A 56,117-nucleotide genomic window follows, 5' to 3' on the forward strand; every position below is an offset into this window, starting at 1 on the left:
GCGCCGCGGCCGACGTCGTCGATGTCGTCGACCTGCCACGACGTGTGGTGCAGGAAGTTCACCGGGGCCGCGAGCGCCAGCACGTTGTGGTGATCCACCGAGCAGCGCATGAAGGCGCCTTTGTGCCCGATGTAATCGCTGACCTTGAAGCCGAGTGCCTCGGTGAAAAAGCGCATGGTGGCATCGAGATCGGTGGTGCCCACGACGCAGTGGCCGAGTTTCTTCGGGCGGATCGGGTACTCGCGCACGACACCGGGCGCGCGGCCTGACCGTTCGATGCGGCCGGGGCCGTTGTACGGCGTGGCCAGGACGGGGTTCTGCGTGATCCGCGGCGAAATCTCGACTCGCACCGTGAATCCGGAGACCGGCTCGATCGCGCAGACGGCGGTGCAGCTCTCGGTGCTGACTACGCCGAGCCGGTTCAGGCGCGCCGCGGTTCGGGCGAGGTCGTCGGCGTCGTCGACTCCCACGCCGAGTTCGAGCAGTTGCCGGTACGGCGCGTACCGCACTCGCAGCTGCTCGCCGCCTTCGAGGGTGGTGAAGGAACCGTCGCCGACGTGGGTGAGTCCGAAATCGGCGTAGTAGGCAATGGTTTCCGCGACGTTCGGCACACCCATGGTGACGCGGGTCAGCCGGTGCATCCCCATGTCAGTCCTCCAGCGCGGCGACGAAGGTCTGCCGCATTTCGCCGAGACCTTCGATCCAGCTGACCAGTTCCTCCCCGGCCCGCAGGAACCGTTGCGGCGTACGGCCGACACCGACCCCGGACGGGGTTCCGGTGAAGACGAGATCGCCCGGGTACAGGGTGATCGTCTGCGACAGCGCGGAAATCAGCCGGGCGACCGGGAAGATCAGCTCGCGGGTCCGGCCGTCCTGCACGGTCTCGCCGTCGACCGCGCAGCCGAGCGCCAGGTCGTCGCGGTCCGCCAGTTCGTCCGGCGTGACCAGCCACGGCCCGACCGGGGCGAAGTCCGGGAAAGACTTGCCGAGACTGAATTGCGGGGCCGGACCGGCCAGTTGCGAGACCCGTTCGGAGAGGTCCTGTCCGATCGTCACCCCGGCGAGGTGCTCCCACGCTTCGGATTCCGGGACGCGGTGCGCGGTTTGTCCGACGACCGCGACGAGTTCCACCTCCCAGTCGACGTTGCCGCCCGGCGGCAGGACGACCTCGGCGTCGGGACCGGTCAGTGCGGAAACGAATTTGGTGAAGACCGGAGGAAGGCCGTCGGGCGAGGCGAAACCGGATTCCGCGGCGTGTGCGTCGTAGTTGAGTCCGATCGCGACGATCTGCCGCGGCTCGGGGGAGGGCGGACCCAGCTGGGTCCGGGCGAAGACGACATCGGGTTCGGCGGTGACCTTTTCCGCCCAAGCCTGGAATTCGGTCCAGTTGCGGTACAGCGAGCCGAGGCCGAAGAGGCCGCCCGACGCCTTGGCGACGTCGATTCCCTTGTCCTCGGCGGTCAGCAGGACGGCCCGGCCGTCCACATTGGCCAGTTTCACGGATTTCTCATTTCTGGAAACAGAGTGTCAGATTGGTTCGAACGGCGAGCGGGAGACTGACGACGAGGTCGGTCCCCTCCGACCGGGTGCGGAGGCCGGGCGAATCGGCGGCGAGCACGTCGTCGCGGAACAGTTTCCAGGGCCGGTCGACGTTGCCGATCCGCAGCGTCACGTCGGCCGGTTTCCCGGCCACTGGCCGCAAAGTCAGTGCCAGCAACGACTTTTCCCGGTCGTACCAGGCACGGACGAATTCGGCGGGGCCCTCGATCGCCGTCACCGCGGGCTCCCGGAAATGTTCCGCGGTCCACGGATGGTGATACATCTTCCACAGTCCGTCGGCGACGTTCAGCCGGGCGTAGCCGAGCATCGCGTTGCCGGTCAGCCGGTCCATGAAGATCATGTTGCCGTTCTCGTCGAACGACCGGTCCTCGCGCGGGTAGAACAGCCCTCCGTTCTCCCAGGTCGGGTTCAGGTAAGCGTCGGCGTAGCCGAGGAGGCCGCGCAGGTTCTCGTGATCGCCGACCTCGGCCATACAGGCCGCGACATAGCCGAAAGCCGGGGCGCGCCAGGCGAAATCCAGGTCGCGGGTGAACTCCGGTTCCCGGCCGGCGAGGCGCGCCTTGCGGGCTTCCAGCGCCGCGGTCGGTTCGGCGAGGGTGACCAGGCCGTCCGGGGTGCGCCGGATCTCGTCGCGGATCTGGTCGGGATAGAGCCGGTGCACCAGGTCGCGGCTCCAGGCGTTCAGGTTCAGCGCCGTCCAGGCGTTGCCGCCGCCTTCCAGGGGCATCTCCGGCCGGTTCTGTTCGACCAGCCAGAGCCGCCAGTACTCGCCGTACTCGTTGAGGATGCCCCGTTCGTCCCACGCCGCCTGGTAGTTCCGGGTGACCTCCTCGGCGACCGACGTGCCTTTGCGCAGGTCGAGGAGCCGGAAGCCGAGGATCGGGAACTGGTTGCAGACGAGGAAAAGGCAGTTGGGTTCGCAGACGATGCCGTACCAGCCCTGTTCCGCCATCTGCCAGTACAGGTTGTCGGCGAGCGAGCTGAGCGAGTACTCGTAGATCTCGGCGCCGAGTCCTTGGAAGAGCGGGTCCCAGCGGAAGGAAAGCGCGCCTGCGCGGTCGTACTGGTCGCTGTCGAACAACATGCTGTGCATACCGAGAATCGCGAAGAACCGGCCGCTGTACATGATGTTTTCCTTGACCACCGGATCGCGCCAGCCTTCGCGCAATTCGGTGAGGTCAGGGTTGTTGCGGATGCTTCCCCGGCTGGTCTCGCGCCAGTACGCCCACACTTCCGGAAGCTGCATTTTCCGGATGATCTCCTCGAACACCGGCCGGAACGCTCCGGGGGCGGCGGGAAGATGGTGGAAATGCGCGAAACCCAGCGTGTAAGCCATCTGGGTCAGCTGGTAGCGGTAGGCGTCGGTCCATTCCTGGCCCCACCGCATGCTGCCCATGTTCGCCCATTCGTTGTCCTGCTGGGCGATCAGATTGCGCACGTGCTGGACGTGGCCCGCTTGCTTGTCGTCGAGTGCCGGATACCCCGAGATGTCCGGGGCGGTCGGCGTCACCGATCCGCCAAACAGGACTTAAGTGCGGCGGCGATGTCGTTGCTGTCCACCGGATCCACGAAGTGGGTGAGGTATTCGCCCTCGGGGCCCATGAGGTAGGTGAACGCGCTGTGTGGCGTCCGGTAGCCGTCGGGGTCGTCGATGCGCCGGGAGTGCACGTGGTAGGCCTTCTTCGCCGCCTCGATTTCCGCGGCGGGCCCGGTCAGCCCGGTGATCCGCGGATGATTGGCCGCCAGGAAATCGCGCATGACCTCCGGGGTGTCGCGTTCCGGATCGACCGTGACATAAAGGGCCTGCACTCGATCTGCGTGATCGCCGAGTTGGTCGAGCGCCTGGTCGATCCGGGCCAGCGCGGGCGGGCACACGGTCTGGCAATGCGTGAAGCCGAAAAAGACGAGGAGGTATTTTCCGAAATAGGAACGTTCGGTGACCGCGGTGCCGGAATCGTCGATAAGCCGGAAACTTCCGCCGACTGTCGGAACCGGGCGCGAAATCGTCGCGGAAGCGGAACCGGAACCGGAAGGGGTGCAGCAGGAGGAATTCATTTCCATGACTCACACGCTAGGAGCCGTGGTCATGCCCGTCCAATGCCGCGTTGGCGCTCGGCTATGTCGGTTGGGTATAGCCGCTGATGGTCGCCCGGATCTCGGCCGCGACCTCGTCCAGTTTTCGCATCATGAGCAGCATCGTCGGCGTGAGCTGCCTGCCCGCGGGCAGCGTGACGCCGACCGATTCCACGATGCCGAGGTCGATCGGCAGCGCGGACAGCTCCGGTTCGGTGTCGGCGACGAGCTGCGGCATCACGACCAGGGTGTCGGTCTCCAGCGCGATGGCGCGCACGGCGAGGAACGAACCGCATTCGATGCGGTTGGCCGGGGTGGAGAGGCCGCGGCTCAGGAGCTGTTCCTCGAATTGCCGTCGCTGCGGGTTGTCGGCGGGCGGCATCGACCAGAGTTCGCCGACCAGATCGGCGAGCGTGAGCCCCGGCCGCCGGTGCGCGGGATGCTGGCGGCGCGCCACTACGCGAGCGGGCTCGTAGTAGAGGTGATGCTGGCGCAGCCGGTCGTTGTTCGCCGGTTCGAGCGTGCCGACGACCAGGTCGACGTCGCCCGCGAGCAGCGCCTCGTACAGCGCTTCCGGGCCGCCGTGCCGGATGATGACGGTCAGGTCGGGCGCGACGGCTTTCACTCGCGCGACCGCGCGGGGCAGCAGCACGCTCGCCCCGGCGAGGAAGGTGCCGATCGTGACGGTGCCGGCGTGGCCGTCAACGAGTTCTTCGAGATGCCGCCCGGCTTGGCGGAGTTCGGCGAGCACTGCCCGGGCGTGGTCGACGAAGACCTCGCCGAACAGCGTCGCCGTCATCCCGCGCGGGCTGCGCTCGAACAGTTCGACCTTGAGGATCGACTCGAGTTCGCGCAGCCCGCGGGTCAGCACCGGCTGCGTGATGTGCAGCCGTTCGCCGGCGGCGACCAGCGAGCCCTGTTCGGCGATCGCCACGACGTAGCGCAGATGGCGCAGCTTGAGCCTGCCGTCGGCGAGATCGGTCATCGGGAACGCTCGGCTGGTCGCATGCGCCCGATTCTGCCGGTCCGCTCAGTGGTGGCCGCCCACCGGCACGACGAAACTGACGGTTTTGCTGTCCAGGACGTGGTGCGTCGGGTCGGCCAGCCCGATCCACACCTTGTGCGGGCCGGGCGGCAGCGCCTGGATGATCAGCGGTTCGCCGCTGCCGTCGGCCCAGTGCCAGGGCGCGTCGTCGACCGTCACGTGGATGTGGCCGATGCGCGGCGAGACGTCGAGCGCGGCCGGGCCGTAGACCGGGACGATGCGCAGGTTTTCCGCTCGGTAGCGCAGGACGACCAGGCCTTTCGCGAGCTGTTCCGGCAGCGGCGCGTCGACGGTGAGCGCGGGCGGCGGCTGGGACGGCAGCGGCACGACGGGGGCGGGCGGCCACCCCGAGGCCGCGGCGGGCGGAGGGGCGGAGGTCACCGGAGGCGCGGGAACGGCGGAAGCGGAGCACGCGGTCGCCAGCAAAGCGGCTGAACCGAGGATCGCGGTGCGAAGAAAATGAGCCATGGCACGAAAACTAGGCAGCTGTTGATCATCTTCGCGTCGGTCGGACGACGGGATCGCTGTACGTCATGGGGGAAGTGCCGTGCGTGCCGCTGGGGTCGGCACGCACGGCACAGGTCAGCGGCAGCGGTAGCTGGACGCGACGGCGGGGTCGCCGTAGCCCTTGTACCGCGAGACCCGCGGGTACGCGCACAGGTCGCGGGTCTGCTTCCCGTCCGCGGTCGCGGCCGCCAGGGTGGCCGGGGCCTTGCCGTGCTCGACCCAGTCGACCAGCGCGCCGAGCGGGTTGGTCGGCGTCGCGCCCGTACCGCCGCCGCAGTGTTCGACGCCGGGGGCCAGGAACAGCCGGTAGAAGTCGTTCACCCGGTGGGAGCCGCCCATCGCCCGTTCGACCTCGGCGCGGTAGCGCAGGGTGCCGCCGGGCGGGATGAGCTGGTCGTCCGTGCCGACGAAGGTCAGCAGCTTGCCGCCGGTCCGGCGGAAGGCCGACAGGTCCGGGTCGGCGGTGCCGATGACGTCGTCGTACTCCCGCACCGACTGGCGGAACACCTGCGCGAACTGGGCGTAGCTGAGCTTCGAGACGTCGAAGTCGGCCTGCTTCTCCACGAACGACTGCACCCACTTGACCGCGACCGGGAACCCGGTGGCGTACGGGCTGTCGCCGGTTCCGGCCAGCCAGGTGAAGTCCGCGCCCTTCGGGAGGCCGTCCCACAGCTTCCGGCCGCGTTCGTCGGTCGGCCCGGCCCAGATCTTGCGCATGACGTCGGCGTCCTTGGCCGTGACGGTGATTTCCTTGCCGTCGCAGACGACCTTCGTGCCGATCAGCGAGCGCGGGTCGTAGCTGCACTCGTCCGGCCGGTCGACGATGCCGTTCTTGACGCCGTCGTTCGCGTCGCACGCCTGGACCGCGGCCTGCCGGAATGCGGTGAAGACGCACGCGCTCGGGAAGTCGTGCTCCTGGTTCATCACGATCTGCGGCCAGAGCGTCGCGACCGCGAACTGCGTCCAGTGGACCGCGGGCGCGTTCGCCAGGATGCCGTCGAAGTCGCCGGGGTAGTTCTGCGCCTCGGAGTAGCCCTGGCGGCCGCCGGTCGAGCAGCCGTTCCAGTACGAGTAGGTCACCGGCCGGTGGTAGAACCGCTGCGTGACGTCCTTGCCGATCAGCGCGGCCTCGTGCACCGAGCGGGTGGCGAAGTTCGTCAGCAGCGGCTGGTCGACCTTGCCGGGCGCGGTCAGCGCCCACGAGGTGTCGAGGCCGGACAGGACGCCGGCGTCGGTGGTCACGCCCGCGTAGCCGTCCTTGGCGGCCTGGGCCAGCGGTGCGCCGAAGTCCCCGGCGGCGTACGCGCTTCCGCCGACTGCCTGGAGCCGTCCGGTCCAGCCGGTTTGCGGCAGGGCCACCCCGACCTTGACGTGGTCATTGGCCCCGGGATGGGTGAGCGTGACGGTGATTTCGCAGTAGCCGGGCTTGGCTTCGGCCTGCACGGATTCGATCTTCGCGCCGCTGGGCGCGGTGACCGGGACGGTGGCGCAGGCGGTGGTTTCGGCCGCCGCGGCGCTGGGCGCGAGCTGGGTGACGGTGGTCACCAGCAGCGCCGCGAGCGGCAACGCCGAGAGAAGTGTTCGGGTGCGTCTCATCGCTTTCCTTTGTGGAGGGTCGCTTTCGCCTGAAACTAAGGCGGCCGCCGTACCCTTCGCGCCCGTCGGACGACGCCGTTGACGTACGTCGTCGCCCGGTATCGTCAGGGATCATGACGCTGCGCGGACGGGACGCCGAGCTCAAGGAGCTGACCGAGCTGGTGGACGGCCCGGAAGGACGCGTCGGCGTCCTCGTCCGGGGCGAGGCCGGCATCGGGAAGTCCGCGCTCGTCGGCGCGGCGGCCGCGGCTGCGTCGGTCGCGGGCATGCGGGTGCTGCGGACGACCGGCGCCGAGGCAGAACAGGACCTCGCGTACGCCGGGCTGCACCAGCTCCTGCACCCCATTCGCGCAGGTGTGGCCGGGTTGCCCGCGCCGCAGCGGACGGCGTTGGAGACCGCGCTCGGGCTCGCGGACGGACCGGAACCCAGCGCGTATCTGGTCGGACTCGCCGCGCTGACGCTGCTGGCCGACACCGCCGCCGCGAAGCCGGTGCTGGTCGTCGCCGAGGACGTCCACTGGCTCGATCGCGCCAGCGTGGACGTCCTGGCGTTCGTCGCCCGGCGGATCGAGACCGAGCCGGTCGCCCTGCTCGCGACGCTCCGCGACGGATCCGGTCCGCTGGCGGACGCCGGGCTCTGCCTGATGCCGCTCGACCGCCTCTCCGACGACGCCGCCGCGGAGCTGCTGGACTCGGTCGCGCCGAGGCTCGACCCGATGGTCCGTACCCGGCTGCTCGCCGAATCCGCGGGTCATCCGCTCGCGCTCACCGAGCTTCCGGCCGCGGTGGCCGACCTCGACGTGCTCGATCCGGTCCTGCCGCTGACCGAACGGCTCGAGCGGACGTTCGCCTCCCGGGTCGCGACGCTGCCGGAAGCCACCCGCGCCGCACTGCTGGTCGCGGCGCTCAACGAGACCGGGTCGATCGCGGAAACCCTTGCCGCGACAGGAGTTCTGCTCGGCACGCCGGCGGAACCCGAGGTGCTGAGCCCCGCTGTCGACGCCCGGCTGGTCGAGTTCGCGGTCGGGTGCCTGACCTTCCGGCATCCGCTGATGCGGTCGGCCATTCCCGCCGCGGCAACGCTCAGCGACCGGCGGCGGGCGCAGCTCGCGCTGGCCGAGACGGTGCGCGAACAGCCGGATCGGCGCGCCTGGCACCAAGCCCGGGCCGCCGCCGGTCCGGACGAAACCGTGGCCGCGGCCTTGGAATCGGCCGCCGACCGAGCGCGGCGGCGAGGCGGGGCCGCGGCGGCGATCGCGGCACTCGAGCAGGCGGCGCAGCTCAGCGAAAACCCGGACGCCCGGGCGGATCGGTTGCTGCGGGCCGCCGAGCTGGCGGTCGAATCCGGTCGCCGCGAGACCGCCGAACGGCTGGTGCGCGAAGCCCGGAACGGATCGCTCTCCGCGCGCCGGAAGGCCACCGCGAGCCAGTTGCTCAGCGGTTTCGAGGACGGCGTCCGCGAGGATCCCGCACGGATCGGGGAGTTGGCGGCGCTCGCCGAATCCGTCGCCGCCGACGGACAGGACGACGCCGCGATGCGGATCCTGTGGGGCGCGGCGATGCGGTGTTTCTGGGCTGAACCCGGCGCGACAGCCCGCCGGACGCTGCTGGACATCGCTGCCGAGCTGCCGCTCCCGGACGATGACCCGCGCCTGATCGCGGTCGCCGCGTACGTCGCGCCGTTCGAGCGTGGCACCGCGGTCCTGGCGCAGCTTCGGGTGCTCGCGGGCGCGACCGGGTCCGATCCGGAAACCGACCGCTACCTGGGCAGCGCGTCCTTGCAGGTAGGCGCCTTCGACCTGGCCGCCCGCTTCTCGACGGCCGCGGTGCCGGGCCTGCGCGCGCAAGGCAGGCTCGGGTTGTTGCCGCGGGCGTTGGCCGTCCAGGCGTGGAGCCGGGTCCGGCTCGGCGATCTGGCTGGCGCGGCACCGTCTGCCGCCGAGGCGGTCCGGCTCGCGCAGGAGACCGGGCAGCCGTTCATGGGCGGGCTGGCGTTGGCGGTCCAGGCCGAGATCGCTGCGCTTCGCGGGGACCACAAGCAGGCCAACGCCCTCGCCGACGAGGCCGAACGCGCCGGGCTCGCCGCTGGTGCGCGTCCGGTGCTGGCCACAGTCCAGCTCGCGCGCGGGCTCGTGGCGTTGAGCGAAGGCCGGTACGAGGACGCGTTCGCCGACTTGCGCCGGTTGCTCGACCCCGCGGATCCGGCGTATCAGCTGGCCCTGCGCGCGTACTGCGTCGCGGAGCTGACCGAAGCCGCCGTCCGGGCCGGGCAAACCGATGCGATGCGGGAAATCCTGGCCGAGCTGGAGCCGTTGGGAGCCGCGTCCGAGGCACCGGCGCTGCACATCGGGCTGCGGTACGCGCGGGCGGTGCTCGCTCCGAAGGAAACCGCCGAAGACCTGTTCACGGCGGCTTTGCAGGCGGACTTGAGCGGATGGCCTGCCGAACGCGGACGGATCCACCTGGCGTTCGGCGAGTGGTTGCGGCGGCAGCGCCGGGTCGTCGAATCGCGCGCGCACCTGCGTACCGCGCGGGAGACTTTCGACGCGCTCGGCCTGACGGCGTGGGCCGAGCGGGCGCGGCGCGAGTTGCGCAGCGCGGGGGAGTCGAGCCCGAACCGGAGCCCGGACGCCCGCGACAAGCTCACGCCCCACGAGCTGAGCATCGCGCAGCTGGCCGCCGAGGGCCTGACGAACCGGGAGATCGGGCAGCGGCTCTATCTTTCGCACCGGACCGTCGGGACCCACCTGCACCGGATCTTCCCGAAGCTCGGCGTGAGCTCCCGCGCCGAACTGGCCGACGCGGTGCGGGCGCTCGGCGACTGACTTACGCCGGTTGCGTCATCCGACGGGCGCGGGCGGGCGGCCGGACTCCCTAGCGTCGAGGCCGTCCCACGGTCTTGCGCACAGGAGTTCAGATGATCAGCAGGAGACGATTCACCCAGATGTTCGCGGCCGGTGTGGCGGCGACCTCGCTCGCCGCCTGCTCGTCGCCCGCCGCTTCGCAGACTGTGGCTCCCGACCTGCGGGCGGGTTCGGGCGAGCACACCTCGCTGGGCACGATCAAGCACGCCGACGCCGGAGTCGTGAGCATGGCGTACGCCGAATTCGGCCCGGCAGGCGGCAAACCGGTGATCCTGCTGCACGGCTGGCCGTACGACCCGTACAGCTACGCCGACGTCGCGCCCTTGCTTGCCGCGCAAGGGTTCCGGGTGATCGTCCCGTTCCTGCGCGGGTTCGGCCCGACGGTCTTCAAGTCCGCGGACACGGTCCGCAACGGGCAGCAGACGGCCATCGCCCTCGACGTCGTCGCGCTGATGGACACGTTGAAAATCGACAAAGCGATCCTCGGCGGATACGACTGGGGTTCCCGGACCGCCGCGGTGATCGCCGCGCTGTGGCCCGAGCGGTGCCAGGCCGTCGTCCCGGTCAGCGGGTACATCGTCGCCAACCTCAAGGCGAACCTGCAGCCGCTGCCCCCGGCCGCCGAACTGGGCTGGTGGTACCAGTATTACTTCGCGACCGAGCGCGGCCGCGCGGGCTACGCGGCGAACCGGCACGATTTCAACAAGCTGATCTGGAAGACGGCCTCGCCGACCTGGCATTTCGACGACGCGACGTACAACCGCAGCGCCGCGGCGTTCGACAACCCCGACCACGTCGCGATCGTCATCCACAACTACCGCTGGCGGCTCAGCCTCGCCCCCGGCGAACCGCGCTACGACGCGGACGAGCAGAAACTCGCCGCGGGCGCGACCATCGGCGTCCCGGCGATCACCCTGGCCAGCGACTTCGACGGCGCGGCCAAGGACGGCAAGGGCTACCGCGCCAAGTTCACCGGAAAATACGAGCACCGGATCCTCGACGGCATCGGGCACAACGTGCCGCAGGAGGCGCCAAAGCCGTTCGCGCAGGCGATCGTGGACGCGGCCAAGCTCTGAGGATTCATCGAGGTTTGATCGAGAGCGAATACGGTGCGCACGCCTCTCGCCGGAAACCCGGCGGCTGTCGAACTTGAGGAGTGCGATGAGACGCAAAGCTTTCGGTGCCGTGGCGGTCGCGGCCGCCTTGATCGGCCTCGCCAGCCCGGCTTCGGCGGAAACTCCCGCCGACATCCTCCAAGCGGGCGCCCAGGCCGGCGTCAGCGCGGGATACCCCGGGGTGATCGGGCTGGTCCGCAACGGCGAAAGCACGCAGTACATCCACGCCGGATACGGAAACCTCAACACCAAGACCCCGGCGGACCCGAAAGCGCGGTTCCGGATTGGCAGCGACACCAAGGCGTTCACCGCCGCGGTGCTGCTGCAACTGGAAGCCGAAGGCAAGCTCTCCCTCGACGACACCATCGCCCGCTGGCTGCCCGGCGCGGTGAACGCCAACGGGAACGACGGCACGAAGATCACCGTCCGGCAGGTGCTGCACCAAACCTCCGGATTGCCGGACTACACGGGCGATTCGCGGTTCATCAACTCCTACGTCGCGAACACCAACCCGCGCCAGGCGTGGCCGCCGCAGACGCTGGTGGACATCGCGACGTCGCATCCGTCGCTGGGCACGTCGTTCCACTACTCGAACACCAACTACATCCTCGCCGGCATGGTGATCAAGGCGGTGACCGGAAACGAACCGGCCGTCGAGATGCAGCGGCGCATTTTCGAGCCGCTCGGGTTGAGCAACACCTCGTTCCCGACCGCCGACCCGGGGTTGAGCGGCAATTACCTGAACGGCTACTACATCTCGTTCGGCGTGTTCTACAACGACTTCACCGTGTCGAATGTGCAGGCCTTCGGGACCGCGGGCGCCATTGTGTCCACAGAGGACGATCTGGCGACGTTCGAACGCGCGCTGTTGAGCGGAAAGCTCCTGCCGCCGCAGCAGCAGGCCGAGCTGAAGACGACGGTGCCGATCGACAACGCGGGCAACCAGTACGGGCTGGGGATCGGCCTTTCGCCGACGGCCTGCGGAATGGCGTGGAATCACAGCGGCGGGGTGCTCGGCTACTTCAACACGTGGCTGACCAGCGACGACGGCAGCAAGCAGGTGCTGGTGGCGGCCAATGAGAACCATCTGGCCGGAGCCGCGACCCGGGGACAGACCACGCTCGGCAACGCGGCGCTGAAGGCCTACTGCGCGTCCTAGGCCGCTGTCGGTCGTGAGGGGAACCCTGAGGGAATCAGATTCCCTCAGGGTTCCCCTCACGTACAGTCCGGGTCCGTGGGGCGCGGCTGGGCGGCCGAGTTCCGGTCAGCGGCACTTTCTGGGAATCACCTCGTGACACGGGCCGGTCACGGGTGGTTCACTATGTTAGGAAGTTTTCCTAATGAAGGCTGGAGGTCGCCCGGTCATGTCATCCTCCCGTAGGCGTTTCGCTGTGGTCGGCGCCGCCCTGGCGCTCGCCGTGCCGCTCGCGGTCAACTCCGCGCACGCGGAAACCGCCGACGCCACCGCCAAGTCCTATACGGCCGCGCAGGTGCTGGCCGGCGTCAAGAAGAACAGCACGGACGCGAACAAGGTCAACTCCAAACCGCACATCAACACCATGACGCGGGCCAAGAACGTCAACGTCTACCAGGTGGCAAAGGGCGTCTACGCCTACGGTTCCGGACTGGCCGTCGACACCGACGGCAGCGACCCCGACCCCGATCCCGACCATCAGGGCACGACGACTTTCAAGGACAGCAACGGAAAGTCGCTCGGCGCGCACCACGTGCCGTTCTACGTCCTCGGCGACGACTGCTACGACAAGAAGAGCCCCTGCCCGCATTTCTTCTACAAGGAACACGGCATCAAGGGCCGTCAGTTCGCGTTGATGTTCTACAAGAGCAAGGTGATCGGCGCGATCTTCGGCGACACGCAGACCGCCAACGACCAGGACACGTCGGACAACGACTCGCGCGAATTGGGCGAGGCGTCGGTGAAGGCGGCTTCGCTGCTGGGAATGAACAGCAGCGGCACTGACGGCGGCGTCGACAACGGCGTGACCGTGGTGATCTTCTCCGGTTCGGACTGGGTCGTGAACGGCACCAACTCCAACCTGAACGCGACCGCCCAGGGCATGGTCACCAAGGCGCTGGACAGCCTTGGTGCGAGCATGGGTATCTGATTTCTCCGACGAACGCGGTCACTGCCGAGGCTGGCAGTGGCCGCGTTTGACGTGTTGTTCTCCGGTTCGGTTGACGGCGAAGTTTGCGCTGTTCGCCAGTCTCCGGAGAAGATGTCTTATGGCGACCACGACCACCGTCATTGTCGACCAGGACGGCGGTGTCGACGACGCGCTTGCTCTCGTTCTCCTGGCCCGCGCGCCCGGGGTCGAGATCGTCGGCGTGGGTTCAGTGCACGGCAACGTGTCGGCGGCGGCTGCGGCCGACAATGGCTTGCGAGCGCTCGAGATCGCGGGGGATCACTCGACACCGGTCGCGGTAGGAGCTTCTGATCCGCTTGCCCGTCCTCTGCATCTCGCCCACCCCGAAGACCTGCTGGGCAAGGCGGCGGGTTCGCCGAAGCGGACGCCCGTACGGGAGGAAACCGCCGCCGAGCAACTAGTGCGTCTTGCCCGGGAGAGCCCCCGCCGGGCAGATCTTCTGACACTCGGCCCGCTCACCAATGTCGCGCTCGCTCTCCAGGCTGAACCGGAGTTGCCCCGGCTGGTCCGTCGCGTGGTGTCGATGGCTGGCGCATTCGAGGTGACGGGCAACATCAGCGACTGCGCGGAAAGCAATGTGTGGCACGATCCGGAGGCAGCGGCCCAGGTCGTGGCGGCTGGGTTCGACCTGACGCTGGTCCCTCTCGATGTGACCCGCAAAGCCACCGTCACCCGGCTATGGCTCGAACTCCTCGCTGCCGATCAGGACCGGCTGTGGGGGCGGATGGCGGCGATGCTCCTTGCCATGCCGGGAAAGTTACCGGCTTTTCCGCTGCATGACCCCTTGGCCGCCGCGATCCTGCACGACCCGTCGATCGCCAGGTTCCGCCACGCGTCGGTCACCGTCGACGTCGGGGAGCGGCGTGGGCAGACTCGAGCTGGGGAGGCTACGCCCGGGGCGAACACGGCTGTCGTTTTTGCCGCTGATACCAGTGCCCTGCTTGCACAGTTGACCCGCGCTTTGCTGCCTGGTCGGCGCTAGGAGAGTGGCTTGTGGAAATTTCTTTCTCGCCGAGTCCCGTCTACACGCCTGCTGGGCGAGAACATGCCCATGCTGACGGCTTGGCTGCCATTTCCCAACACGATTTGCAGTGGTATTTCTTCCTCGGCCAGCTTTCGATCTCCCATGCCGGAATCGGGATCGGGCCTCCGTGGGGCTGGGTGCCGCTGTTCGACGCCATGTTCTGCGTGCGTAACGTGATGGCCGTCGCCCGGACAGGAAGCGGAACCTGGACGATCGACTTCACGGAGAACGCCGAACTCATCGTCTTCGACTTCGATCGAGGTTCCCTCCGGGTCACTCCGACCTATCTGGATGCCGTAGTGCATTGCTCCGCCGACGAATTCGTGGCCGCTGGGACCGGCTTCATCACGGGAGAACTGCGCCGGGTGCTGGCCGAGTACCCCTCGCTGGCCCGCAACCAGGCTGCTCGGACGCTGGCGCGGGACGTGGGGCTGGAGCTCCCCGCTGGGTAGCGCGGCTTCCCCGGTCGACCCTTTGTGTCGCGGAACAATCTTCTTTGGCGCGCCCCACAATCGCAAGACAATTCCCCTGGAAAACGCGCCGGTAAAGATCATCCCGTGTTGACGCCCCCTTTCCTTCTCCAGTACACCAGACCTCGGACTCGCCCTGTCCGGAGGTATCCGGGCAGGAGAAGAAAATCCCGGAAAGGAACGGCGTCGTGGCGAAAGCGGTGGGCATCGACCTGGGGACGACCAACTCGGTCATCGCGGTGCTGGAGGGCGGTCAGCCCGCGGTGATCGCCAATGCGGACGGGGCTCGGACGACCCCGTCGGTGGTCGCGTACACCGATTCGGGCGAGCGGCTGGTCGGGCAGCTCGCGCGGCGGCAGGCGATCATGAATCCGAAGGGCACGATCTCGTCGGCGAAGCGGTTCATCGGCCGCCGGTTCGACGAAGTGGCCAGTGAGATCGACGGGGTGTCCTACGACGTCGTGCCGGGGCCGGACGACGCGGTGCGGTTCGACGTGCACGGCAAGAAATACGCGCCGGAGGAGGTTTCGGCGCTCGTGTTGCGCAAGCTGGTGGACGACGCGTCGAAGTTCCTGGGCGAGAAGGTCACCGAGGCGGTCATCACGGTGCCGGCGTACTTCAACGACGCGCAGCGGCAGGCGACGAAGGACGCGGGCCGGATCGCGGGGCTCGAGGTGTTGCGGATCATCAACGAGCCGACCGCGGCGGCGCTGGCTTACGGGCTCGACAAGAAGCAGCACGAGACGGTGCTGGTGTTCGACCTCGGCGGCGGCACGTTCGACGTCAGCGTGCTGGACATCGGCGACGGCGTCGTGGAAGTGCGCTCGACCGCGGGCGACACGCATCTGGGCGGCGACGACTTCGACCGCCGGGTCGTCGACCATCTCGCGGATCAGTTCGAGCAGGAGAACGGCATCGACCTGCGGGCGGATCCGCAAGCGCTGCAACGGTTGTTCGAGGCCGCGTCCAAGGCGAAGGAAGAGCTGTCCTCGGTCACGCAGACCACGATCAACCTCCCGTTCATCACCGCGGACGCCTCGGGGCCGAAACACCTGAACACGACGTTGATGCGCTCCACTTTCGACCAGATCACCTCCGACCTCGTCGAGCGCTGCAAGGTGCCGGTGGAGCGGGCGCTGGCCGACGCGAAGCTCACCGCGAACGACATCGACGAGGTGATCCTCGTCGGTGGTTCGACGCGCATCCCGGCGGTGCAGGCGCTGGTGCGGCGCATGACCGGCGGCAAAGACCCGAACATGACGGTCAATCCGGACGAGGTCGTCGCCCTCGGCGCGGCGGTCCAGGCGGCCATCATCAAGGGCGAGGCCAAGGACGTCCTGCTCCTGGACGTCACCCCGCTTTCCCTGGGCATCGAGACGATGGGCGGCGTGATGACCAAGGTCATCGACCGCAACACCACGATCCCGGCCCGGCGCAAGGAAACCTTCTCCACCGCCGAGGACAATCAGTCCGCAGTGGACATCGTGGTCCTGCAGGGCGAACGCGAGAAGGCGGCGGACAACCGGGTGCTCGGCCGGTTCCGGCTCGAGAACATCCCGCCCGCCCCGCGCGGCGTGCCGCAGATCGAGGTCACCTACGACATCGACGCCAACGGCATCCTCAACGTCTCGGCCAAGGACACCAATTCCGGCCGGGAACAAACCATCACCATCTCCGAAAGCTCCAATTTGGACTCCGCGGACGTCGACCGCATGGTCGCCGACGCCGAAGCGCACCGGGCCGAGGACGCCAAGCTGCGCGAGATCGTCGACGCGCGAAACACCCTCGACAGCGCCGTGTACCAGGTGGAGAAAAGTGTCTCCGAGCTGGGCGACGCGGTGCCGGTCAACGAGAAGGCTCGCGCGGAGAACCTTGCCGTGGACGCCCGGGACCTCCTCAAGCAGGACGAGCCGAGCCTGGCGAAGTTGCGGTCGATGACCTCGGAACTCCAGCAGTTGTTCCACGGTCTGTCCGCGGTCGCGTCCACCGCGGGCGACGCGCCCGGTGCGCAATCCCCAGACGACGGCGACGACGTGGTCGACGCCGAATTCACCACCTCCTGACCGCCATGGAGAACCAGAAGCAAGACGCCGCGGAAGCGGAAAACAGCACCGAACTCCAGGCCAGAGTCGCCGAGTTGGAGAACAACTGGCGCACGGCGCTGGCGGATCTGGACAACCTCCGCAAGCGCACCGTCCGGGACACCGTGCAGGTGCGGCAGCAGGAACGCAAGCGGGCGGCCAAAGAACTCCTGACCGTGCTGGACAACTTGGACCTGGCCATCGAGCACGCCGAGGCGGACCCCGCGACCATCGTTGCCGGGGTGGAAGCGGTGCGGGCGCAGGCTGACCTGGCGATGTCCAACCTCGGGTTCCCGCGGCACGCGGACACCCAGGGGGAACCGTTCGACCCGCAGGTGCACGAGGCGGTGTCGGTCGTTCCGGCGGTGGGCGTCGAGCCGGGCACGGTGGTCCAGGTCGTGCGCCCCGGCTACGGCGGCGCCGAGAATCAGTTGCGGCCCGCGGCGGTCGTGGTCGCGAAGGCGGATTGATGAGCGACAGCGAGGACTTCTACGAACTGCTCGGCGTTTCCCGGACAGCCAGCCAAGATGAAATCCAGAGGCGTACCGCAAACTCGCCCGCAAGTACCACCCGGACGTCAACAAGGACCCCGGGGCGGAGGAGAAGTTCAAAGCCGTCTCCGAAGCGTACGACGTGCTTTCCGAACCGGAGAAGCGCAAGCGTTACGACGCGTTCGGCAAGGACTTCCGGCAGGTTCCCCCGGACATGGACCCGGACACCTACGCCCGCGCCAAGGCAGGCGGCGGTTTCCAAGGCGGCTTCCAGAGCAGCGGTTTCCAGAGCGCCGAAGGAGTCAACTTCGAGGACCTCTTCGGCGGCATGTTCGGCGGCTTCCAAGGCCGTCAGCGCGGCCCGATCCCCGGCGCCGACCAGGAAGCTGGCGTCGAGATCCGCCTGGAGGAGGCCTTCCACGGCGGACGGCGGTCGTTCACCCTCGACGGTCCGGAGGGTTCGCGCACGGTCGACGTCAACATCCCGGCCGGAGTGACCGACGGCAAACGCATCCGGCTGGCCGGGCAGGGCGGCTACGGCAGCGGGGAAGGCGCGCCGCGCGGCGACCTGTACCTGGTGGTGCATCTGGTGCACGACAAGCGCTACCGGGTAGAAGGCCGGGACGTGACCGTCGATCTTCCTTTGCTGCCTTCGGAAGCAGCGCTGGGCGCGACCGTCGCCATGGACCTTCCCGGCGGCGGCGAAGCGAAACTGAAGATCGCGGCGGGAACGTCCAGCGGACGAAAGCTGCGGTTGCGCGGCCGCGGCATCCCGAACAACCGCGGCAACCCCGGCGATCTGTACGCCGCGGTCAAGATCGTCGTCCCTCAGCACCTGACCGACGAGCAGCGGAAGCTCTACGAGGAGCTGGCCGCGGCCACCGACGACAACCCGAGGAGGCCGGGATGACCTACGCGCTCGTGCGCCGCAGCCCCGGCGCGGCGCATCTGGACCTGCCGACGTTCGCCCACGCGACCGGCCTGCATCCGGAGCTGGTCCGCCGGTTCACCGTGCTCGGTCTGCTGGAACCGGTCGAGGACGCGCGCGGCGAATGGTGGTTCCCGGTCGCGCAGGTGTCCGCGGCGGCCCGGATCCAGCGGCTGCGCGCCGGGTTCTCGCTGAACTACGCCGCGGTCGGCCTGGTCGCCGATCTGCTCGACCGCATCGCGGACCTCGAAGCGGACCTCCGTACCCGACCCCGACGCAGCGGAGACTGACCATGGATCCCAACCGGCTCACGCAGAAATCCCAGGAAGCGCTGCACGCCGCCCAGACCGCCGCGCTGAAGTACGGCCAGCCGGAGGTCGACGGCGAACACCTGCTGCTCGCGCTGCTCGACCAGCCCGACGGGCTCGCGTCCCGGCTCCTCGAAGAGGCGGGCGCGGACCCGGCGCGGCTCAGGCAAGAGCTGGAAGCGGAACTCGGCCGCCGTCCCAAGGTGAGCGGCCCCGGCGTCGCGCCCGGCGAAACGCGCGTGACCGCCCGGCTGGCCCGCGTGCTCGACGCGGCCGATCGCGAAGCGGGGCGGTTGAAGGACGATTACGTGTCCGTCGAACACCTCGTCGCGGCGTTGCTGGAGGAGGGGAGTTCGAGCGCGGCCGGACGGCTGTTGCGCGGCGCGGGCCTGACCCGGGACAAGTTCCTGGAGGTGCTGCGGAAGGTGCGCGGCAACCAGCGGGTCACCTCGGCGACGCCGGAATCCGCTTACGAGGCCTTGGAAAAGTACGGCCGCGACCTCGTCGCCGACGCGGCGGCGGGCAAGCTGGACCCGGTCATCGGGCGCGACGCGGAGATCCGCCGGGTGATCCAGATCCTGTCGCGCAAGACGAAGAACAACCCGGTGCTCACCGGCGATCCGGGCGTCGGCAAGACCGCGATCGTCGAAGGGCTCGCGCAGCGCATCGACCGCGGCGACGTGCCGGAAGGCCTCAAAGGCAAGACGGTGTTCTCTCTCGACCTCGGTGCGCTCGTCGCGGGCGCGAAGTACCGGGGCGAGTTCGAGGAGCGGCTGAAGGCGGTGCTCAGCGAGGTGACCGCGGCCGAGGGTCGGATCCTGTTGTTCGTTGACGAACTGCACACCGTCGTCGGCGCGGGTGCCACCGAGGGCGCGATGGACGCGGGCAACATGCTCAAACCCATGCTCGCGCGCGGCGAACTGCACCTGATCGGTGCGACGACGGCGGACGAGTACCGCAAGTACATCGAGAAGGACGCAGCGCTCGAACGACGGTTCCAGCCGGTGCTGGTGGACGAGCCGTCGGTCGAGGACGCGATCTCGATCATGCGCGGGCTGCGCGAGCGGCTGGAGGTGTTCCACGGCGTGAAGATCCAGGACAGCGCGCTGGTCGCCGCGGTCGTGCTGAGCCATCGCTACATCTCGGACCGGTTCCTGCCGGACAAGGCGATCGACCTGGTGGACGAGGCGTGCGCGATGCTGCGCACGGAGATCGACTCGATGCCCGCCGAACTGGACGAGCTGAGCCGGCGGCTGACCCGCACCGAGATCGAGGAAGCCGCGCTGGCCAAGGAAACCGACGCGGCGAGTCATGCCCGGCTGGAAGAACTGCGTCGCGAACTGGTCGATCTGCGCGCCGAGGCGGGCGGGATGCGGACGCAGTGGGAGGCGGAACGCTCCGCGCTGCACAAGGTGCAGGCGCTGCGGGAGGAGATCGAGCAGGTCAGCCGGGACGCCGACGCGGCCGAGCGGGCCTACGACCTGAACAAGGCCGCCGAACTGCGCCACGGCAAGCTTCCCGAGCTGGAGCGTCGCCTGGTGGGCGAGGAAGAACTGCTCGCCACGCGGCAGGCGGGCACCCGGTTGCTGCGCGAGGTCGTGACGGAGGAGGAGATCGCGGCGGTCGTGTCGCGGTGGACCGGCATTCCGGTCAGCCGGCTGCAGGAGGGCGAGCGGGAGAAGCTGCTGCGCCTGGACGAACTGCTGCACGAGCGCGTGATCGGGCAGGACGAGGCGGTGCAGCTGGTCGCGGACGCGATCATCCGGGCACGGTCGCGGATCAAGGACCCGCGCCGTCCGATCGGGTCGTTCCTGTTCCTGGGCCCCACCGGCGTCGGCAAGACCGAACTGGCGAAGGCGCTCGCCGCGGATCTGTTCGACACCGAGGACAACATCGTCCGGATCGACATGAGCGAGTACCAGGAACGGCACACGGTCTCGCGGCTCGTCGGCGCGCCGCCCGGGTATGTCGGCTACGACGAGGGCGGCCAGCTCACCGAAGCCGTGCGGCGCAAGCCGTATTCGGTGGTGCTGTTCGATGAGATCGAGAAGGCGCACGCGGACGTGTTCAACACGCTGCTGCAGGTGCTCGACGACGGACGGCTGACCGATTCGCAGGGCCGCACGGTCGATTTCCGCAACACGGTGATCATCATGACCTCCAACATCGGCGCGCATTTCCTGCTCGACGGCGTGAATGCCGAGGGCGAGATCACCGAGTCCGCGCGCGACGAGGTGATGGCGGCGCTGCGCGGCCACTTCCGGCCGGAGTTCCTCAACCGCATCGATGACATCGTGCTCTTCAAACCGCTGACGCTGCCGGAGATCGAACGGGTTGTCGAACTGATGCTGGGCGAACTGCGCAAGCGGCTCGCCGAGCAGAACATGACCCTGGAGGTGTCCGACAAGGCGCTGCGTTTCATCGCGGAACAGGGCTTCGACCCGGTGTACGGCGCCCGGCCGCTGCGCCGGTTCCTCGCCCGCGAGGTCGAGACCCGGATCGGGCGCGCGCTGCTCGGCGGCGAAGCGCACGACAACACGGTCATCGACGTCAGCCTCGACAACGGCGTGCTCACCGTGACGTGCCGGGACCACGCGGCAGCGGCGTGATCCGATGACCGCCGGCGAGCTCGTCGCGTGGGTCCGGCAACGGCTGCCGCGGCTGATCGAGGACATCTGCGCGACGGTGTGCGAGCGGATCGACCTCTACCGCGACGAGAAGATCGTGCCGCGCGCGGACCTGCACCGTTCGGTCGCGGTCAACGTGCGGTTCCTGGTCGACGCGCTCGGCGGGATCGAGGACCCGGACCAGGGCGCACCGCAGGAGACCGGCAGCAGGCGCGCGCACCAGGGCGCGCCGCTGCCGGAGGTGCTGCAGGTGTACCGGATCGGCACCGCGATGCTGTGGGACCTGCTGGCCGGGCACGCCCGCGAGACCGGCAGCACCGACGTGCTGATCGACGCGGCCAGCCTGCTCTGGCAGGTCACCGACGAGCACGCGGTGCACGTGACCGAGGCTTACCGGACGGCGAGCGCGGAGCTTCTCGTTGCCCAGCAACGACGTCGCTCCGCGTTGGCCGAGGCGTTGTTCACCGGCCAGCGTCTCTCCGGCGCCGGGCCGTGGGAAGCCGGACGGCTGCTCGGCCTGCCTCCGGACGGCAAACTCGCCGTCGTCGCGGCCGAGACGCGCGGGCTGGCCGAGGAGAGCCTGGTCGGCATCGAACGGCGGCTCGGGCAGCTCGGCATCGTGTCGGCGTGGCAGCTCACTCCGGCCTGGCAAGCCGGGCTGGTTTCGTTGCGCGACGAGCAATACCGCGCGGTGCTGGCGGTGCTCAATGAGGTGGCGCTGACCCGCACCGGGGTCAGCCCGCTGTACACATCGCTCGCCGACACTCCGCGCGCGCTGCACCTGGCGCGGACCGCACTTGCCAGCGGACCGCCCGAACGCGTCGAGGTCCGCGCGTTCGATCCCAGCCCGCTGGCCGCCCTCGTCGCCTACGACCCCGACGAGGGCAGGCGGCTCGGCGACCAGGTCTTCGGCCCGGTCCTGGATTTGCCCGCCGACGAACGAGATCTGCTCCTGGAGACCCTCGAGGCGTACTTCTCCGGCGGCGGCTCTTCCGAACGCGCCGGGCAGATCTTGCACTGTCACGCCAACACCGTCCGCTACCGGCTGCGGCGGATCCGGGAACTCACCAACCGGTCGCTGACCGATCCGCGCGACGTGGCCGAACTGGTCACCGCGATGCAAGCGCTGCGCGTCGACACTCAAGCCCACTCTCAAAGGAACTGACGATGAACCAGATCACCGCGAAAACCCTCGGCACCCCGAGCGGCGGACTCTTCGACAATCCGTGGCCGCCGGATTTCCCGGCCGCCGGACAGCGCGTCGCGATCTTCGCCTACGAAGTCACCAGGGTCGACGGCACCGACCAGGACGACATCCGCACGTATCACGTCGGTCCCGCCGAAACCGCGGCGCAGGGACAGATCGGGTCGAGCCGCGACGAGCCGCAAGGCGTCACCGTGGCCTGGCGCGGCTGCGGCACCGGCACGGTCACGTCGGTGTCGGCGCCGCTGGGCCGCGAACGCACCTGCGAGGTCACGCCGGACGAGGCTGGCCTGCTCTGACCGCCCGGTAACCCGGTTTCGCGTCAATCACCGCAGGCGGCTGGCGAAGAACGACACGATTTCGCGGACTGCGTCGCCGCGCTGCTGTCCCGGAGACAGTTTGCCGACGCAGTCCGCGGGCGCGTCGTCCTCGCCGCCGATCTTGCCGGGGGACCATTCGGTGTTGAAGAAGTTGTGGTTGGCCCCGGTCAGCGTCACCGAACTGACGTCGGGGTTGCGCCCTTCGGCGTCCTTGACGTACTGCAGGCCCACGGTGCGGACCGCGCCGTCGCAGGTGCCGACGACCACCTTGAACGGCACCCGGGTGACCAGCACGTCGCTGTTGTCGTCCTCAGTGGAATTGAAATAGACCGGCGCGAGCGGGACGACCGCGCGGATCCGGACGCCGGCGGGCCATTCGGGCGTGTGCTTGTCGGAGGCCTGCCACATGACGCCCTTTCCGCCGCGGGAATGCCCCATCGTCCCGACCCGGGAGAGGTCGACGTGCCCGCGGAACCGGCCGAGCGTGCGGGCCAGCGGTCCTTCGCCGCGGGCGAGGTCGCGCCACAGCTCCAGATGCTTGTTGACCAGATGCGCGCGCGAGTAGTAGCCCTCGTCGCCGAGCAGATGCGCGTTGATGGCGTTGGCGCTGATCGACACCACGATGAAGCCTCGCTCGGCCAGCTTCTCGCCGAGGTAGTCGTAGCCGCGGAAACTCGGCAGCGACCGCTGTCCCGGCGGACACGGCCAGTCGCCTCCCGGGGTCTTCGCGATCGGGTCCACGCAACTCCACCAGCTGCCGTGCTCCTGGACGATCAACGGATGCGGCCGTCCGCCGAGATCGCGCGGGTAGTGCACGACGGCGGCCAGCTCCATCGGCACGGACACGGTCGGATCGTGGAAGGCCTGATCGCCGAGGCTGTACTCGACGACGCCGACGCCCTGCCCGGTTTCTGCTCCTGCTTGCGGTGCCGCGATGGTCACCGTGGCCAGCACCAATGCGGCGAGGGCCATGCGAAGGAAAGTCATGCGGGAGAGGGTGCCGAGCGAGTGTCAGGGACTCGTGAGCGACGGAGGAACGGGCCGATTCATTGCCCGATGAGTCCGGGTTTCCGGCTTGCTGCTACTCCGCTTCACCGAGATGATTCCGCCAATCTTTCTCCGTGAAGGGAATTGCGCCGACTGGATAACTAGTGCCGCCGAGTTTCACCGCCGCGTCGTACCAGCGGCGATTGCTCTCCACCATCTGCTCGGCGATCGCTCCGGTCTTTGCGTAGCGGAGTGCCGCGACGAGGAAGATCGTCGGCGCGTCCGGCACCCGGAAAAGGGGCGTGGTGAGCACGTCCGCGGGAACGGGGTAAGTCAGGATCAGCCCGGAATCTCCCAGGTCGGCGTGCGTGAGGTCGGACATGATCCCGTCGACGAAAGTGTCGACGGCGTGGTCGGGCAGAAACAGGTTCGCCCACGGATGCGGCGAACGCCATTCGCCGGTGGATTCGAGATAAACGACGGTTTCGTCAAGCCGGGTGGCGAACTCCGCATAACTGAGGTCTTCGATTTTGTCCCTAGCCGCGTCGAAACCGAGGCCGTCGAGCAAGGCGTCGTCCGGTTCGGCGGGCGGAGTGGAGAAAGCGGCGACGTCGAGCAGATGGAGCCAGCCCGCGTCGCCGGGGATGATCTGTCCTTGGAGAAAGTCGAACCGGCGCTCGCGGAGGAGTTTTCGTTGCTGCGCGCGAAGTTCGGCCGCAGTCGGGTAGTAGATCTTGACTCGCCGCACCCGTGCCGGCGCGGGAATGAGCGGAATGGTCGCGCGCACGATCACCCCGTCTCGGCCGAACCCGGCGAGCACCGCTGCGAAGAGATCCGGTGCTTGGGTCGGGGAACAGGTCCGGAGTGCCCCGTCGCGGGTGACGACGTCGAGGGACAGCACGTTGTCGGTCTGCACCCCGTACCGGTGACTCGTGCCGCCGATCCCGCCGACGGACAACGTCCCGCCGACGGAGAGGTGGAGGTAGTCGGTGAGGACGCGGGGAGTCAAGCCGTGCTGGAGCGTGGCCGCCAGGAGTTCGGCCCAGGTCGTACCGGCGTCGACGACTACGCGGTCGTCGCTGATGTCGTGCACGGTACTGAGGCCGCTGAGATCGAGCACGATCCCGGAAGCGGCCTGCGCCTGGCCCATCCCGGTGTGGCCCTGTCCTCGTGGCGTGACGGAAAGGCCGTGCTCCGCGGCGAAGCGGAGGACCTCGCTGACATCTCGGGGCGAGCTGACCCGGGCGACGGCCAGCGGGGGACGGGAGACGATGCCGCCGAAGTCGGCAGCGGCGTAGGCGATTTCGGGTGGGTCGGTGGTCAATGTGCCGTCGAGCTGGAGTCCTGCGAAGGGTTGCCCGGGCATGCACTGCCTCCTGGTGTCCTCACCGTGCGCTTCGGCCACGGTAGCCCCGGAACGCTGTTCCGGTTCCGTGGCCGAAGCGCACGGGGTCAGGACACCGCTTTGGCGGCGGAGACGTCGACGCCGTGCGCGGCCACGACCTCGGCGCTGCCGTCGGCCAGCCGGTAACGCAGGCCGACGACCGCGGCCCGGCCGTCCGCGACCCGGTCGGCGAGCACGCGGGAGCGGTCCAGCAGCAGGTCGACGGTGTGCTTGACGTGCTCGGCCAGAATCTCGTGCGGCTCGACCCTGCCCGCGGCCCGCGCGGCGAGGACGCTGGGCGTCACCTTCTCGACGACGTCGCGGACGTAGCCGACCGGCGCGAGCCCGTCTTCGAGGGCGGCCCGTGCCGCGCCGACGGCACCGCACGAATCGTGGCCGAGCACGACGACGAGCGGGCAGTCCAGCAGGTCGACGCCGTACTCGATGCTGCCGAGCACCTCCCCGCCGATCACCTGGCCCGCGGTGCGCACGACGAACAGGTCGCCGAGGCCGCGGTCGAAGATGATCTCGGCGGCGAGGCGCGAATCGGAGCACCCGAACAGGACCGCGAACGGATGCTGGTTCGGCGCGATCGCCGCGCGGCGGGCAGCGTCCTGGTTGGGGTGCTCCGGGGCGCTGGTGACGAAGCGGTGGTTGCCTGCCATCAGCAGGTCGAACGCTTCCTGCGGAGTCGGCGGTGTCGTGTCGGCCATGCCCTCAGCCTAAGCCGACCGACGCCCCGAACGGTGTTGCGATCGTCTCTCCGGGCCCAGGTTTGAACCGCCCGCGGACGGGTTACCGACCCCGGCCGAGCGCGGCCCGCTTCACGAAGCCGACCGCGGCGGTCGCCAGGAACAGGACCGCGCCCACGACGACGAGCCAGAACAGGCCTTTGATCACCACCCCGAGCACGATGCACACCAGCCAGATCACCAGAAGCAGACCGAGCAGTGCCAGCATGGAGCCCTCCTGACCGTCGCCGGGAAACCGCGGTACTCGGGAGGGGTACCCGTTCGCGGCCGGGCTATGCGAGCCGTCCGGCCCCGGCCGCCTGGGGAAGGCGACCGGGCGTCGGTGTGCTGCGGAACTACTGCCTGAGGACGTCGATCAGGAACAGCGCCAGACATACGGGTGGTAGATCCCGTCGGCGTCCATGCGCGCCCCGGCCACCGTGCCGTCGTCGCCGATCCGGGACGGGAGGTCGCGCGTAATGTCGCCGAAGTTCGACACCCACGCGCCCTGCCGCCACACGCCGTAGCCGGTGCCCTTGGAGTCGTTGCCGCCGTGCGCCACGTCGATCCGGCCGGTGATCAGGCCGTCCCGGTTGAGGGTGAGCTGCGGGTTGCCGTTGGACAGGTTGTAGCTCGAGCCGGGCAGCACGTGCGCGGCGCCCTGCTGGTCCCAATAGACGCCGACCGGCTTGTTGTTGTAGCTGGCGTTGCCGACCACGCGCCCGTTGGAGAACGCCGTGCCGTCGGGGAACTGCAGGCCCGGCAGGGTGCCGAGCGGGGTGATCGTGCCCGCCCGCCAGATCGCGAGACCGGAGTCGCGCAGCAGCAGGACCGAGCCGTCCTCGTCGACCGCCTGGGGCTGGGTGGGGTCCGGAGCCAGCCCGGGAAGCGCGGTGACGGTGCCCGGTTGCGCGGCGGGCCAGCGCACCACCGTGGTCAGGCCGCTGCTGTCGCCCCAGACGTAGCCGGTGATGTCGCCCGCGTCGTTGATGCCGAGCGCGGCGGCCTTGGTGTTGTTCCCCAGCTTCGGCAGCTCCTCCAGCACGTCGCCCCGGGAGCGGAACGCCGTGCTCACCGAGACCCCCGGGAAACTGACCCGGGCAGTACCGACGATCGTGCCCGCGCGGTTTTCGTCGGCCACCTCGTAGCTGAGCACGTCGTTCATCACGGTGAAGACGGAGTACGCACCGTTCTTCCAGGCAACCGGCCGCTGCCGCCCGCCGATGTCGGCGACGCCGGAGAAGCCGCCCTGGTGATCGGTCGCGGTCGGCATCCCGCCCTGGCCCGGCACGGGAAGCGCCGTCGCCCGCCAACTGCAAGCCGCCGCGGACGCGGTCGAGGTCGGGACGAGCAAGGCCGCCGCGACCAGCAAGGCGCTGCCTAGAAACCGGTATCTGTGCACGTTTCCCTCCAAAGGGTGGCGGTGAACGCCGTCTAGGATCGCGTTCACGGCCGTGGGAGGGGGCGTGGATAGGGGTGGTTTCGCGTGATCAGGGGGCCGCTGCGGTGATCGCCAGGGCGGATTCGGTGCTGGGGGCACGAGGTAGCGAGACAATGGCCGAGTGGTGCTGCGAGCGAATGCGGCACGACAGCAATTCCCAGCGTTTGACTGGTTACGGGACCCAGGATGGTTGACATGCCCGAGTGGGATCCGCCCGTCCATTGGTGGAGGAGCGCGATGGGGTCGGTGCGGATGTCGTGAGGGGAACCCTGAGGGAATCTGATTCCCTCAGGGTGGCCCTCACGGACGTCAACGGGAGCGAGCGATGGCACGGTGGCCGCATGTCGCCCGGGGCGGCGAGTTCGGAGATTCTGGACACAGATCTGCGGAAACGAGTTAAACGCGCCGTTTCGGAGTTCGGGCTACCAAATCCATAGCTGTCGTTGGTCCGTCCAGCCGCTTTCGTCGATGCCGACGAGGTGGGCGGCTTCGGGGCCGGTGCGCGAGTCCTCGTCCAGCGGGATGGCGAAGCGGTGTTCGCCGGAGTCCACCGCGAGGTAGCGATCGGGGACCAGTTCGCAGTGGTCGATCACCGCGCAGATGTAGGAAAGCATGACGACCGGCGATTGTCCTTCCGGAAAGCGCCACCCGCGGCAGCCATACAGACCGAACGGGTTGGTGAGAGCCCGCAGGACGGGTCCATCGAAGTGCAGTTCGACGTAGTCGCGGACGAAGCAGACCGCGCTGATCTCGCGGCCGACGAGGAGTTGCAGCGGCGCGGCGGGGTCGTCAGCGGTGGTCATGCGACCAGGCTGCCAGAAACTCAAGCGATCGTGACGTCCGCGCCGGAGAACTCCCGCCGTCCCGGAAATCAGTGCGGCGGCCCGTACAAATCGGTCCTCCGGTCCCCAAATAGATGGTTGCGGGTACTGATGTTCTTGTCCCGCCCCGCGGAAAGCTCGGTCTCCCAGCAAGCCCGCCAGTCCTCTCCCGCGACGGCGGCGACCCAGCCGTTGTGGTCGACGATCGCCGTTCCCTCCGTCCACCGCTGGCCGCGTTCGGTGCCGGAGCGGTCGCAGCACGCGATCGCGACTCGGTTGACCCTCGCGGCGGCCTGGGCGATGACTACCTCCGGCGGTCGCTCACCCTCGGGACGGGGGACTTCGGGCCAGTTGGTCGGGACCGCGATCACATCGGCGCCCTCGAGAGCGGCCCGGCGGGTGTACTCAGGAAACTCAAGGTCGTAGCAGACCATCACCGCGATCCGGCCGAAGCGGGTGGTGGTGACGGGTGGCGGCTGGCTTCCCGGGGTGAAGAACAGCTTTTCCCGGTCCCACAAATGGGTTTTGCGATAGCGGGCCAGGACACCAGTAGCGTCGAACAGCACCGCGCTGTTGTAGAGGACGTCGTCCGGGCCGCGTTCGGCGTATCCGCACACGACTACCGAGTCGCCCTCGATCGCGGCCGCCCACTCGGCGATCATCGGGTCATCGGACGGGATCGCGCACTCCCGCGCCTCGGCGGGCGACTCGAAGACGTATCCGCTCGTCGCCAGTTCCGGCAGCACGAGAATGTCGGCGGTCGTGTTTTCGCTGATCGTGCGGACGATCTGCCGGTGGTTTTCGGCGAGGCGGCCGACCTGCGGGGCGAGTTGCGCGCAGACGATCCTGGTCATTCGCTGTCTCCCTGCTCGGCGATCTGCGTCCGGACCCGCTCGGCCAGGCCGGGCACCGCGGCCACGACGACGGTCGCGACGACGAGCACCCCGAGAATGATGTACGGGAAGAACCGGTAGGGGCCCGACACGCCCACCACGTTCTTGAAAATGGTGTAAGCGATGAAGGCGAGCGCGAGCACCGGGACGACCGCCTGCCAGCGCGGCGCTTTCGGCTTGCCGCTGAGGAAAAGGAAACGGAACGCGCCGACGGTGGCCATGGCGTAAGCCACCAGCAGGGCGATGGTTCCGATGGTGAGCCAGTAGAAAGTCGCGTCCAGGACCCCGGTGCCGGCCAGCCGCTGCCCGACGGCGAAGCAGAGGATCAGGACGCTGGTCACGACGATCGTGCCGACCGGGGCCCCGCGTTTGGTCAGCCGCGCGACCGGTCCGGGGACTCCGGCGTCGCGGAGCAGCGCGTAGCCGACCCGCGCGGCGCCGTTGACGGTGCCGAGGGTGATCGCGAACAGGCTGACGCTGGCGACCAGGTTCAGCAGCACGCCCATCGCGCTGCCGAGATACTGACCAGCCAGATCGCCGTACGGGTCTTCGGCCGCGGCGAACGCTTTCACCCCGTCCGGCCCGGTGCCGTAGCCGAGCGCCTGCCCGGCGATGGCGAGCAGGAAGAACACGCCCACCACCGCGATGGTGATCTTCAGCGCCCGGGGGATTTCCCGCTTGGGGTTCATCGTCTCCTCGCCGAGCGACGCGGCGCCCTCGAACCCGGCGAACGCGAGGAATCCGAACACCGCGGCGCCGGCGATCGTGCCCACTCCGGTTCCGGCGGGCAGGTGCAGGAAATTCCAGCTGAACGTCTGCCCGTGCGGGCCGTGGCCCGTCGCGACCCGCGCGATGATCACGATGCTGAGCAGGCCGACCAGCGCGGCCCCGGCCAGTTCGCAGATCAGCAGGATCCGCGTGATGACCCGGATTTCGCTCAGCGACAGCGCGACGACCAGGACCAGCGCCACCAGTGCGGTCCAGATCCATTCGGCCGACCCGGCACTGGCCAGGCCCAGCTGGCTGAGGACTTTGTTGAAGAACAAGGCGATTTCGGCGGTCGAGCCGGTGCCGATGGTCGCGTACGCGGTGAACAGCGCGGTGCCGGCGACGAACCCGGCGCGCGGGCCGAGCGTGCGGCCGACCAGCGCGTAGACGGAGCCGGTGTGCGAGATGTGCTGCGACAGCTTCACGAATCCGTAGCCGACGAGCGAAACGCCGAGGATGGCGAAGACGAAGGCCCAGGTGGCCCCTTCGCCGAGCAGCCCGGCCGCTCCCACGCCGAGCAGCGCCATCGCGCCGACCGGGCCGATGAGACCCACGGAGAACGCGGCCGCGTCCGTGACTTTGAGTTCTCGCCGCAGTTTTTCCGGTGCGGCCGCGGCTTGGTTTCCGTTGGCGGGTGCGGACATGTCCTCAGCCTCTGTCTGGTTTTCGGTGCCGGGGCGCGGCAGGGGGCGGCGGGCCGGACCGGCTGATGCGGTCCGGCCCGGGAAGCGGGCTCAGGTCCGGTCGACGGCGGGAGTGCCGTCGAACGCGCCGGAATGCCGGCCGATGTGCTCGATGCGGACGGTGGCCGTGGCCTCGTGCGCGGCCAGGCCCTCGAACGCGGAGATCCGTTCCACGGCAGGCGCCAATGCCGCGGTGCCTTCCTTCGCGGCGCGCTGGTAGGTGAGCGGCTTGAGGAACCGCGACACCGACAGCCCGGCGTTGTAGCGGGACGTCTTGCCGGTCGGCAGGACGTGGTTGGTGCCCGCGATTCCCTTGTCGGAGTAGGCGACCGTGCTCCACCGGCCGAGGAACAGCGAGCCGTAGTTGGTGAGCGTCTTGAGGTAATAGTCGTCGTCGGCGGTCTGGATTTCCAGGTGCTCGGGACCCCAGACGTCGCTGACCGCGGCGGCCTGGGCGCTGTCGCGCGCGACGACGACCGACCCGAAGTCGCGCCACGCCGGACCGGCGACCTCGCGGGTGGCCAGCGTCGCCAGCCTGCGGTCGATCGCGGCGACGACCTGGCGGCCGAGTTCCTCGGACGTCGTCACGAGCGCGGCGGGCGAGTTGGGGCCGTGCTCGGCCTGCCCGAGCAGGTCGGCGGCGACCCAGTCGGGGTCGGCGGTCTCGTCCGCGAGCACGGCCACTTCGGACGGTCCGGCCAGCAGATCGATGCCGACCCGGCCGAACAGCTGCCGCTTCGCCTCGGTCACGTAGGCGTTCCCCGCGCCGACGAGCATGTCCACCGGCGCCTCGTCCAGCAGTCCGAACGCCATCGCGCCCAGCGCCTGGACGCCGCCGAGCGCGAACACCCGGTCCGCGCCGGACAGGTAGGCGCCGTACAGGACCGCCGGGTGCGCGCCGTGCTCGCCCGACGGGGGAGTGCACGCGAGAACGGACGGCACACCGGCCGTCTTGGCGACCCCGACCGTCATGAATGCACTGGCTAGCAACGGGAATCGGCCAGCGGGCAGGTACGCGCCGACCCGGCTGACCGGCACGTAGCGCTGTCCGCAGACGACCCCGTCGGCCAGTTCGAGTTCGAAGTCCGTCAGGTGCTCGCGCTGGGCGGCCGCGAAGCGGTGAGTGCGTTCGTGGCCGAGCTCGAGCGCCGCACGCAGGTCGGCGGGGAGCTGGTCGCCGGAGCGGCGCAGTTCGTCGCGGCCGAGTTCGAGCGCGCCGGTCCAGCCGTCGAGGTCCTCGGAGTAGCGCCGCACCGCGGTGAGACCGCCGCGTTCGATGTCGCGCAGCATTTCGCTGACGCGTTCGACGACGCGCGGGTCGCGCTGGGCGGGCGGTCCGTCCACGGCGGGCTTCTTGAGCCAGGTCAGCGGGCCGAGCTGGGCTGCCTCGGAGGGAGTGATTTGCATGGCACGAGACGGTAAGCGCGATCCGGCCCCCGGACTAGAGGGTGCGATCCTGGGCGAACCATCGGGTTGCCCTATGCCAGCGAGGGCAAAACGTCCACTATGGACAAAAGTGGAACCGTTCACACCGGACCCGGCTCAGCCTCGGGTCTGCTTGGGCCGTGCGGCAGCCGGCCCGCGCGCGTCGCTGACCGCGTCCTCGGCGAGCCGGGCCAACTCCCGGGTGGCGCGCGACAGCGGACGGCCGCGTTTGCGGGCGATGGCGATCGTGTCGAAAAGCGGCTCCTCGAACGGAGCCGTGTGCAGGCCCGGCGGGAAGGCGGCGCTGCGGACCACCGCGGTGCTGGCGATGGTGTCGCCCGCTCCATCGGCGACCAGTTTCAGGGCCGCTTCCACGTGTTCGATCTCGAAGACCGGTTCGATGCGCACGCCGGCCAGCTGCGCCCGGTCGGCGAGCTGGCGGCGGGTGGGATCGCGCCAGCCGTAGCGGGCGTCGTAGAGGACCAGCCGCGCGGCCGCGAAACGCCGGATGCTCACCGGTTCCGCGGCCGCGGCCGGGTCGGCGCTCACGTAGAGCACCTCGTCCCGCATCAGCGGGGTGATGTCCAGTCCCTCGTCGTCGACCGGGAGCACGATGAGCCCGGCTTCGATGTCGCCCGCCCGGATCGCGTCCGCGGTCTCCGCGGAATTCTGCCCGACCAGCCGGACCTTGACCGACGGATACCGGCGGTGGAAGGTCTGCGCGAGATTGCCGAGCAGGTAGTAGTCCGCGTTGCGCAGGACGCCGAAGGTGGCGGTGCCGCCGCCGAGCGAGCCCAGCGACTGCACCGCGCGGACCCCTTCGTCGGCCGCGTGGACCGCGCGCCGCGCGAACGGCAGCAGTTCCTCGCCGGCCGCGGTCAGCGTCAGCCGCCGGGCGCCGCGATGGAAGAGCACCGCGTCGAGTTCTTCCTCCAGCCTGCGGATCATCTCCGACATCGAGGCCTGGGACACCTCGAGCTGGGCCGCGCCCCGGGTGAACGAGCCCTGGCTTTCGGCCGCGACGAACGCCCGCAGCTGGTTCAGGGTCACCCGGTCGCCGTCGCGGGACTCCTGCTCCATCGGCCGATCCTAAGCGGACGGACGTCCCGCCGCGCTCAGTAGATGTTGGTGTCGGCGAACGAGCTTTCGTGGCCGTTGATCTGCGCCCGCAGCGAGATCTGGTCGAAAACCCGGACCTCGCGGACGATCCGGCCGTCCTGGACGAGGAACTGGGAAACGCCGAGCAGGTCGACCGGTTTGCCGGTCAACGGCCCGAAATCGGCGACCCCGCGGTACTCGCCCCGCATGACCCAGAGCACGGCGACGCGCAGTCCCGCGTACCGCTCGGCGTAGTTGGCCTGGACGTCGCGGATCTCGAACCGGGCGTCCGGGAACGGCGCGATCTGGGCGAGCAGGTCCTTCTGGTAGCCGTCCGGGCGGAGGACCGTGCGATCGCCGACGGTGTGCAGGAAGAGGTCCCGGTGCATGAAGTCGGTGACCTTGTGCAGGCGCCGCGCGTTCCAGACCTCCTCGACGAATTCCAGCACCATTTCGCATTCGGGCCGGTAATCGTCCGCGCGCGGGCCGCTGTCGCCGACGGCCAGGACGTCGGCGGGCGCCGGTTTCGTCATCGATCCCTCGTAGCCGCGGAACCGCAGCCCGCGCGCGACCTCGGCCGGGTCGAGGCCGAGTTGCAGGCAGTCCGCGAGGTCGTCGCGGACGACCCATTCCTCGACCATGCGGCCCCGCCGGTACAGGCAGTTCGCGATGGTGCGCTTGCGGATCGGCACCGGCCGGCCCGCCACGAGGTGCGTGTCGGCGGAGAAGACGAGGTGCGAACTGAGGAAGGCGTCGTCGCCGCGGGCTTCCCACACGACGTCCTCGGCCTGGCCCACGTGCTGCGGCACCTGCGCGATCCGCATCAGGCTGCCCTCGATCACGCCGTCCCGCCCGGTCACGGTGCCGAGGCCGCCGTGCACAATCGAGTCGGGTTCGTAGTTGTCGACGATGTAGGAGATGTCGCGCTGCACCCAGATCCGGTCGGTGACCTCGCGGATGAAATCGTCCGGGTCCGCGTAGGGCTGGTAGGCGACCGGGTCGAGCGGCATGGCGGGTTCCTTTCTCGGCTGGCAACGTGCGCTGGGCACTGTATCCGTATGCATTGCTCCGGGCAAGAGCAGCCGCCGAACCGTGGCCGCGGCTGATCTTCCGCGCGTGACCTCGGCAAAATTCGCGGCAGCGGCGGTCTTGACCCGGTGACCCGGGCCACTTAAGTTGCCATCCATACGTATGCAGACGGCTGAGCCGTTGTGAGACGCCACTGGAGGTGTCATGTCCACCGTCACGCCGACCGCGGCCGCGACGGCCGAGGCGACCGGACGTCGGAAGGCGATCCGCAAGGTCGTCCTCGCCGGCAGCATCGGGAACTTCGTCGAGCAGTTCGACTACGGGCTCTACGGCTACATGGCCCCGGTGCTCGCCGCGTCCTTCTTCCCGGCCAGCGACCACACCGCCAGCGTGCTCAGCGCGTACGCGGTGATCGCGATCGCCTGCCTGGTGCGCCCGCTCGGCGGCACCCTCCTCGGCCGGTGGGGAGACCGGCTGGGGCGCAAGCGGGTGCTGTTGTGGACAGTCCTGTTCATGGGCGTGTCCACGGCGGCGATCGGCGTGCTTCCCACGTACGGCCAGATCGGGCTGGCGGCTCCGCTGATCCTGCTCGTGCTGCGGGTGGTGCAAGGCATGGTCGCGGGAGGGGAGTACGTCGGCGCGGTCGCGTTCGTGGTCGAGTGGGCCGAGCCGCGCCGGCGCGGGTTCTACACGTCGTTCGCGTCGAACAGCTGCTTCCTCGGCATCCTCGCCGGGGCCGGCACGGCAGCGCTGATGAGCGCCTTGTTCAGCGACGCGGCATTGCACAGCTGGGGCTGGCGGATCCCGTTCCTGGCGGTGCTTCCGCTGTGCGCGATCGGAGTCTGGCTGCGCAGCAGGCTCGACGAGACCCCGGAATTCGTCGCCGCCACCGAACACGGCACGAACGTCGTCGCCGCGCCGCTGCGCGAGGCGCTGCGTTCCCAGTGGCGGCCGATCCTGGTGTTCTGCGGCGCGTCGATCATGCTCGCGATCCTGTCCTACACCTGGGTCACCTTCTACCCGGAGTACCTGTCCGAAACGCTGCACCTGCCGAAGTCCGCGGCGTGGCTGTCGAACATGATCTCGGTCGCGGTGCTGATCCCGCTGCTGCCGCTCGCCGGCGCGATCTCCGACCGGATCGGGCGCAAGCCGATGCTCATCGCCGGGGCGGTGTGCTGCATCGTGCTGGTGCCGCTGGCGTTCAAGGTAGGCGAGGCGGGCACGTTCGGGGCCGCGGTGGCGAGCCAGCTGATCTACCTGGTCCCGGAGTTCTTCCTGACCGGCATCGTCACCGTGTGCGCGGCGGAGATGTTCGCGACCCGGACCCGGTTCAGCGCGAGTTCGATCGCCTACAACTGCTCGTTCTCGATCTTCATGGGCATCACGCCGTTCGTCGCCACGCTGCTGGTGGCGGAGTCCGGCACGATCTACGCGGTGTGGATGTACCTGGCGGCCGCCGCGGTGCTCGCCCTCGTGGTGATCACGGTGTTCATGAAGGAGACCTACCGCAGCGACCTCTCGGCGGACAAATACGCCCGGTGACCTGCCGGGGCCCCGCGTCCGCCGCCGCGGCGGGCGCGGGGTTCACCGCGGCGCGTGCGTTCCCCGGGGCACCAGCGACGGGGCGAACACGGTGCGCCGCGGTGCTTCGCTGTTTCCGGCGAGGCGGTCGACCAGCAGGCCCGCCGCGGCCTTGGCCATGCCGTCCAAGTCGTGGCGCACGGTCGTCAGATCGAAGGTCTCCCAGGAGGCCATCGGCAGATCGTCGAACCCGATCACGGTGAGGTCGCCCGGGATGTCGATGCCGAGGCGCCGGGCCGCGTTGATCGCGCCGATCGCGATGACGTCGTTGCCGCAGAACACCGCGGTGGGCCGGGGGTTTTCCGCCATCAGGTCGAGCAGTCCCTCGTACCCGGTGCCGTGGTCGAACGGGCCTTGCCGGACGCGGCGGCGCGGCAGGCCGACGCCCGCCTCGGACAGCCCGATCCGGAAGCCGAGCTCGCGGTCGCGTCCGGTCGTCGTCTCGGCCGGGCCGCCGATCAGCGCGATGTCGGTGTGGCCGAGCCGCAGCAGTTCCTCGGCGACCAGCCGCCCGCCCGCCTCGTTGTCCACCACCGCGGCGTCGGCGTTGCCGGCGCCGGTCTCCCGGTTGAGGAAGACGAACGGCAGCCCGCGCCGGGTGAGTTCGGCCGGAAGGCCGGAGCCGATCACCGCGGTGGTGAGCACCACCCCGTCGATCGACCGGTCCAGCAGCCGCTCGGTCTCCAGCGCGGCCTCGCTGCGCTCGGCGAAGAGCATCATCCGGTAGCCGTGCTGTTCGAGCGTGTCGTGCAGCGGCCCGATCAGATGCGGGTAGAACGGGTTGGTCAGATCCGTGACGACCACGCCGACGCAGTGCGTCGACCGGGTCGCCAGGCTCCGGCCGGCTTCGCTCGGCACGTAGCCGAGCGCGTCCGCCGCCTCGCGCACGCGGGTGCGGGTGGCCTCCGAAACCCGGTGGTCCCCGCGCAGCGCCCGGGAAACGGTCGGCTGCGAGACCCCGGCGAGCCGGGCCACGTCATGACTCGTGATCGACATCCGCTCCTCTTCCGCGCAACGGGCGTGCATACGGATCCTAGCGGAAATTCCGGACCGCCCGCGCGAAGGCCTGACGCTGGAGCGTCTTGACAGAATCCAGCGGCGATGGTCGTATGCATACGTATAAACAACCAGGTTTCGGAGGGGTGCCATGCGTACCGACGAAGGGCCGGTGACGGCGGGCGAGCTGGCCCGCCGGACGATCCGGCGGACCGATTTCGTGTCCTGCGACCAGGCGTTCATCGACTGCCGGACGCCGGGGTCGGACCGCAAGGAGAACTACTCGATGATCGGCCCGGGGGTGACCCAGAACGCGGACCAGGTGGTGAACCTGCGCGAGCCGCACGGGTTCAGCATCGGGGCGGCGGCGATGCCGCACGGGATCACCAACAACCTGCACCTGCATTTCACCGCGGAGGTGTTCCTGTGCTTCCGCGGCGAGTTCCTGCTCCGCTGGGGCGCGGACGGCGACGAAGGCGAATTGGTGCTGCGCGAGGGCGACATCGCCTCGATCCCGACGTGGATCTTCCGCGGGTTCACCAACATCGGCCCGGACGACGGCTGGCTGTTCACCGTGCTGGGCCACGACGACACCGGAGGCATCATCTGGGGCCCGTCGGTGCTGCGGGAGGCGGGCAGGCACGGCTTGCACCTGACCGCGGACAACCGGCTGATCGACACCCACGCCGGCGACGAACCGCCCGACGCCGCGGAGTTGGTCCAGCCGATGGCTCCGGCCGACATCGCCGCCCTGCCGTCCTACGACGCGGCGAAGCTGCGCCGCCGCGTGGCCACGGCCGGCGATCTGCAGTGGTCCGCGCACGCCTTGCTGGGCGGTGCCGTGCCCGGCGGGCGCGCCGAACTGGCCCCGGTCATCGGCTTCGGCATGACCGAAGACCGCGACCAGGAACCGCCCATCTACAACCCGCACGGGCACAACGTCGCGTGGCTGCGCGCCGAGCCCGGCGAAGGCATCCCGCTGCACCGGCACGACGAAACGCAGGTGCTGCTGGTCAAGGACGGCGAATGGGAGGTCACGCTCAACCGGCACGACGAGACGAGCGTGCGGCTCGGCCCGTGGGACATGGTTTCCGTGCCGCGCGGCGCGTGGCGCAGCGTCCGCAACGTCTCCGATGAGCGGGCGACGCTGCTGGTCGTCAACGGCGGAGACGGCCGCGTGCGTCTCGACTGGGACGACGAGGTCGTGAAGGCGGCTGCCGACGCGGGCGTCGGCCTTGACCACAACGGTTACCTCGCGCCGTGGCATCTGCTGCCCCGCGCGGCAGGCCGGTGACCGAACTGCCGGTGGTGCTGGTCCCGGGCATGCTGTGCGACGCCGAGGTCTGGCCGCGGCTGCCCGGGCGAGTGGTGCACGCGGAGATCACCGCGCCGGACATCGGCGGCATGGCCGAGCAGATCCTGGCCGCGGTCGAGGGCCGGTTCGTGCTCGCCGGGTTGAGTCTCGGTGCGATCGCCGGGTTCGAGGTCGCGCGCCGGGCGCCGGAGCGGCTCGCCGGATTCTGTGCCGTCTCGACCAATGCCGGCGCGCCGACCGCGGAGCAACTCGCCGCCTGGGCCGCGTTCGACCGCCGCACGCTCGCCGGGGAATTCGACGACGTGGTCGCGGAGGAAATCCTCCCGACGATGTTCTCCGGCCCGGATCCGGTGCTGGAACAGCGTTTCCTCGCCATGGCGCGGCGGGTCGGGCCCGGCGTGTTCCGCGCCCAGCTCGCCGCCCAGGCGACCCGGCGGGACGCGCACGCCGCGGTGGCGGGCCTGTCCTGTCCGGTGCTCGTCGTCTCCGGGGCACAGGATCGCTTGTGCCCGCCCGAATTCCACCGTTCGATCGCCGCGCGGGCGCGATATTCCGTGCTGCGCGTGCTTCCCGAAGCCGGACACCTGCTGACGCTCGAGACGCCCGGTGCCGCGGCCTCGGCCTTGACCGACTGGCTGTGCAGTCTTTCCCCCTTCTCGAAGGAGTCCTGAATGCCCAAGACCCTGAAATCCGCTGTCCCCGCCGAGCAGGTCGCGGCCGACCGCACTGACGTCGGCGACCGGGTCCGCGCGATCATCGCCGACATCCGCGAACGCGGGGACGCCGCGGTCCGCGAGTGCTCGGAGAAATTCGACTCGTGGTCGCCCGAATCGTTCCGGCTCTCGCCCGAGGAGATCGAGAAGATCGTCGCCCGGGTGCCCGGGCAGGTGCTCGATGACATCCGGTTCGTCCAGGACCAGGTGCGCGCTTTCGCGCAGCGGCAGCGGGACTCGTTGCAGGAGTTCGAAATCGAAACGCTTCCGGGTGTCCACTTGGGACAGAAACACGTTCCGGTCGCTGCCGCGGGCGCTTACGTGCCCGGCGGTCGCTACCCGCTGACCGCCTCCGCGCACATGACCATCGTGACCGCGAAGGTCGCCGGGGTGCCGCGAGTGGCCGCGTGCACGCCGCCGATCCGCGGGGAGGTGCCGGAGGCGACCGTCGCCGCCATGCATTTGGCCGGAGCCGACGAGATCTACCTCCTCGGCGGCGTGCAGGCGGTCGCCGCGCTGGCGGTCGGGACCGAAACCGTCGGGCGCGTCGACCTGATCGCCGGGCCGGGCAACGCTTATGTCGCCGAAGCGAAGCGGCAACTGTTCGGCGAGGTCGGGATCGACCTGTTCGCCGGCCCGACCGAGGTGCTGATCGTCGCCGACCACACGGCCGACCCGTTCGTCGTCGCGGTGGACCTGCTGTCCCAGGCCGAACACGGCCCGGACTCTCCGGCCGTGCTGATCACCACGTCCGAGGACCTCGCACGGGAGGTGCTGGAGCACGTCGAGGCGCTGCTGCCGGGCATGCCGACCCGCGACTTCGCCGGGCCGGCCTGGCGCGACCACGGCGAGATCCACGTCGTGGACGACCTCGACGAGGCGTTCGCGCTGGCGGACTCCTACGCGTTCGAGCACGTCCAGGTGCTCACCGAGCAGCCGCGTCAGGCGCTGACGAAGATGCGGGACTACGGTGCGCTTTTCCTCGGCCCGGGCACCTGCGTGTCCTACGGCGACAAGGTGATCGGCACCAACCACGTCCTGCCCACGCGCGGCGCCGCCCGCTACACCGGCGGGCTGTGGGTAGGGAAGTACTTGAAGACCGTGACCTATCAGGAGGTCACGAGCAGCGAGTCGAGTGTGCGGCTCGGCGAAGTCTGCGGACGCGCGGCGCGGGTGGAGTTGTTCGAAGGCCACGCGCGGTCGGGCGATGTGCGCGCGGCGGAGTTCCGGCGGAGCGAGCTTTCCTGGAACCCGGCGTGACCGCGTCGCTTTCGGCACGGACCGCGCTCGTCACCGGCGGCGGGAACGGGCTCGGCCGCGCGATCGCGTGCGCGTTGTCGGCGGCGGGCGCGCGGGTTGTCGTGACCGGACGTCGGCGGGACGCCCTCGAGACAACGGTCGCGGCGCTGTCCGGACCGGGCCGGGCAGCGGTGTGCGACGTCGCCGATCCGCGTTCGGTCACCGCCCTTGCCGAGGAACTCGCGGACGAGGAGATCTCGGTGCTGGTCAACAACGCCGGGGTCGCGGGGCCGGTGAAGCCGCTCGTCGAGGTCGAACCGCAGGAGTGGGACGAGGTGTTCGGCGTCAATGTGCGCGGGGTTTACTTGGTGTGCCGCGCTTTTCTGCCGGCGATGACGGCGCGTGGCGCGGGCGACGTCGTCAATATCGCTTCCGTGAGCGGGAAACGGCCACTCCTGCGCCGTACGCCTTACTGTGCCTCGAAAATGGCCGTGCTTGGCTTGACGGCCACGCTCGCCGGCGAGGTCGGGCCGTACGGGGTGGCGGTGAACTCCCTGTCGCCCGGGCCGGTCGAGGGCCCGCGGATGGAACGGAACTTCCGGTTGGAGGCGGAACGCACCGGCGTCAGTTACGCCGAAGCCGAACGCGCGTTCACGGGCCGCGCCGCGCTGGGCCGGATGGTCACCGAGTCCGAGGTAGCCGCCGCGGTGCTCGCGATGCTGGCGATGCCCGGCCTGTGCGCGGCGGACATCGACCTATCGGCGGGGATGGTGGCGCGGTGACCACGCTCAAACAGCGCCTGCGGTCCGGGGAACGGCTGCTCGGCGGGCTGCTGCGGCTGCCGTCGGAGACGCTGGTCGAGATGGCCGGGGTGGCCGGGCTGGATTTCGTCGTGCTCGACTGCGAACACGGACCGGCCGACCTGGTGCCCCTGCAGCAGCATCTCGTCGCCGCGCAAGCGCACGGAATGGGCGCGCTGGTCCGGGTGGGGGCGGCGGAACCGGCGCTGGTCCTGCGGGTGCTCGACCTGGGCGCGGACGGCGTGATCGTGCCCCACGTCGACACCGTGGAGCAGGCCCGCGCCGCGGTCGCCGCCGCGCACTACCCGCCCCTCGGGCAGCGGGGTTTCGCGACCTACAGCCGAGCCGGCCGGTTCGGTGCCCGCAGCAGCGCTGAGCATCTGGAGACGGCGGCGGAAACCACTGTCGTCGTTCCGATGCTGGAAACGCCCGAAGCGTGCGCGGCGGCCGGGGAAATCCTTGGGGTCCCCGGAGTCGATTCGGTGCTGGTCGGGCCAGCCGATTTGGCGGTATCCCTCGGTTTGCCCGGCGGTGCCGCCGAACCGGCCGTCGGGCGCGCACTGGACGCGGTCGCGGCAGCGGCGAAGAGCGCGGACAAGCCGATGACCAGCATCGTGGGAACCGTGGACCAGGCTCGGCAGGCACCGCCCGGGGCGGTGATCTACAACCTCGCGCACGTGCTGCTCCACGCTCTCGGCGACCTCACCGGGGCGCGGACCGCGGACCGGTAACGCGACGTCAGCTCCGGCCGAGGTGCGTTCATCGCGCCTCGGCCGGGCCCACGTCGGGGAATTCGACCGGCACTGTGGCGGCCCGGCGGGCGGTGGCGTAGGCGTGGGCGACTCGTTCGAGGACGGACGCGTCACCGGATTCCGTCAGGTTCTCCTCGACGGGTTCGCCGGCGTGCGCGGCCCGGCTGGTCCGGATGACGTCCGCCCAGTCGCCGAAGTACGTGATGTCGGCCCGCGGCGACGGTTCGAGGGAGAAGCGCGCGCCGAGGCCGCGGTCGAAGCGCAGCACCCAATGCACGGTGCCGGACGGGCCGTCGCTCAATTCGTAGGCGATTTCGCAATCCCCGTCCAGATCCGCGCACGCGGCCCGGACTTCGGCGGAAGCAGCGAGCAGTTCGTTCATCCGGGCGACGTGTTCGGGGGACATGAACATCGAGGCAGGCACGGGACCTCCTGATTCGGGGCGGGTTCTTGGCACGGTCGGGTCAGCGGTTCGCGTAGGCCCGCACATTGAGCTCGACGGCGGTGAGCGGAAGAGTGCCTTGTCCCAGCACGGTTTCGTGGAACTCCCGCACGTCGAACCGGCTGCCGAGCGCGCGTTCGGCGGTGCGGCGCAGCTCCCAGAACTTCTCGAAACCCAGCCGGTAGGACAGGGACTGGGCAGGCAGATCGGTGCCGTACCGCAGGATTTCGGTGGACACCTGGGCCGGCGACTCCATGGTCGTCGAGGACAGGTACGCGCGGCCCTTGTCCTCGGACCAGCCGAGCGTGTTGAGGCCGGTGTCCACGACCAGCCGCTGCGCCACGAACCGTTGGTGCAGGCAGGCGCCGTAACGGTCCCACGGGTCGCTGAACAGGCCCATTTCGAAGCCGAGCGAGGCGGCGTACTCGGCCCAGCCTTCGCAGTAGGCACCGAGCGATTCCGCGGCGGCTTGCCCCTGGAGCGGGTGCAGGGTGGCGTCCTCGGACTGGCGGGCCAGGTGGAAGTGGTGGCCGGGCACGAGCTCGTGGAAGATCAGCGCCGCGGCCGAGATTTGCGCGCGTCCGGCGAGGCCGGATCCGTTGAACCGGTAGCGGCCGACCGGATTCGCGGCGATCGGCTGCTCGTAGTAGCCGAAGGTCATGCCCGCCTCCAGCTCCGGGTCGAGCCGCTGAACGCCGAAGGCGGCCCGCGGCCGGACGCTGAACCACTGGTCGAGCAGCGGTTCGATCGCGTCGATGTGCCTGCGGTAGGTGTCGGCGACGTGTTCGGGGGAGGGGGCGTGGAAACGGGGGTCGGCTTCGAGGACGGCTCGGTAGGCGGTCTCGTCGCCGTCGAAGCCGACCTCGCGGCGGATTTCGGCCAGCTGCTCGGTGAGCTCCGCGACGGCCTTCAGACCGAGTTCGTGGACTTCTTCAGGCTCGATGGGGTAGGTGGCGTAGTGGCGCACCAACCGGCGGTAGGCCTCATGCCCGCCCGGGTACTGGCCGAGGCCGATGCCGTCGACGGCGCTCTGCGCGCCCGGTCCCTCCAGGTGCGCGAGAACGGCGTCGAAGGCGGGCAAGAGGTCGTCGGCGACAAGCCGGTCGACGCCGTCGGTCAGCATCGTGCGCGTCGCGGGATCGAGGTCAGCCAGGCGGGACTCCGCAGGCCGCAAGAATTCGGCCGCGGCGGCCCGATGTGCGCGGACAGCGGCCAGGAAGCCGGGCAACGCGGGGCGCGGCAGCACGATGCCCTGTTCGGCCTGGCCGATGAGCTTGGCGTGCGCGGCCTTGATCGTGTGCGTGAAGTCGTTGACGAGGGACAGATAGCGCTTCGCCTCGTCGCCGGCGGTGAAGGCGAACGGGCGGAACACCTGCTGGCCGTACAGGGTCCAGCCGAAACTCTGGTAGGGCGCGACCGGGAAGCTCCACCAGTAATCCTCGTCGGCTCCGGCCAGCTGGGTGGCCAGCGCACGGACGACAGCGGCGAGGGAAGTGTCCACATCGGACTCCGGGGCCCGGTCGAGTCCGGCCAGAATCCGCCGGCCCAGCGCGGCGGCTTCGCTCGCTTCCTCGTACGTGCCGCGGGGAAGCTGCGTGACCGGTTCGCCGGCGTGCAGCGCGAAGTGCGGCTGGGTGCGCTGGAGATGTGCCCACAGCTCGTCGGCCAGGTGACGAGTCGGATCGCTCGGTTCTGCCATGCCAGCGAACGTATCGCCGGTCGCGGCGGGCCCGGAATCAACAACGGTCGCGTCTTGCGCGGGAGATGCTGCGCGTTTGTCGCGGGCGCCGGCGCCGGTCAGCCGCCGAGCCGGTCGTCGTACGCGGAGGCGAGCAGGCGCAGTTTGAGGCCAAGGTGCAGCATGAGCCGGTCGTCGCCGTCGTCGAGGCTGCATCCGGTGATCTGCTCGATCCGTTTGAGCCGTTGGTAAAGCGTGGCCCGGTGCACGCGCAGCGTGTCGGCGGTGCGCTGGATGTTGCCGCCGTGGTCGAAGAAGGCGGTCAGCGTGTCGAGCAGGACGTGGTGCCGGTCTTCTCGATCGAGGGCCTGGAGTGCCGGAACGCGGGCACTGCTGCGCAGGTCGTCCGGCGGCAGCTTCAGCAGCAGTTCGTAGGGCCCCAGTTCGCCCCAGCGGGCCAGGTCGCCGACGCTGGGCAGCAGCAACGCGGCCCGCACCACCAGCGACGCCTGCTGATACGACTCGAGAACGGCGTCGAGTTCGGTGACGGTTCCGCCGAGACCGGCGACGGGCCGCGCGGCGCCGTCGGTCAGCCGCTGGAACCGGCTGGTGATCCGCTCGGCGATCGCGTCGACGAGAGCGCGCGCCGGCGGTTGCCGTTGGATGAGGAGAAGCCAGCCCCGTGAGCGGTTGGCCACCATCAGCGCGACGTCGTCCACGACGGTGCGCACGCCCTCCTCGATCGCCGCTTCAAAGGCGACTTCCTGCGGCGGCGCGGCTGCTCCGGACACGCGGCATTGCACCGCGAGGACGGTGAAGCAGGTGCGGTCCTCGCCGAACAACTGCTCGGCCCGCAGGTCCGCGATCGCCTGCGCGCGCATGTCGGCGTCGGGCGAAACGAGTTCGCGCAGGATGCCCTCGTGCCGTGCCTTCGACCGCTCGTGCAGCAGCAGCCTGCGGTAAAGCACGGAGCCGGCGGAGTCCGCGGCGGCCGCGGCTGCCGACAGTTCGGACTCGCTGAACGAGCCGTCCTCGTCGATGAGCCACAGGTAGCCGAGCAGCATGCCGTTGCACCGCACCGGCGCGCACAATCTCGGCTTGGCCCCCTCGACGCGGACGACGCCGGGTTCGGTCCAGCCGGCGATGCCCAACGCGAAGAGACCGGTGGTGATCTCAGGCCGCACGGCCCGGTTGAGCACCGAGCCGACCCGGACGGCGTCCTCGTCGCCGAAGTGGCGGCTGGCCGCGAGAAGACGGATCGCGGGGTCGTCGATGGCCACCGAGCGGTGCAGGCGCTCGGCCAGATCGTCCACAATGGACTGGAGGTCACCGTCGGACATGGGCGTCCATTCCGCTTCGCGCGCTCTTCCGTGCCGAGCACCGACGCTACCACCGTCCACAGAGGAGCGCGGTCAGCCGAGCACGGTTCCGGAGCTGTTCTGGTGGTGTTTCCGTTTGCGGGAGAACGCGCCGAGGTCGATGGACAGGCCAGTGTGGACACCGGTGTACTGGACTGGGTGTGCGTCGTGGTCGGCTCCGGCTTCGACCTGCTCGATAAGGGTGCTCATCAGGCGGCCGACGACCGGCGCGTTCTTGAACTGGTTCCCGCTGGTCCCGATCGCGACGTAGAACCCGGGCAGCTCGGTCCGGTCGTAGATCGGCGTCCAGTCGTCGGCCACGTCGTAGACGCCGACCACCCCGCGCGCCCGGTTCGGCACGCGCAGCGCCGGCAATCGGCGGGCCGCGCGCGTCACCTGCGCTTCGAACACGGCCATCGTCGGGTTCGGATCGGCGTCGTCGGGATCGTCGAGCCACTGGAACGGATCGCATTCCGGCTCGGTCCCGCCGACGAGCAGCCCGCCGCCGACTTCGCCGCGGAAGTACGTGCCCAGATCCATGTCCGCGACAGACGGCCCGACCCCGCCGCTCGGGTGATAGCCCTCGGGCGCGAGCACGTGGGCGACCTCCTGGCGCATCGGCCGCACCGAGACGGCGAAGTCCGACCCGACCCCGGCCATCCGGTTGAGCTTGCCCGACCAGGGCCCCGCCGCGTTCACCACCACCGGGGCCGCGATCCGCGTTCCGTCCGCCAGCACGACCGCGCCGACCCGGCCGTTTTCCGATTCCACCCCGGCGACCGTCGCGCGGAACCGGAACTCCGCGCCCTCCTTCGCCGCGGCCGCTGCCAGGTTCTGCGCGGCCAGCTGCGGATCGCTGACGTAACCAGCGTCCGGGGTGTAGACCGCGCCGAGCGTCGTGGCCGCGTCGGACCAGAACTGGTCGTCTTCGATGCGCTTCGGCGGCCAGTAGCGACCGTTGTCGATTCCGGGCAACCGCCGCGACAGCGTCGCGCTGTCCCACTCCTCGTACGGAACGCCGACCTCGTCGAACAGCGGCAGCCAACCCGCGCGCGGAGCGGCGTCCACGTCGAGCATGACCATGCCGCTGCGGGTGAACCGGGCCAGGTCCCCGACGTCGTGGCCGAGGTGATCGGCCCAGGACGACCAGCAGAAGTGCGATTCCCACGCCGTCGTCACGCCGGCCAGGGTGGAGAAGTTGTACCGGATCACGGCGCTGGACGCGCTGGTCGAGCCTTGGCCCGCCGCCGCGGCCCGGTCGACCACCACCACCCGGCGCCCGGCCCGGGCCAGCTCCAGCGCGACCGCCGACCCGATCACCCCCGCTCCGACGACAACGGCATCCGCATTCATCGTGGCCTCTCCGCAGTTCAGGTGCTCAGTGCCGCCGATTCTGGCGCGGGAGAACCCCGTTCCGCGATCGACATGTGTCGCGGCGATCGAGCTGCTTGCGCGCCACCTGTCGTTCGGAATCCGGGCGGCGGCGGGGCACAGTGGATCCGTCCACAACGGACACCGGCTAGGCGGAAGGATCGAGCGATGGCCGACGAACAGCTGGACTACCCGGTGGCGCGGACTGTCGACGCGCAGGACACGGTCGCGGGCCACAGCTTCCCCGATCCCTACCGCTGGCTGGAAGACGACGGCGAGGAAACCGAAGCGTGGCAGCAGGCGCAGAACTCGCTCACCGACGCGTTCGTCGAAGACTGGCCCCATCTGGCCGCGCTCCGCACCTCGGTCGACCGCTGTGTCGCGGACGGCACCGGCTCGGCCAACTGGATGGTGGAGCCGGCCCCGCGTTTCGCCGGCGGCCGCTGGTTCCGCCTCGACCGCGGCCCCGGGCCGGACTACCCGGACCGTGCGGTGCTCGTCGCATCCGACCTCCCGGACGGCCCCGGCCGGGTGCTGTATGACCCCAATGCCGACGGAACCCGGCAGATCTCGTGGTTCGTGCCCTCCCCGGACGGCCGGATCGCCGCGCTGGGCGTGTGCGAGGGCGGCTCGGAACTCGCCGAGATCTGGTTGCTGGACACGGAAACCGGCGAACGGCTGCCGGACCGGATCCCGCAGCCGACGATGGGGCCGACGGTCGTCCCGCAGTGGCTGCCGGACAGCTCGGGATTCTTCTACACAGCAGGCGACCTGACCTCCGAAGCGTTCGCCTTCCGGGCCTATTTCCACACCGTCGGCGGCGAACCGGCCAGCGAACCCGAACCGGTCGATGTCGTCCACGCGCCGACAGTGCAGGTGTCCGCGGACGGCAAGCGCGCCGTGGTGACCGCCGTGTGGCCGCTTCCGGAGTATGTCTGCGAATTGCCGCAACGGACGTGGCGGCCGTTCGTCCGAGGGCTCGACTCGTCGGTCGCAGGCGTCATCGACGGCGACCGGTATGTCGCTGTCACGAACCACGGAGCACCGCGGGGGAGGATCGTCGCGATCCCGTTCGACGCCGCCGTTCCGGCCGATCCGGCGACCTGGACGGAACTGGTCCCGGAATCCGGTCGCGTGCTCAGCCACCTCAGGCTGGTCGGCGACCGCCTGGTGGTGACCGGGTCGGTCGACGCCGAGGCGCGCGCCTGGGTTTTCGACCGCGACGGACGGGAGCTGGAGGAAATCCCGCTTCCCGGCCGGGGCGCGCTGCCGCTGGAGGTCCTGCCGACAGCCGGCTTGGCTCCCGACGGCCATCCGGACGAGTTCGTGTTCCTGTTCTCCACTCCCGTTTCCTCGCCCGGCCTCTACCGCTACCGCCTGGGCTCGCCCCAGGTCGAGACGCTGTGCCCGCCGCGCGTGCGCCTCGCGGGCGCGACCGTCTCCCTCCGCTGGGCCGAGTCCCAGGACGGCACCCGCGTGCCGTACCACCTCGTCCTCCCGGACGGCGCGGACGGAACCTTGCCGACTCTCATCACCGCGTACGGCGGCGGCCGCGTCTCGTGGCCAGCGCAGTTCCCGGGCCCGGTGGCGGCCTTCGTCGAGGCCGGCGGCGCCCTGGTGATCTCCCACCAGCGCGGTGGCAGCGATCTCGGATCCGACTGGGCCGACGCCGGGCGGGTCAAGAACAAGCAGAACAGCTACGACGACCTCTACGCCATCGCCGAACACCTCGTCGCCAGCGGCGTGACCTCTCCGGACAAGCTCGCGGTGACCGGCTGGAGCAACGGCGGAGTCATGGCCGCGACCGCGTTCACGCAACGGCCGGAGCTGTGGGCGGCCGTGGTGGCCCAATGCCCGGTCGCCGACCTCATCGGATGCCACCGGCACCCGTACGGCCGGTTCGCCGTCACCGCCGAATTCGGCGACCTGGCAGACCCGGACGACATCGCCCGGCTAGCCCTGATGTCGCCGTACCAACTTGTCCGGCCCGATGTCGCGTATCCCGCCCTCTACGTGCATGCCGGGGGCGCCGACGTCGCGTGCCCGCCGGGTCCGACCCGCAAGTTCATCGCACGAACGCAAGCCGCGGCGGGGGCTGCCCCGCCGATCCTGTTGCGGGTGTGGGAAAATGTCGGGCACGGAACCGCCACGAGCCGATCCGAAGGCGTCGCCCACACGACGCACTGGCTCGCCTTCTTGCTGAAGCGGTTCGGCATGGTGCCGCGCGCCGACAGCTGAGCTGCCCGCATTCGGCGGTCAGGTCGACCGAACGCAGAAGGGGTGTCCCGCGGGGCTGGCGTAGACCCGGACGCCGGACCGCTGACCGGGCTCCAGGCACCGTCCGCCTGCCTCCAGGACCAGCCGGTGCGTTTCAGCCGGGTCGTCGGTGCGCAGGTCGAAGTGCAGCTGCTGGTCGTTTCCGTCCGGCCAGGTCGGCGGCACGTGGCCGGGCACGGCCTGCACGACCAGCGCGGGGAATCCGTCGGCCTGGAGGAAGTGGTGGCTCGCGGTCTTCGTGACCGAGGCGCCCAGCACCCGTTGCCAGAACGCGCTTTCGGCGTCGATCTCGGCGGCGTCGATCACCAGGGAAAGAAGGGTGGTGCGCATGGGTTTCCTCTCGTCAGAGGGCGGGGATGATCCCGCCGTCGACCCGGAATTGCGCTCCGGTGAGCCAGCCGGCCCGGTCCGAGGCGAGGAACGCGATCATCTCCGCGACGTCCTCCGGTTCTCCCGGCCGTCCCATCGGGATGTCGAGGTGGTCGACGATCTGCTGTTTCACCTGGTCGAGGCCAACGCCCCGCTGATCGGCGATGCGCTGCAGATGGGCGAGCGCGCCGTCGGTGACCACGAAACCCGGAAGCACGCACACCACCCGCACCCCCTGCGGACCGACCTCGGTCGCCAATTCGCGGCTGTAGGCGTTGAGCGCTGCTTTGGCGGCGGCGTAAGACGCTTCGGTGCGCTGCGGCAGCCGGCTCGCGATCGACGAAACGTGCACGACTACGCCGGACCCGCGCTCCACCATGCCGGGCACGAGAGCGCGGTCTAGACGGACGGCGCTGAGGAGGTTCATGTCCAGGTCCGCCAACCAGGATTCGTCGGTGCGGCTCAGCGTCGGAGCCGCGGAGCTGGCCGCGGCGGCGTTGTTGACCAGGACATCCACTCCTCCGACGGCTTCGGTGACGCGCCGTCCGAGCTCGGCGGCGCCTTCCGCGCTCGACAGGTCGGCGGCGATGAACGTGGCAGGCAGACCGTCCGCGGGTGCGGTGCGGGAGGCAGCCAGCACGGTCGCCCCGGCTGCCGCGAACCGGCGGACGGTCGCTTCGCCGATGCCGCGGCTGCCGCCGGTCACTAGGACCCGCAGCCCGTGCAGTTCTTCTCCTGGCGGCTTCATCCAGGCCTCGCTTCAGTAAGGTGAGTCTGACTCCGTTAACAGTACACAAACGGAGTCGGACTCACCTTATGGAGGTTCTGGTGCCGTCGTCCCGTCCGTTGCGTGCTGATGCCCGGCGCAACCGCGAAGCCCTGCTGGCCGCAGCTCGGCAAGCCTTCCTCGCGGGAGACGCTGATGCGCATGTCGAGGACATCGCTCGCAACGCAGGCGTCGCGATAGGGACGCTCTACCGCCACTTCGAGACGCGCGAAGCCCTGATCGAAGCGGTCTACCGCAAGGAAGTCGACGAGCTGTGCGACGCACCGGCCGCGCTGCTGGAGACGCGGTCCCCGGACGAGGCGCTGCGGCATTTCCTGATGCTGCTGGTCGACCACGCCGCCGTAGGCAAGGGAATGGCGGTGGCCCTGCAGCACATCATGACGACGAACTCGCCGGTATTCGGCGAGGCCCGCACTCAGATGGCGGACGCCCTCGCCCGGCTGCTCGCCGCGGGTGCCTCGGCGGGTCTCGTGCGGGACGACATCACCGGCACCACCCTCTTGCACGCACTCGGCGGCATCTGCGCGTTGCAGGTCGCCGACGGATGGCAGGACGAGGCGCGGCAAATCGTGTCAGTCCTCTTCGACGGCCTGCGCATCCGGTGACCACGGACCGGATGCTTCGACTCGCTTGCGTCCTAGCGCCGCGGTGAATCTTTCGCGGCGAGGTGAGCGAGCACGAGACCGAACGAGGCGATGATGATGTGCGGAAGGGCTGCCTGGAGACCGTTCCATTTGCTCGATTGCCACATCTGAAACCACTCTCCGCCTATCGCCAGGAAACCGATCCCGAAAAGCATCAACTGCATTACCCAGCCCAGACCGGACAGCTTGTAGGCCGTCGACAGAGCGTGCCCGGATATGTGGTTCCGTATGCAGCCGATAAATCCGCAAATGAGCACCAGCGCGGTGAGAACCTCCCACGCGATGATGGCAAGGTAGGCGGCATCGGCAAGCCCGGGGCTGGTTATGGCGCGCCACATCATGTTGGGCGATTGAAATGTAGTGTCCATCGCCAGAACGTGGCGGACGAAATCTTGATTGGTGCCGAAGTCCGTGATGTTTCCGACGGCGACAAGTGTCATCTGCAGGGCTGTTGTTCCCGTGAGAACTGTGACTGCGGCGGGGAGGGCGCTGAACCTGCTGAAAAGAGGCATACCTGAATACTAGACTTATGGGCAAAGTGTTTTAGGGGCGAATTTCGGGATGCGCAGTTGTGCCACGCGCTTCCCGCGCGATCGTTAGCGGCCGCCGCGGATCGCGAGGGCTGGCGATGCTCGGCGGCTCGCGTACTAATCTCTTGCTCACCCGGGTCCGATCAGGAGCCGCCTGGTCAGGACGGATCCGCCGATGAGCGCAGTCCCCGATGCCGACACGCCGCCCGCGGACCGCGTCGTAGTTCTCGAGCCGGAGGAGGGTCTGCCGGCGAATCAGGACCGATCGTTCGCGCCGAGCCTGCGCTGGAACCGGGGCAAATTGCGCAGACGCGCCGTGCTCCTGTTCGCCCTCGTAGCGGCGGGCGTGGCGCTGATCGTGTTCGCCCGGTCGAAGATCTACCTCGCACTTCCCGCCGTCGCGACTGCTTTGGTGGCTGCCAGGCTCTGGCTGCTCGTCCGGGCCGCCTTCCGTGCCCCGCACAAAGCGCGGGAGCGATTGCTCGACCTGCCGTTCCGCAAAGTGCCCGTGGACGGCAGCATGCTCCGGGCCACGAAGCGCGCGCTGTACCTGAGGCTGGCCGACGACCAGTGGTTCCGCATCGGCCCGCCAGTGGTCAACGGCTTGATCAACAGCAGGGGATATGTCTGGGTGGTAGGCCCCGAACCTTCGGGCCGGGCAGGGCTCGTGGTGCCAGGCACCGTGAGCACGGCCGTCCTGCGCGCCCGCGAACTGCCGAGTTCGGCGCATCCGGTGTCGGCTCCGGTGCCGCCTCCGACGCACAACGAGCAACTCGACCTCATCATCCGGCTCTACCGGCCCCGGAGAATCGCGGCCGCCATCACGAAGCTCGCACTGGCGGCCTGGCTGGTCGCCACCTACGTGCCCCTGCTGCTGCACACCTACCGGCAATCCGATGAACTCCTCGGGCTCGCCACGTTCCTCGGGCTTTATCTGGCCGGCGCTCTGGTCTGGACGTCAGCGACATCCCTGCACCAGTGGCTGATCCGCGCACCGCGGGCAGTTCGGGCAACCCACTGGACGCCACTGCGGATCGTCCCCGACTCGCTGAGAAACGGCGGCAGTCGCCGGAAACTCACCTGCCGGGTCACCTCACCGGAAGGATCCCGGACGGTGTCCATCGGCGATTCCCCCGTCGTCCCGACCGTCCGGGCGACCGGGGTCCTGTGGGTAGGAGGCCAGCCGAAGAAAGGCGTTGTGGCGATCGGATTGCTCGGCTACCCGATCCTGGGCCACGCGAAACTCGGGCGCATCGAGCACCGTTGAGGCGGCGCGCGGTCGCCGCTCAGGACAAATCCACGAACCCGACCGCGAGGCGTTCGGCCATCCGCATCAGTGTGTCGATCAGCTCCGGCGCGGTCATCGGCACGGCTTTGGAGCGCCATGCCGTCGCCGCTTCGACGAAGCCGCCGATGCCTACCAGCAGTGCCACCCGGAATTCGGCGGCGGACGCCTCCGGGGCGAGTTTCGGTTCGGCGTACGTCATGAACATGTCGACGACGGCGTGCACGGTGTCGCGCCGCATCGACTCGAGGACGTCGCTGCCGCCGTGCTCGCCGAAGAAGATCTGGGTGGTGCCGAAGTTGTCGGCGATCTGGCTGACCACGACCTCGAGGGCGGCTCGAAGCTGTACGCGCAGCGGTGCGTCGCGACGCGGCAGCACCGCCTCGAGAATGAGGGCCAGGATTTCGTCGCGCACGCTCTCGGCGACCGCCACGAGCAGGGCGTCCCGGCCGGTGAACGACTCGTAGAAGTACCGGTCGGTGAGGCCGGCGCGGGTGCAGACACCGCGCATCGTCACCGAAGCCCAGCCGCTTTCGCACCACAGTTCGCGTCCCGCGAGCAGCAGTGCGGCCCGGCGCTCCGCACGCCGCTCGTCAGCTGATTTCCCGCCGTAGGGCCGTCCCTTCTCGACTCGCGCCATGGCCCGATCTTGACAGCCGAAGGCGTGAACCTCCAATCTGAGGGCATGCGCCTTCAGAATTACCCGGCCCCGGGACTCTCGCTGCGCAGCCGCGCGGCGATGGGGTTGCTCGGCGCGACCTGGCGGCCGCTGACCCGGCTCATCCCGAACGGACGGGCCGGCACGCTCGTGAGCCGGTCGCTCATCGCCGCGGGGCTCCGGTTCGGATCCCGTCCGGTGCGGGGCGCGACGTTCGAGCGGGTCGAGGAGGGCGCTGGTCCGGTCGTGCGCGGCGAGTGGGTGCGCACGCCTGCCGCGGACCGCTCGGACGGCGTCGTGCTGTACATCCACGGCAGCGGGTACGTCGTGTGCTCCAGCCGCACCCACCGCGGCCTCACCTCGCAGATCGCCGAACGCACCGGTCTCCCGGTCTTCTCGGTCGACTACCGCCTCGCGCCGTCCCACGCCTATCCCGCCGCGTCGGACGACGTGCGCGCCGCCTGGGACTGGCTCGTCGCGCAGGGCCACGACGCCGCCGGAATCGTGGTCGCCGGCGATTCCGCGGGCGGTCATCTGGCCCTGCTGCTGGTGCTCGAACTCGTCCGCGCGCGCCGGCCGTTCCCCGCCGCGCTCGTCGCCCTCTCGCCCGTCGTGGAGCTCGACCTCGCCCGCGGCATGGTCCGCGACTGGATCGAGCGCGACCCGTTCGCCGCCGCCGCGGTCGCGCGCCGCGTCCTGCGCCGGTACGCCGACGAGGAGGCACTCCGCAGCGATGCGCTGCGCGTGGCCTTCGACGACCTGGAGCATTTCCCGCCCGCGCTGGTGCACGCCGGTTCCCGGGAAATGCTCGCCGCCGACGCCACCGAGCTGGCTCGCCGGATCGAGGCAGCGGGTTTCACCGTGGACCACCGGATTTGGCCGGGGCTAATGCACGTCTTCCAGGCGATGACCGCCGTGCTGCCGGAGAGCGAGGCCGGACTGGCCGCGATCGCGGACTTCATCGAGACCCATCTGCCGCGCGGTTCGGCGCGGCCAGTCCCCGCGGAGGTGGCTACGGCATGATCGGATTCACCAGGCCCGTGACGAAGGGCGCTTCAGCCGTTGTCACGGGCGCAGGCAGCGGAATCGGGCGCGCGTTCGCGATCGAGCTGGCGAAGCGCGGCGCCCGGGTCGTCTGCTCCGACATCGACGAAGCCAGCGCCAAGGAAACGGTTGCTCTCGTCGAAGCAGCCGGGAGCGTCGGTCTCGCCGTACGGTGCGATGTCGCTGGCTCCGAGGAAGTCGCGAGTCTGCGGGACCGCTGCATCGAGTGGTTCGACGGAGCCCCGACGCTGCTCATCAACAACGCAGGCATCGGAGCCGGGGGCTACACCGTCGGACACACGCCGCTCGAAGAGTGGGAACGCACGCTGCGAATCAACCTGTGGGGCGTCATCCACGGGTGCCACCACTTCCTGCCCGCGATGAAAAGCGCGGGCCGCGGCGGTGTCGTCAACGTGGCATCGGCCGCGGGGTTCGCGGCTGGGCCGAGGATGGCGGCGTACAACGTGAGCAAGGCGGGCGTGATGAGCCTGTCGGAGACCCTCGCCGCCGAGCTCGCCGGCACCGGGGTGCGGGTGACGGTGCTCTGCCCGACGTTCGTGCGGACGAACATCTTCAGCGGCGAGCTGATCGACCGCGCGGCATCGGGCGCCGCGGCTCGCATCGCCGACGTGGTCGGGATGTCGCCGGAGAAGGTCGCCCGGATGACGCTCGACGGGCACGACAAGGGCCGGTTGTACGTCGTTCCCCAGCTCGACGCCCGCGCGATCTGGCTCAGCAAGCGCCTCACCCCGGCCGCGCACGCACGGATCGGCGGCTTGCTCGCGCGAGTAGCGCCGTTCAGCACCGAAGCGGATCCCGAAGGAGCAGACCTGTGACCTATGACTTCGACGCCATGCTGGCGAAGATCATCGAGAAGCAGTGGTCGCTGGCCGACATCGACTGGGACGCGCCGGGCGCGGAGACGATGTCGGACGAGACGCGGGCCAGGATGAAGCCGTTCATGGCCGATCTGGTCTGGATCGAGCACATCGGCGCGCGTGGCTTCGCCGCGTTGGCGAAGAAGGCGCCCACGCCCGCCATCCGCGAGATCTACCGCTACTTCCACGCCGAGGAGCAGAAGCACGCCAACGCGGAACTCGCCCTCATGCGCCGCTGGGGCATGCTCGAGGACGGCCGCGTCCCCGAGCCGAACATCAACGTCAAGCTCGCGATCAAGGTCCTCGACACCTACGGCGACCAGCTCCCGCTGACCGGTCTGGCGGCGCTGATCCCGATGCTCGAGGTCGCGCTCGACGGAGCGCTCGTCAAGTTCCTCACCGACGAGGTCAAGGACCCGGTGTGCCACGAGGTTTTCCGGCACATCAACTCCGACGAGGCGCGGCACATCACCACCGACTTCGAGGTCCTCGACCTGATCGGAGCCCGCGGCCCGGTCGAGAACCTCGTCAAGGGAGTCGGGCTCCTGGACCCGCGCGTGCTCGTCGGGCTGATCGTGGTGTTCGTGCCGCTGATCAACAAGATCCGCGACAACGTGGTGGGGATGGGCCTGGACGAGCGCAAGCTGATGAACGCGGTCCGCCGGTTCGCGAAGATCGGCGGACGCGGCGAGCACACCCGGTACGTGCCGACGTACCACATCTTCCGCGTGCTGGCGGGGATGATCACCGACCGCGAGCACCCCTACCACCGGCTCCTGGCCGACCCGATGGTCAAGCTCACCGGGAAGATGCCGGCGAGGCTCCTGGGCAAGCCCCAGTCCTGGGTCAAGGGCCTGTCTCCCGAGGCGGTCGCCTGATGGCCCGTCTCCTGACCGGAACCGACTGGTTCGAGCACTCCTACGTCGGTGAACGGGTGGCTCTGCTGGCCACCGGTGCCGAGGCCGCTTCGATCCTGCCGGAGCTGCTCCACACGGCTTCCTCGGTCGTCGTGTTCGAGGAAAGTCCCGCCTGGGTCACGCCCGTCGGCGTGCCCCCGCCACTGCGCCGGGTCGCGGCGAAGACCTGGCTGCGGCTGGCGGTCCGCGATGCCTGGACCCGGCGCCAGCTCACCCCGCACCGCGCTTACGACTCCGGCCGCACCCAGGTGAGCCCGAGCTACTACGCGGCGTTGCAGGACCCGCGGGCCCGGTTGGTGCACTGGCCGGCGTACGCGATCGTCGACCAGGGCGTCCGCGCAGCGGACGGCGTCGAGTACCGCGTCGACACCGTCGTCGTCGGCGCCACCTCCCGATTCGCCGCCGCGCGGATCCAGGCCAGCAAGGAGTCCGCATGAACATCCGTCCCGACCACGAGGTGCTCATCGTCGGGGGCGGACTGTCCGGCATCGGCGCCGCCATCTTGCTCGACCGCGCCGGGTTCGGCGACTACCTCGTCCTCGAGGAGGGCGACGGCTTCGGCGGCGCCTGGCACTGGAACACCTACCCCGGGGTCGGCGTCGACATCCCGTCGTTCTCCTACCAGTTTTCGTTCGAGCAGCTCTCCGGCTGGTCCCGCGTCTACGCGCCCGGCGCCGAGTTGAAGGCCTACGCCGAGCACTGCGTCGACAAGTACGACATCCGCCGCCGCAGCCGCCTGCGCACGACAGTCGCCGGAGCCGAGTACGACGACGCGACCTCGCTGTGGCGCGTCCGGCTCGGCGACGGCGAAACCCTCACCGCCCGGTACGTCGTCAATGCCACTGGCG

At 69.5% G+C, this 56,117-nt stretch carries 54 protein-coding genes (2 of these 54 cut by a window edge); 27 read left to right on the forward strand and 27 right to left on the reverse strand.

Annotated elements, in window-relative coordinates:
• The 7 genes from PUT80_RS15445 to PUT80_RS15475 all read right to left on the reverse strand — a co-directional run.
• Positions 1-647, reverse strand: the 5' portion of a protein-coding gene (locus PUT80_RS15445; protein WP_275292382.1) for a VOC family protein. Its footprint begins 274 nt before the window's first position; the window shows 647 of its 921 coding nt (coding positions 1-647); it begins with the start codon at positions 645-647; its stop codon lies beyond the left edge, outside the window.
• Between the two features lies 1 nt (position 648).
• Positions 649-1,500: a fumarylacetoacetate hydrolase family protein gene (locus tag PUT80_RS15450; protein WP_275292384.1), complete on the reverse strand. Its 852-nt coding sequence runs from the start codon at positions 1,498-1,500 to the stop codon at positions 649-651.
• Between the two features lie 7 nt (positions 1,501-1,507).
• Positions 1,508-3,070, reverse strand: a complete 1,563-nt coding sequence (locus PUT80_RS15455) for a hypothetical protein (RefSeq protein ID WP_275292386.1) — start codon at positions 3,068-3,070, stop codon at positions 1,508-1,510.
• Positions 3,067-3,621, reverse strand: coding sequence for an SCO family protein (locus PUT80_RS15460; protein WP_275292388.1), 555 nt, complete (start codon positions 3,619-3,621; stop codon positions 3,067-3,069). Before PUT80_RS15460 ends, PUT80_RS15455 begins: the two co-directional genes overlap by 4 nt.
• A 55-nt stretch (positions 3,622-3,676) precedes the next feature.
• A complete protein-coding gene (locus PUT80_RS15465; RefSeq protein ID WP_275292390.1) occupies positions 3,677-4,618 on the reverse strand; it encodes a LysR substrate-binding domain-containing protein in 942 nt (313 codons plus the stop codon).
• Positions 4,619-4,663: 45 nt separating this feature from the next.
• Complete coding sequence (locus tag PUT80_RS15470) at positions 4,664-5,146, reverse strand: DUF6130 family protein (RefSeq protein WP_275292392.1); 483 nt, start codon at positions 5,144-5,146, stop codon at positions 4,664-4,666.
• A gap of 114 nt (positions 5,147-5,260) precedes the next feature.
• Positions 5,261-6,781: a tannase/feruloyl esterase family alpha/beta hydrolase gene (locus PUT80_RS15475; RefSeq protein ID WP_275292394.1), complete on the reverse strand. Its 1,521-nt coding sequence runs from the start codon at positions 6,779-6,781 to the stop codon at positions 5,261-5,263.
• A gap of 113 nt (positions 6,782-6,894) precedes the next feature.
• On the opposite strand from PUT80_RS15475, the gene PUT80_RS15480 reads away from it, so the two are divergent.
• From PUT80_RS15480 to PUT80_RS15540, 13 genes are all read left to right on the forward strand, one after another.
• Entirely contained in the window at positions 6,895-9,606 is a 2,712-nt protein-coding gene (locus PUT80_RS15480; protein ID WP_275292396.1) for a LuxR family transcriptional regulator, read from the forward strand.
• A gap of 92 nt (positions 9,607-9,698) precedes the next feature.
• Positions 9,699-10,721 carry an alpha/beta hydrolase gene (locus PUT80_RS15485; RefSeq protein ID WP_275292398.1) on the forward strand — a complete coding sequence of 341 codons (1,023 nt, stop codon included), beginning with the start codon at positions 9,699-9,701 and terminating at the stop codon, positions 10,719-10,721.
• 85 nt (positions 10,722-10,806) lie between these two features.
• The gene (locus PUT80_RS15490; RefSeq protein ID WP_275292400.1) at positions 10,807-11,919 is read left to right on the forward strand and encodes a serine hydrolase domain-containing protein; all 1,113 of its coding nucleotides are present in this window, start codon (positions 10,807-10,809) and stop codon (positions 11,917-11,919) included.
• 205 nt (positions 11,920-12,124) lie between these two features.
• A complete protein-coding gene (locus tag PUT80_RS15495; protein ID WP_238604768.1) occupies positions 12,125-12,883 on the forward strand; it encodes a glycoside hydrolase family 75 protein in 759 nt (252 codons plus the stop codon).
• Positions 12,884-13,001: 118 nt separating this feature from the next.
• Positions 13,002-13,904, forward strand: coding sequence for a nucleoside hydrolase (locus PUT80_RS15500; RefSeq protein ID WP_275292402.1), 903 nt, complete (start codon positions 13,002-13,004; stop codon positions 13,902-13,904).
• 11 nt (positions 13,905-13,915) lie between these two features.
• Positions 13,916-14,398: a hypothetical protein gene (locus PUT80_RS15505; protein WP_275292404.1), complete on the forward strand. Its 483-nt coding sequence runs from the start codon at positions 13,916-13,918 to the stop codon at positions 14,396-14,398.
• 206 nt (positions 14,399-14,604) lie between these two features.
• Positions 14,605-16,479 carry a molecular chaperone DnaK gene (dnaK, locus tag PUT80_RS15510; protein WP_275292406.1) on the forward strand — a complete coding sequence of 625 codons (1,875 nt, stop codon included), beginning with the start codon at positions 14,605-14,607 and terminating at the stop codon, positions 16,477-16,479.
• 5 nt (positions 16,480-16,484) lie between these two features.
• Positions 16,485-16,967, forward strand: coding sequence for a nucleotide exchange factor GrpE (locus tag PUT80_RS15515; RefSeq protein WP_275292408.1), 483 nt, complete (start codon positions 16,485-16,487; stop codon positions 16,965-16,967).
• 163 nt (positions 16,968-17,130) lie between these two features.
• Positions 17,131-17,898 (forward strand): DnaJ C-terminal domain-containing protein, encoded by a 768-nt coding sequence (locus tag PUT80_RS15520; protein ID WP_343076886.1) that lies wholly within the window; start codon positions 17,131-17,133, stop codon positions 17,896-17,898.
• Entirely contained in the window at positions 17,895-18,206 is a 312-nt protein-coding gene (locus PUT80_RS15525) for a chaperone modulator CbpM (protein ID WP_205670298.1), read from the forward strand. Before PUT80_RS15520 ends, PUT80_RS15525 begins: the two co-directional genes overlap by 4 nt.
• A 2-nt stretch (positions 18,207-18,208) precedes the next feature.
• The gene (gene clpB / locus PUT80_RS15530) at positions 18,209-20,833 is read left to right on the forward strand and encodes an ATP-dependent chaperone ClpB (RefSeq protein ID WP_275292411.1); all 2,625 of its coding nucleotides are present in this window, start codon (positions 18,209-18,211) and stop codon (positions 20,831-20,833) included.
• A gap of 4 nt (positions 20,834-20,837) precedes the next feature.
• Positions 20,838-22,016 carry a helix-turn-helix domain-containing protein gene (locus PUT80_RS15535; protein WP_134669509.1) on the forward strand — a complete coding sequence of 393 codons (1,179 nt, stop codon included), beginning with the start codon at positions 20,838-20,840 and terminating at the stop codon, positions 22,014-22,016.
• A 2-nt stretch (positions 22,017-22,018) separates the two neighbouring features.
• Positions 22,019-22,354 (forward strand): hypothetical protein, encoded by a 336-nt coding sequence (locus PUT80_RS15540; RefSeq protein ID WP_134669507.1) that lies wholly within the window; start codon positions 22,019-22,021, stop codon positions 22,352-22,354.
• Between the two features lie 27 nt (positions 22,355-22,381).
• On the opposite strand, the gene PUT80_RS15545 is transcribed toward PUT80_RS15540, so the two are convergent.
• The 11 genes from PUT80_RS15545 to PUT80_RS15595 all read right to left on the reverse strand — a co-directional run bounded on the left by PUT80_RS15545 (position 22,382) and on the right by PUT80_RS15595 (position 33,616).
• The gene (locus PUT80_RS15545; RefSeq protein WP_275292415.1) at positions 22,382-23,362 is read right to left on the reverse strand and encodes a hypothetical protein; all 981 of its coding nucleotides are present in this window, start codon (positions 23,360-23,362) and stop codon (positions 22,382-22,384) included.
• 94 nt (positions 23,363-23,456) lie between these two features.
• Positions 23,457-24,728 (reverse strand): FAD-binding protein, encoded by a 1,272-nt coding sequence (locus PUT80_RS15550; RefSeq protein ID WP_275292417.1) that lies wholly within the window; start codon positions 24,726-24,728, stop codon positions 23,457-23,459.
• 86 nt (positions 24,729-24,814) lie between these two features.
• On the reverse strand, positions 24,815-25,459 hold the full coding sequence (locus tag PUT80_RS15555; protein ID WP_037820036.1) for a carbonic anhydrase: 645 nt from the start codon (positions 25,457-25,459) through the stop codon (positions 24,815-24,817).
• A gap of 82 nt (positions 25,460-25,541) precedes the next feature.
• The gene (locus tag PUT80_RS15560) at positions 25,542-25,706 is read right to left on the reverse strand and encodes a hypothetical protein (RefSeq protein ID WP_093572809.1); all 165 of its coding nucleotides are present in this window, start codon (positions 25,704-25,706) and stop codon (positions 25,542-25,544) included.
• 147 nt (positions 25,707-25,853) lie between these two features.
• Complete coding sequence (locus PUT80_RS15565; protein ID WP_275292422.1) at positions 25,854-26,879, reverse strand: hypothetical protein; 1,026 nt, start codon at positions 26,877-26,879, stop codon at positions 25,854-25,856.
• Positions 26,880-27,340: 461 nt separating this feature from the next.
• Complete coding sequence (locus tag PUT80_RS15570) at positions 27,341-27,721, reverse strand: hypothetical protein (RefSeq protein WP_275292424.1); 381 nt, start codon at positions 27,719-27,721, stop codon at positions 27,341-27,343.
• Positions 27,722-27,789: 68 nt separating this feature from the next.
• Positions 27,790-28,593, reverse strand: a complete 804-nt coding sequence (locus PUT80_RS15575) for a nitrilase-related carbon-nitrogen hydrolase (RefSeq protein ID WP_275292426.1) — start codon at positions 28,591-28,593, stop codon at positions 27,790-27,792.
• Positions 28,590-30,044 carry an APC family permease gene (locus PUT80_RS15580; protein WP_043829653.1) on the reverse strand — a complete coding sequence of 485 codons (1,455 nt, stop codon included), beginning with the start codon at positions 30,042-30,044 and terminating at the stop codon, positions 28,590-28,592. Before PUT80_RS15580 ends, PUT80_RS15575 begins: the two co-directional genes overlap by 4 nt.
• A 90-nt stretch (positions 30,045-30,134) precedes the next feature.
• A complete protein-coding gene (gene hisD / locus PUT80_RS15585) occupies positions 30,135-31,490 on the reverse strand; it encodes a histidinol dehydrogenase (RefSeq protein WP_275292429.1) in 1,356 nt (451 codons plus the stop codon).
• A 135-nt stretch (positions 31,491-31,625) separates the two neighbouring features.
• Positions 31,626-32,588 carry a LysR family transcriptional regulator gene (locus PUT80_RS15590; protein WP_134669494.1) on the reverse strand — a complete coding sequence of 321 codons (963 nt, stop codon included), beginning with the start codon at positions 32,586-32,588 and terminating at the stop codon, positions 31,626-31,628.
• Positions 32,589-32,623: 35 nt separating this feature from the next.
• A complete protein-coding gene (locus PUT80_RS15595; RefSeq protein WP_275292432.1) occupies positions 32,624-33,616 on the reverse strand; it encodes an ester cyclase in 993 nt (330 codons plus the stop codon).
• Positions 33,617-33,839: 223 nt separating this feature from the next.
• Between PUT80_RS15595 and PUT80_RS15600 the strand changes: the two genes are divergently transcribed.
• A complete protein-coding gene (locus PUT80_RS15600) occupies positions 33,840-35,177 on the forward strand; it encodes an MFS transporter (protein WP_134733837.1) in 1,338 nt (445 codons plus the stop codon).
• A 42-nt stretch (positions 35,178-35,219) separates the two neighbouring features.
• Here PUT80_RS15600 and PUT80_RS15605 read toward each other — a convergent pair whose 3' ends face one another.
• Positions 35,220-36,212 carry a LacI family DNA-binding transcriptional regulator gene (locus tag PUT80_RS15605; protein ID WP_134733838.1) on the reverse strand — a complete coding sequence of 331 codons (993 nt, stop codon included), beginning with the start codon at positions 36,210-36,212 and terminating at the stop codon, positions 35,220-35,222.
• A 151-nt stretch (positions 36,213-36,363) separates the two neighbouring features.
• On the opposite strand from PUT80_RS15605, the gene PUT80_RS15610 reads away from it, so the two are divergent.
• From PUT80_RS15610 to PUT80_RS15630, 5 genes are read left to right on the forward strand one after another with little or no spacing between them, the layout of a single operon-like run.
• On the forward strand, positions 36,364-37,506 hold the full coding sequence (locus PUT80_RS15610) for a cupin domain-containing protein (protein ID WP_275292436.1): 1,143 nt from the start codon (positions 36,364-36,366) through the stop codon (positions 37,504-37,506).
• On the forward strand, positions 37,473-38,198 hold the full coding sequence (locus PUT80_RS15615) for an alpha/beta hydrolase (protein ID WP_275292438.1): 726 nt from the start codon (positions 37,473-37,475) through the stop codon (positions 38,196-38,198). Before PUT80_RS15610 ends, PUT80_RS15615 begins: the two co-directional genes overlap by 34 nt.
• Entirely contained in the window at positions 38,199-39,500 is a 1,302-nt protein-coding gene (gene hisD, locus PUT80_RS15620) for a histidinol dehydrogenase (protein ID WP_134669488.1), read from the forward strand.
• A complete protein-coding gene (locus tag PUT80_RS15625; RefSeq protein ID WP_240690930.1) occupies positions 39,497-40,261 on the forward strand; it encodes an SDR family NAD(P)-dependent oxidoreductase in 765 nt (254 codons plus the stop codon). The genes hisD (PUT80_RS15620) and PUT80_RS15625 overlap by 4 nt, the downstream gene beginning before the upstream one ends.
• Positions 40,258-41,010 (forward strand): aldolase/citrate lyase family protein, encoded by a 753-nt coding sequence (locus tag PUT80_RS15630; RefSeq protein ID WP_275292443.1) that lies wholly within the window; start codon positions 40,258-40,260, stop codon positions 41,008-41,010. Before PUT80_RS15625 ends, PUT80_RS15630 begins: the two co-directional genes overlap by 4 nt.
• Before the next feature lie 28 nt (positions 41,011-41,038).
• Here PUT80_RS15630 and PUT80_RS15635 read toward each other — a convergent pair whose 3' ends face one another.
• The 4 genes from PUT80_RS15635 to PUT80_RS15650 all read right to left on the reverse strand — a co-directional run bounded on the left by PUT80_RS15635 (position 41,039) and on the right by PUT80_RS15650 (position 45,862).
• Positions 41,039-41,455, reverse strand: coding sequence for a hypothetical protein (locus PUT80_RS15635; protein ID WP_275292445.1), 417 nt, complete (start codon positions 41,453-41,455; stop codon positions 41,039-41,041).
• Between the two features lie 40 nt (positions 41,456-41,495).
• Positions 41,496-43,172, reverse strand: coding sequence for a DUF885 domain-containing protein (locus tag PUT80_RS15640; RefSeq protein ID WP_275292447.1), 1,677 nt, complete (start codon positions 43,170-43,172; stop codon positions 41,496-41,498).
• Positions 43,173-43,270: 98 nt separating this feature from the next.
• Positions 43,271-44,491 (reverse strand): helix-turn-helix domain-containing protein, encoded by a 1,221-nt coding sequence (locus tag PUT80_RS15645; RefSeq protein WP_275292449.1) that lies wholly within the window; start codon positions 44,489-44,491, stop codon positions 43,271-43,273.
• Positions 44,492-44,563: 72 nt separating this feature from the next.
• On the reverse strand, positions 44,564-45,862 hold the full coding sequence (locus PUT80_RS15650) for an FAD-binding oxidoreductase (protein WP_275292451.1): 1,299 nt from the start codon (positions 45,860-45,862) through the stop codon (positions 44,564-44,566).
• A gap of 186 nt (positions 45,863-46,048) precedes the next feature.
• Between PUT80_RS15650 and PUT80_RS15655 the strand changes: the two genes are divergently transcribed.
• Positions 46,049-48,118, forward strand: a complete 2,070-nt coding sequence (locus PUT80_RS15655; RefSeq protein ID WP_275292453.1) for a prolyl oligopeptidase family serine peptidase — start codon at positions 46,049-46,051, stop codon at positions 48,116-48,118.
• A gap of 18 nt (positions 48,119-48,136) precedes the next feature.
• Here PUT80_RS15655 and PUT80_RS15660 read toward each other — a convergent pair whose 3' ends face one another.
• Positions 48,137-48,487 carry a VOC family protein gene (locus PUT80_RS15660; protein ID WP_275292455.1) on the reverse strand — a complete coding sequence of 117 codons (351 nt, stop codon included), beginning with the start codon at positions 48,485-48,487 and terminating at the stop codon, positions 48,137-48,139.
• 13 nt (positions 48,488-48,500) lie between these two features.
• On the reverse strand, positions 48,501-49,274 hold the full coding sequence (locus PUT80_RS15665; protein ID WP_275292457.1) for an oxidoreductase: 774 nt from the start codon (positions 49,272-49,274) through the stop codon (positions 48,501-48,503).
• An 80-nt stretch (positions 49,275-49,354) separates the two neighbouring features.
• Here PUT80_RS15665 and PUT80_RS15670 point away from each other — a divergent pair, with 80 nt between their 5' ends.
• Positions 49,355-49,918 (forward strand): TetR/AcrR family transcriptional regulator, encoded by a 564-nt coding sequence (locus tag PUT80_RS15670; protein ID WP_275292459.1) that lies wholly within the window; start codon positions 49,355-49,357, stop codon positions 49,916-49,918.
• 32 nt (positions 49,919-49,950) lie between these two features.
• On the opposite strand, the gene PUT80_RS15675 is transcribed toward PUT80_RS15670, so the two are convergent.
• Positions 49,951-50,469, reverse strand: a complete 519-nt coding sequence (locus tag PUT80_RS15675) for a DUF2165 domain-containing protein (RefSeq protein ID WP_275292461.1) — start codon at positions 50,467-50,469, stop codon at positions 49,951-49,953.
• Between the two features lie 193 nt (positions 50,470-50,662).
• Here PUT80_RS15675 and PUT80_RS15680 point away from each other — a divergent pair, with 193 nt between their 5' ends.
• Entirely contained in the window at positions 50,663-51,754 is a 1,092-nt protein-coding gene (locus tag PUT80_RS15680; RefSeq protein ID WP_275292463.1) for a hypothetical protein, read from the forward strand.
• 19 nt (positions 51,755-51,773) lie between these two features.
• On the opposite strand, the gene PUT80_RS15685 is transcribed toward PUT80_RS15680, so the two are convergent.
• Entirely contained in the window at positions 51,774-52,412 is a 639-nt protein-coding gene (locus PUT80_RS15685) for a TetR/AcrR family transcriptional regulator (RefSeq protein WP_275292465.1), read from the reverse strand.
• Between the two features lie 45 nt (positions 52,413-52,457).
• Between PUT80_RS15685 and PUT80_RS15690 the strand changes: the two genes are divergently transcribed.
• The 5 genes in view from PUT80_RS15690 to PUT80_RS15710 are tightly spaced (at most 2 nt apart) and all read left to right on the forward strand, a layout consistent with a single transcriptional unit that may run on beyond the window.
• Positions 52,458-53,453 (forward strand): alpha/beta hydrolase, encoded by a 996-nt coding sequence (locus PUT80_RS15690; protein WP_275292467.1) that lies wholly within the window; start codon positions 52,458-52,460, stop codon positions 53,451-53,453.
• Positions 53,450-54,310 carry an SDR family NAD(P)-dependent oxidoreductase gene (locus PUT80_RS15695; RefSeq protein WP_275292469.1) on the forward strand — a complete coding sequence of 287 codons (861 nt, stop codon included), beginning with the start codon at positions 53,450-53,452 and terminating at the stop codon, positions 54,308-54,310. The genes PUT80_RS15690 and PUT80_RS15695 overlap by 4 nt, the downstream gene beginning before the upstream one ends.
• A complete protein-coding gene (locus PUT80_RS15700; protein WP_238604795.1) occupies positions 54,307-55,230 on the forward strand; it encodes a ferritin-like domain-containing protein in 924 nt (307 codons plus the stop codon). Before PUT80_RS15695 ends, PUT80_RS15700 begins: the two co-directional genes overlap by 4 nt.
• Positions 55,230-55,706, forward strand: coding sequence for an FAD-dependent oxidoreductase (locus PUT80_RS15705; protein ID WP_275292472.1), 477 nt, complete (start codon positions 55,230-55,232; stop codon positions 55,704-55,706). The genes PUT80_RS15700 and PUT80_RS15705 overlap by 1 nt, the downstream gene beginning before the upstream one ends.
• A gap of 2 nt (positions 55,707-55,708) precedes the next feature.
• Positions 55,709-56,117: the 5' end (the start) of an NAD(P)/FAD-dependent oxidoreductase gene (locus PUT80_RS15710; RefSeq protein WP_275292516.1), read on the forward strand. Its footprint extends 1,082 nt past the window's final position; 409 of the gene's 1,491 nt are visible here — the first part of the coding sequence; its start codon is at positions 55,709-55,711; its stop codon lies off the right edge, out of view.

This window comes from Amycolatopsis sp. La24, from assembly GCF_029087445.1.
Lineage (GTDB): Bacteria > Actinomycetota > Actinomycetes > Mycobacteriales > Pseudonocardiaceae > Amycolatopsis > Amycolatopsis nivea.

Excerpts from the sequence above, each read along its gene's own strand:
- PUT80_RS15480 (WP_275292396.1), top strand. The coding sequence starts at position 6,895 with ATGACGCTGCGCGGACGGGACGCCGAGCTCAAGGAGCTGACCGAGCTG.
- PUT80_RS15570 (WP_275292424.1), bottom strand. The coding sequence starts at position 27,721 with ATGACCACCGCTGACGACCCCGCCGCGCCGCTGCAACTCCTCGTCGGC.
- PUT80_RS15580 (WP_043829653.1), bottom strand. The coding sequence starts at position 30,044 with ATGTCCGCACCCGCCAACGGAAACCAAGCCGCGGCCGCACCGGAAAAA.
- PUT80_RS15475 (WP_275292394.1), bottom strand. The coding sequence starts at position 6,781 with ATGAGACGCACCCGAACACTTCTCTCGGCGTTGCCGCTCGCGGCGCTG.
- PUT80_RS15560 (WP_093572809.1), bottom strand. The coding sequence starts at position 25,706 with ATGCTGGCACTGCTCGGTCTGCTTCTGGTGATCTGGCTGGTGTGCATC.
- PUT80_RS15515 (WP_275292408.1), top strand. The coding sequence starts at position 16,485 with ATGGAGAACCAGAAGCAAGACGCCGCGGAAGCGGAAAACAGCACCGAA.
- PUT80_RS15555 (WP_037820036.1), bottom strand. The coding sequence starts at position 25,459 with ATGGCCGACACGACACCGCCGACTCCGCAGGAAGCGTTCGACCTGCTG.
- PUT80_RS15680 (WP_275292463.1), top strand. The coding sequence starts at position 50,663 with ATGAGCGCAGTCCCCGATGCCGACACGCCGCCCGCGGACCGCGTCGTA.
- PUT80_RS15590 (WP_134669494.1), bottom strand. The coding sequence starts at position 32,588 with ATGGAGCAGGAGTCCCGCGACGGCGACCGGGTGACCCTGAACCAGCTG.
- PUT80_RS15525 (WP_205670298.1), top strand. The coding sequence starts at position 17,895 with ATGACCTACGCGCTCGTGCGCCGCAGCCCCGGCGCGGCGCATCTGGAC.
- PUT80_RS15460 (WP_275292388.1), bottom strand. The coding sequence starts at position 3,621 with ATGGAAATGAATTCCTCCTGCTGCACCCCTTCCGGTTCCGGTTCCGCT.
- PUT80_RS15540 (WP_134669507.1), top strand. The coding sequence starts at position 22,019 with ATGAACCAGATCACCGCGAAAACCCTCGGCACCCCGAGCGGCGGACTC.
- PUT80_RS15665 (WP_275292457.1), bottom strand. The coding sequence starts at position 49,274 with ATGAAGCCGCCAGGAGAAGAACTGCACGGGCTGCGGGTCCTAGTGACC.
- PUT80_RS15550 (WP_275292417.1), bottom strand. The coding sequence starts at position 24,728 with ATGCCCGGGCAACCCTTCGCAGGACTCCAGCTCGACGGCACATTGACC.
- PUT80_RS15650 (WP_275292451.1), bottom strand. The coding sequence starts at position 45,862 with ATGAATGCGGATGCCGTTGTCGTCGGAGCGGGGGTGATCGGGTCGGCG.
- PUT80_RS15660 (WP_275292455.1), bottom strand. The coding sequence starts at position 48,487 with ATGCGCACCACCCTTCTTTCCCTGGTGATCGACGCCGCCGAGATCGAC.
- PUT80_RS15695 (WP_275292469.1), top strand. The coding sequence starts at position 53,450 with ATGATCGGATTCACCAGGCCCGTGACGAAGGGCGCTTCAGCCGTTGTC.
- PUT80_RS15610 (WP_275292436.1), top strand. The coding sequence starts at position 36,364 with ATGCGTACCGACGAAGGGCCGGTGACGGCGGGCGAGCTGGCCCGCCGG.
- PUT80_RS15685 (WP_275292465.1), bottom strand. The coding sequence starts at position 52,412 with ATGGCGCGAGTCGAGAAGGGACGGCCCTACGGCGGGAAATCAGCTGAC.
- PUT80_RS15705 (WP_275292472.1), top strand. The coding sequence starts at position 55,230 with ATGGCCCGTCTCCTGACCGGAACCGACTGGTTCGAGCACTCCTACGTC.
- PUT80_RS15655 (WP_275292453.1), top strand. The coding sequence starts at position 46,049 with ATGGCCGACGAACAGCTGGACTACCCGGTGGCGCGGACTGTCGACGCG.
- hisD (WP_275292429.1), bottom strand. The coding sequence starts at position 31,490 with ATGCAAATCACTCCCTCCGAGGCAGCCCAGCTCGGCCCGCTGACCTGG.
- PUT80_RS15495 (WP_238604768.1), top strand. The coding sequence starts at position 12,125 with ATGTCATCCTCCCGTAGGCGTTTCGCTGTGGTCGGCGCCGCCCTGGCG.
- PUT80_RS15575 (WP_275292426.1), bottom strand. The coding sequence starts at position 28,593 with ATGACCAGGATCGTCTGCGCGCAACTCGCCCCGCAGGTCGGCCGCCTC.
- PUT80_RS15690 (WP_275292467.1), top strand. The coding sequence starts at position 52,458 with ATGCGCCTTCAGAATTACCCGGCCCCGGGACTCTCGCTGCGCAGCCGC.
- PUT80_RS15640 (WP_275292447.1), bottom strand. The coding sequence starts at position 43,172 with ATGGCAGAACCGAGCGATCCGACTCGTCACCTGGCCGACGAGCTGTGG.
- hisD (WP_134669488.1), top strand. The coding sequence starts at position 38,199 with ATGCCCAAGACCCTGAAATCCGCTGTCCCCGCCGAGCAGGTCGCGGCC.
- PUT80_RS15600 (WP_134733837.1), top strand. The coding sequence starts at position 33,840 with ATGTCCACCGTCACGCCGACCGCGGCCGCGACGGCCGAGGCGACCGGA.
- PUT80_RS15485 (WP_275292398.1), top strand. The coding sequence starts at position 9,699 with ATGATCAGCAGGAGACGATTCACCCAGATGTTCGCGGCCGGTGTGGCG.
- PUT80_RS15605 (WP_134733838.1), bottom strand. The coding sequence starts at position 36,212 with ATGTCGATCACGAGTCATGACGTGGCCCGGCTCGCCGGGGTCTCGCAG.
- PUT80_RS15535 (WP_134669509.1), top strand. The coding sequence starts at position 20,838 with ATGACCGCCGGCGAGCTCGTCGCGTGGGTCCGGCAACGGCTGCCGCGG.
- PUT80_RS15465 (WP_275292390.1), bottom strand. The coding sequence starts at position 4,618 with ATGACCGATCTCGCCGACGGCAGGCTCAAGCTGCGCCATCTGCGCTAC.
- PUT80_RS15645 (WP_275292449.1), bottom strand. The coding sequence starts at position 44,491 with ATGTCCGACGGTGACCTCCAGTCCATTGTGGACGATCTGGCCGAGCGC.
- PUT80_RS15470 (WP_275292392.1), bottom strand. The coding sequence starts at position 5,146 with ATGGCTCATTTTCTTCGCACCGCGATCCTCGGTTCAGCCGCTTTGCTG.
- PUT80_RS15500 (WP_275292402.1), top strand. The coding sequence starts at position 13,002 with ATGGCGACCACGACCACCGTCATTGTCGACCAGGACGGCGGTGTCGAC.
- PUT80_RS15490 (WP_275292400.1), top strand. The coding sequence starts at position 10,807 with ATGAGACGCAAAGCTTTCGGTGCCGTGGCGGTCGCGGCCGCCTTGATC.
- PUT80_RS15595 (WP_275292432.1), bottom strand. The coding sequence starts at position 33,616 with ATGCCGCTCGACCCGGTCGCCTACCAGCCCTACGCGGACCCGGACGAT.
- PUT80_RS15545 (WP_275292415.1), bottom strand. The coding sequence starts at position 23,362 with ATGACTTTCCTTCGCATGGCCCTCGCCGCATTGGTGCTGGCCACGGTG.
- clpB (WP_275292411.1), top strand. The coding sequence starts at position 18,209 with ATGGATCCCAACCGGCTCACGCAGAAATCCCAGGAAGCGCTGCACGCC.
- PUT80_RS15675 (WP_275292461.1), bottom strand. The coding sequence starts at position 50,469 with ATGCCTCTTTTCAGCAGGTTCAGCGCCCTCCCCGCCGCAGTCACAGTT.